At 67.5% G+C, this 55,237-nt stretch carries 57 protein-coding genes, 2 pseudogenes and 1 riboswitch (1 of these 60 cut by a window edge); of the genes and pseudogenes, 48 read left to right on the plus strand and 11 right to left on the minus strand.

What is annotated here, in order from left to right:
• The 4 genes and pseudogenes from G0Q01_RS02505 to G0Q01_RS02515 form a co-directional block, all read left to right on the plus strand.
• Positions 1-221 (plus strand): annotated as a pseudogene (locus G0Q01_RS02505) (IS110 family transposase); the annotation flags it as partial.
• 253 nt (positions 222-474) lie between these two features.
• Positions 475-948, plus strand: a pseudogene (locus G0Q01_RS02510) (IS30 family transposase); the annotation flags it as partial.
• Positions 949-1,008: 60 nt separating this feature from the next.
• Positions 1,009-1,137, plus strand: a complete 129-nt coding sequence (locus G0Q01_RS27030; protein WP_255455526.1) for a hypothetical protein — start codon at positions 1,009-1,011, stop codon at positions 1,135-1,137.
• Positions 1,134-1,274: an integrase gene (locus G0Q01_RS02515; protein ID WP_164189969.1), complete on the plus strand. Its 141-nt coding sequence runs from the start codon at positions 1,134-1,136 to the stop codon at positions 1,272-1,274. Before G0Q01_RS27030 ends, G0Q01_RS02515 begins: the two co-directional genes overlap by 4 nt.
• A 123-nt stretch (positions 1,275-1,397) precedes the next feature.
• Here the strand turns inward: G0Q01_RS02515 and G0Q01_RS02520 are convergent, their stop codons facing one another.
• The 3 genes from G0Q01_RS02520 to G0Q01_RS02530 all read right to left on the minus strand — a co-directional run bounded on the left by G0Q01_RS02520 (position 1,398) and on the right by G0Q01_RS02530 (position 3,323).
• The gene (locus tag G0Q01_RS02520) at positions 1,398-1,925 is read right to left on the minus strand and encodes a GNAT family N-acetyltransferase (protein ID WP_164189971.1); all 528 of its coding nucleotides are present in this window, start codon (positions 1,923-1,925) and stop codon (positions 1,398-1,400) included.
• An 85-nt stretch (positions 1,926-2,010) separates the two neighbouring features.
• Positions 2,011-2,574 (minus strand): XRE family transcriptional regulator, encoded by a 564-nt coding sequence (locus G0Q01_RS02525; RefSeq protein ID WP_164189973.1) that lies wholly within the window; start codon positions 2,572-2,574, stop codon positions 2,011-2,013.
• Positions 2,575-2,711: 137 nt separating this feature from the next.
• Positions 2,712-3,323 carry a cupin domain-containing protein gene (locus tag G0Q01_RS02530; protein WP_164189975.1) on the minus strand — a complete coding sequence of 204 codons (612 nt, stop codon included), beginning with the start codon at positions 3,321-3,323 and terminating at the stop codon, positions 2,712-2,714.
• 245 nt (positions 3,324-3,568) lie between these two features.
• Here G0Q01_RS02530 and G0Q01_RS02535 point away from each other — a divergent pair, with 245 nt between their 5' ends.
• The 4 genes from G0Q01_RS02535 to G0Q01_RS02550 all read left to right on the plus strand — a co-directional run bounded on the left by G0Q01_RS02535 (position 3,569) and on the right by G0Q01_RS02550 (position 7,027).
• Positions 3,569-4,306 carry an ABC transporter substrate-binding protein gene (locus G0Q01_RS02535; RefSeq protein WP_108970652.1) on the plus strand — a complete coding sequence of 246 codons (738 nt, stop codon included), beginning with the start codon at positions 3,569-3,571 and terminating at the stop codon, positions 4,304-4,306.
• A 67-nt stretch (positions 4,307-4,373) separates the two neighbouring features.
• Entirely contained in the window at positions 4,374-5,030 is a 657-nt protein-coding gene (locus G0Q01_RS02540) for an amino acid ABC transporter permease (RefSeq protein WP_108970651.1), read from the plus strand.
• Positions 5,027-5,758, plus strand: coding sequence for an amino acid ABC transporter ATP-binding protein (locus G0Q01_RS02545; RefSeq protein WP_164189978.1), 732 nt, complete (start codon positions 5,027-5,029; stop codon positions 5,756-5,758). The genes G0Q01_RS02540 and G0Q01_RS02545 overlap by 4 nt, the downstream gene beginning before the upstream one ends.
• 12 nt (positions 5,759-5,770) lie before the next feature.
• On the plus strand, positions 5,771-7,027 hold the full coding sequence (locus G0Q01_RS02550) for an FAD-binding oxidoreductase (protein WP_164189980.1): 1,257 nt from the start codon (positions 5,771-5,773) through the stop codon (positions 7,025-7,027).
• Positions 7,028-7,428: 401 nt separating this feature from the next.
• On the opposite strand, the gene G0Q01_RS02555 is transcribed toward G0Q01_RS02550, so the two are convergent.
• From G0Q01_RS02555 to G0Q01_RS02565, 3 genes are all read right to left on the minus strand, one after another.
• Entirely contained in the window at positions 7,429-8,568 is a 1,140-nt protein-coding gene (locus G0Q01_RS02555; protein WP_164189983.1) for an aminotransferase class V-fold PLP-dependent enzyme, read from the minus strand.
• 65 nt (positions 8,569-8,633) lie between these two features.
• On the minus strand, positions 8,634-9,305 hold the full coding sequence (locus G0Q01_RS02560; RefSeq protein ID WP_164189985.1) for an amino acid ABC transporter permease: 672 nt from the start codon (positions 9,303-9,305) through the stop codon (positions 8,634-8,636).
• Positions 9,306-9,398: 93 nt separating this feature from the next.
• Positions 9,399-10,208 carry an ABC transporter substrate-binding protein gene (locus G0Q01_RS02565; protein WP_164189987.1) on the minus strand — a complete coding sequence of 270 codons (810 nt, stop codon included), beginning with the start codon at positions 10,206-10,208 and terminating at the stop codon, positions 9,399-9,401.
• Between the two features lie 177 nt (positions 10,209-10,385).
• Between G0Q01_RS02565 and G0Q01_RS02570 the strand changes: the two genes are divergently transcribed.
• Together G0Q01_RS02570 and G0Q01_RS02575 are read left to right on the plus strand one after the other, a co-directional pair.
• The gene (locus G0Q01_RS02570) at positions 10,386-11,036 is read left to right on the plus strand and encodes a GntR family transcriptional regulator (protein ID WP_164189989.1); all 651 of its coding nucleotides are present in this window, start codon (positions 10,386-10,388) and stop codon (positions 11,034-11,036) included.
• A 50-nt stretch (positions 11,037-11,086) separates the two neighbouring features.
• Entirely contained in the window at positions 11,087-11,836 is a 750-nt protein-coding gene (locus G0Q01_RS02575; protein WP_164189992.1) for an amino acid ABC transporter ATP-binding protein, read from the plus strand.
• Between the two features lie 68 nt (positions 11,837-11,904).
• On the opposite strand, the gene G0Q01_RS02580 is transcribed toward G0Q01_RS02575, so the two are convergent.
• Positions 11,905-12,684 (minus strand): tryptophan 2,3-dioxygenase family protein, encoded by a 780-nt coding sequence (locus tag G0Q01_RS02580; protein ID WP_203594872.1) that lies wholly within the window; start codon positions 12,682-12,684, stop codon positions 11,905-11,907.
• A 125-nt stretch (positions 12,685-12,809) separates the two neighbouring features.
• Between G0Q01_RS02580 and G0Q01_RS02585 the strand changes: the two genes are divergently transcribed.
• The 12 genes from G0Q01_RS02585 to G0Q01_RS02640 all read left to right on the plus strand — a co-directional run bounded on the left by G0Q01_RS02585 (position 12,810) and on the right by G0Q01_RS02640 (position 22,305).
• On the plus strand, positions 12,810-13,280 hold the full coding sequence (locus tag G0Q01_RS02585) for an Lrp/AsnC family transcriptional regulator (RefSeq protein ID WP_108970643.1): 471 nt from the start codon (positions 12,810-12,812) through the stop codon (positions 13,278-13,280).
• Positions 13,281-13,368: 88 nt separating this feature from the next.
• Positions 13,369-13,472, plus strand: a riboswitch (TPP riboswitch).
• 44 nt (positions 13,473-13,516) lie between these two features.
• The gene (gene thiD / locus G0Q01_RS02590; RefSeq protein WP_164189996.1) at positions 13,517-14,317 is read left to right on the plus strand and encodes a bifunctional hydroxymethylpyrimidine kinase/phosphomethylpyrimidine kinase; all 801 of its coding nucleotides are present in this window, start codon (positions 13,517-13,519) and stop codon (positions 14,315-14,317) included.
• A gap of 4 nt (positions 14,318-14,321) precedes the next feature.
• The gene (locus G0Q01_RS02595) at positions 14,322-15,290 is read left to right on the plus strand and encodes an FAD-dependent oxidoreductase (protein WP_164190247.1); all 969 of its coding nucleotides are present in this window, start codon (positions 14,322-14,324) and stop codon (positions 15,288-15,290) included.
• Positions 15,274-15,468: a sulfur carrier protein ThiS gene (thiS, locus tag G0Q01_RS02600; protein ID WP_164189998.1), complete on the plus strand. Its 195-nt coding sequence runs from the start codon at positions 15,274-15,276 to the stop codon at positions 15,466-15,468. Before G0Q01_RS02595 ends, thiS begins: the two co-directional genes overlap by 17 nt.
• Before the next feature lie 2 nt (positions 15,469-15,470).
• A complete protein-coding gene (locus tag G0Q01_RS02605) occupies positions 15,471-16,241 on the plus strand; it encodes a thiazole synthase (protein WP_164190000.1) in 771 nt (256 codons plus the stop codon).
• On the plus strand, positions 16,238-16,834 hold the full coding sequence (locus G0Q01_RS02610; RefSeq protein ID WP_164190002.1) for a thiamine phosphate synthase: 597 nt from the start codon (positions 16,238-16,240) through the stop codon (positions 16,832-16,834). The genes G0Q01_RS02605 and G0Q01_RS02610 overlap by 4 nt, the downstream gene beginning before the upstream one ends.
• Positions 16,831-17,787 carry a HesA/MoeB/ThiF family protein gene (locus tag G0Q01_RS02615; protein ID WP_164190004.1) on the plus strand — a complete coding sequence of 319 codons (957 nt, stop codon included), beginning with the start codon at positions 16,831-16,833 and terminating at the stop codon, positions 17,785-17,787. The genes G0Q01_RS02610 and G0Q01_RS02615 overlap by 4 nt, the downstream gene beginning before the upstream one ends.
• 20 nt (positions 17,788-17,807) lie before the next feature.
• Positions 17,808-18,755: an ABC transporter substrate-binding protein gene (locus tag G0Q01_RS02620; protein WP_164190006.1), complete on the plus strand. Its 948-nt coding sequence runs from the start codon at positions 17,808-17,810 to the stop codon at positions 18,753-18,755.
• Positions 18,752-19,429: a thiaminase II gene (gene tenA / locus G0Q01_RS02625; protein ID WP_164213002.1), complete on the plus strand. Its 678-nt coding sequence runs from the start codon at positions 18,752-18,754 to the stop codon at positions 19,427-19,429. Before G0Q01_RS02620 ends, tenA begins: the two co-directional genes overlap by 4 nt.
• Positions 19,426-20,151, plus strand: a complete 726-nt coding sequence (locus G0Q01_RS02630; RefSeq protein ID WP_164190010.1) for an ATP-binding cassette domain-containing protein — start codon at positions 19,426-19,428, stop codon at positions 20,149-20,151. The genes tenA and G0Q01_RS02630 overlap by 4 nt, the downstream gene beginning before the upstream one ends.
• Positions 20,151-20,894, plus strand: coding sequence for an ABC transporter permease (locus G0Q01_RS02635; RefSeq protein WP_164213003.1), 744 nt, complete (start codon positions 20,151-20,153; stop codon positions 20,892-20,894). The genes G0Q01_RS02630 and G0Q01_RS02635 overlap by 1 nt, the downstream gene beginning before the upstream one ends.
• Positions 20,895-21,063: 169 nt before the next feature.
• Positions 21,064-22,305: an MFS transporter gene (locus tag G0Q01_RS02640; RefSeq protein ID WP_164213004.1), complete on the plus strand. Its 1,242-nt coding sequence runs from the start codon at positions 21,064-21,066 to the stop codon at positions 22,303-22,305.
• A 38-nt stretch (positions 22,306-22,343) separates the two neighbouring features.
• Here the strand turns inward: G0Q01_RS02640 and G0Q01_RS02645 are convergent, their stop codons facing one another.
• A complete protein-coding gene (locus tag G0Q01_RS02645; RefSeq protein ID WP_164190016.1) occupies positions 22,344-22,628 on the minus strand; it encodes a hypothetical protein in 285 nt (94 codons plus the stop codon).
• 44 nt (positions 22,629-22,672) lie between these two features.
• Positions 22,673-24,667, minus strand: a complete 1,995-nt coding sequence (locus tag G0Q01_RS02650) for a bifunctional DedA family/phosphatase PAP2 family protein (protein ID WP_164190024.1) — start codon at positions 24,665-24,667, stop codon at positions 22,673-22,675.
• 132 nt (positions 24,668-24,799) lie between these two features.
• On the opposite strand from G0Q01_RS02650, the gene G0Q01_RS02655 reads away from it, so the two are divergent.
• The 15 genes from G0Q01_RS02655 (at position 24,800) to G0Q01_RS02725 (ending at position 43,272) form a co-directional block, all read left to right on the plus strand.
• Positions 24,800-25,033 carry a hypothetical protein gene (locus G0Q01_RS02655; RefSeq protein WP_164190026.1) on the plus strand — a complete coding sequence of 78 codons (234 nt, stop codon included), beginning with the start codon at positions 24,800-24,802 and terminating at the stop codon, positions 25,031-25,033.
• Between the two features lie 60 nt (positions 25,034-25,093).
• On the plus strand, positions 25,094-27,667 hold the full coding sequence (mprF, locus tag G0Q01_RS02660; protein ID WP_370457161.1) for a bifunctional lysylphosphatidylglycerol flippase/synthetase MprF: 2,574 nt from the start codon (positions 25,094-25,096) through the stop codon (positions 27,665-27,667).
• Between the two features lie 286 nt (positions 27,668-27,953).
• Positions 27,954-29,165, plus strand: a complete 1,212-nt coding sequence (repA, locus tag G0Q01_RS02665) for a plasmid partitioning protein RepA (protein ID WP_164190030.1) — start codon at positions 27,954-27,956, stop codon at positions 29,163-29,165.
• Positions 29,166-29,211: 46 nt separating this feature from the next.
• A complete protein-coding gene (gene repB / locus G0Q01_RS02670; protein ID WP_164190032.1) occupies positions 29,212-30,219 on the plus strand; it encodes a plasmid partitioning protein RepB in 1,008 nt (335 codons plus the stop codon).
• A 181-nt stretch (positions 30,220-30,400) separates the two neighbouring features.
• Positions 30,401-31,591, plus strand: a complete 1,191-nt coding sequence (gene repC / locus G0Q01_RS02675; RefSeq protein WP_164213005.1) for a plasmid replication protein RepC — start codon at positions 30,401-30,403, stop codon at positions 31,589-31,591.
• A gap of 686 nt (positions 31,592-32,277) precedes the next feature.
• Complete coding sequence (locus G0Q01_RS02680) at positions 32,278-33,411, plus strand: sugar phosphate nucleotidyltransferase (protein WP_164213006.1); 1,134 nt, start codon at positions 32,278-32,280, stop codon at positions 33,409-33,411.
• Position 33,412: 1 nt separating this feature from the next.
• Positions 33,413-35,470, plus strand: coding sequence for a glycogen debranching protein GlgX (glgX, locus tag G0Q01_RS02685; RefSeq protein WP_164190038.1), 2,058 nt, complete (start codon positions 33,413-33,415; stop codon positions 35,468-35,470).
• A 98-nt stretch (positions 35,471-35,568) separates the two neighbouring features.
• Positions 35,569-36,075 (plus strand): 2Fe-2S iron-sulfur cluster-binding protein, encoded by a 507-nt coding sequence (locus G0Q01_RS02690; RefSeq protein WP_164190040.1) that lies wholly within the window; start codon positions 35,569-35,571, stop codon positions 36,073-36,075.
• Positions 36,072-37,094, plus strand: coding sequence for a xanthine dehydrogenase family protein subunit M (locus tag G0Q01_RS02695; protein WP_164190042.1), 1,023 nt, complete (start codon positions 36,072-36,074; stop codon positions 37,092-37,094). The genes G0Q01_RS02690 and G0Q01_RS02695 overlap by 4 nt, the downstream gene beginning before the upstream one ends.
• On the plus strand, positions 37,091-39,286 hold the full coding sequence (locus G0Q01_RS02700) for a xanthine dehydrogenase family protein molybdopterin-binding subunit (RefSeq protein WP_164190044.1): 2,196 nt from the start codon (positions 37,091-37,093) through the stop codon (positions 39,284-39,286). Before G0Q01_RS02695 ends, G0Q01_RS02700 begins: the two co-directional genes overlap by 4 nt.
• A 200-nt stretch (positions 39,287-39,486) precedes the next feature.
• Positions 39,487-40,362, plus strand: coding sequence for an STAS domain-containing protein (locus G0Q01_RS02705; protein WP_108970774.1), 876 nt, complete (start codon positions 39,487-39,489; stop codon positions 40,360-40,362).
• Position 40,363: 1 nt separating this feature from the next.
• The gene (locus tag G0Q01_RS02710) at positions 40,364-40,717 is read left to right on the plus strand and encodes an STAS domain-containing protein (protein ID WP_254694594.1); all 354 of its coding nucleotides are present in this window, start codon (positions 40,364-40,366) and stop codon (positions 40,715-40,717) included.
• Between the two features lie 37 nt (positions 40,718-40,754).
• The gene (locus tag G0Q01_RS02715; RefSeq protein WP_164190047.1) at positions 40,755-41,129 is read left to right on the plus strand and encodes an ATP-binding protein; all 375 of its coding nucleotides are present in this window, start codon (positions 40,755-40,757) and stop codon (positions 41,127-41,129) included.
• On the plus strand, positions 41,126-42,136 hold the full coding sequence (locus G0Q01_RS02720; RefSeq protein ID WP_164190049.1) for an ATP-binding SpoIIE family protein phosphatase: 1,011 nt from the start codon (positions 41,126-41,128) through the stop codon (positions 42,134-42,136). The genes G0Q01_RS02715 and G0Q01_RS02720 overlap by 4 nt, the downstream gene beginning before the upstream one ends.
• The gene (locus G0Q01_RS02725) at positions 42,133-43,272 is read left to right on the plus strand and encodes a sensor histidine kinase (RefSeq protein ID WP_164190051.1); all 1,140 of its coding nucleotides are present in this window, start codon (positions 42,133-42,135) and stop codon (positions 43,270-43,272) included. Before G0Q01_RS02720 ends, G0Q01_RS02725 begins: the two co-directional genes overlap by 4 nt.
• An 89-nt stretch (positions 43,273-43,361) precedes the next feature.
• Here G0Q01_RS02725 and G0Q01_RS02730 read toward each other — a convergent pair whose 3' ends face one another.
• Positions 43,362-43,820 (minus strand): MarR family winged helix-turn-helix transcriptional regulator, encoded by a 459-nt coding sequence (locus G0Q01_RS02730; protein ID WP_159099711.1) that lies wholly within the window; start codon positions 43,818-43,820, stop codon positions 43,362-43,364.
• A gap of 108 nt (positions 43,821-43,928) precedes the next feature.
• Here G0Q01_RS02730 and G0Q01_RS02735 point away from each other — a divergent pair, with 108 nt between their 5' ends.
• Genes G0Q01_RS02735 through G0Q01_RS02760 form a run of 6 tightly spaced genes read left to right on the plus strand, consistent with a single transcriptional unit; the run spans position 43,929 to position 50,295 of the window.
• Positions 43,929-45,641, plus strand: a complete 1,713-nt coding sequence (locus G0Q01_RS02735; protein ID WP_164213007.1) for an AMP-binding protein — start codon at positions 43,929-43,931, stop codon at positions 45,639-45,641.
• Positions 45,638-46,450 carry an enoyl-CoA hydratase/isomerase family protein gene (locus tag G0Q01_RS02740; RefSeq protein ID WP_108970768.1) on the plus strand — a complete coding sequence of 271 codons (813 nt, stop codon included), beginning with the start codon at positions 45,638-45,640 and terminating at the stop codon, positions 46,448-46,450. Before G0Q01_RS02735 ends, G0Q01_RS02740 begins: the two co-directional genes overlap by 4 nt.
• Complete coding sequence (locus G0Q01_RS02745; protein ID WP_203594874.1) at positions 46,447-47,349, plus strand: SDR family oxidoreductase; 903 nt, start codon at positions 46,447-46,449, stop codon at positions 47,347-47,349. Before G0Q01_RS02740 ends, G0Q01_RS02745 begins: the two co-directional genes overlap by 4 nt.
• Positions 47,350-47,392: 43 nt before the next feature.
• Positions 47,393-48,412, plus strand: coding sequence for a TRAP transporter substrate-binding protein (locus tag G0Q01_RS02750; RefSeq protein ID WP_164190055.1), 1,020 nt, complete (start codon positions 47,393-47,395; stop codon positions 48,410-48,412).
• 52 nt (positions 48,413-48,464) lie between these two features.
• The gene (locus tag G0Q01_RS02755) at positions 48,465-49,010 is read left to right on the plus strand and encodes a TRAP transporter small permease (RefSeq protein ID WP_108970766.1); all 546 of its coding nucleotides are present in this window, start codon (positions 48,465-48,467) and stop codon (positions 49,008-49,010) included.
• Positions 49,003-50,295: a TRAP transporter large permease gene (locus tag G0Q01_RS02760; protein WP_108970765.1), complete on the plus strand. Its 1,293-nt coding sequence runs from the start codon at positions 49,003-49,005 to the stop codon at positions 50,293-50,295. The genes G0Q01_RS02755 and G0Q01_RS02760 overlap by 8 nt, the downstream gene beginning before the upstream one ends.
• Before the next feature lie 177 nt (positions 50,296-50,472).
• On the opposite strand, the gene G0Q01_RS02765 is transcribed toward G0Q01_RS02760, so the two are convergent.
• Positions 50,473-51,270 (minus strand): shikimate dehydrogenase, encoded by a 798-nt coding sequence (locus tag G0Q01_RS02765; RefSeq protein ID WP_164190057.1) that lies wholly within the window; start codon positions 51,268-51,270, stop codon positions 50,473-50,475.
• Between the two features lie 107 nt (positions 51,271-51,377).
• On the opposite strand from G0Q01_RS02765, the gene G0Q01_RS02770 reads away from it, so the two are divergent.
• The 5 genes in view from G0Q01_RS02770 to G0Q01_RS02790 are tightly spaced (at most 59 nt apart) and all read left to right on the plus strand, a layout consistent with a single transcriptional unit that may run on beyond the window.
• Positions 51,378-52,067 (plus strand): GntR family transcriptional regulator, encoded by a 690-nt coding sequence (locus tag G0Q01_RS02770; RefSeq protein WP_108970763.1) that lies wholly within the window; start codon positions 51,378-51,380, stop codon positions 52,065-52,067.
• 50 nt (positions 52,068-52,117) lie between these two features.
• Complete coding sequence (locus tag G0Q01_RS02775) at positions 52,118-53,134, plus strand: ABC transporter substrate-binding protein (RefSeq protein WP_164190059.1); 1,017 nt, start codon at positions 52,118-52,120, stop codon at positions 53,132-53,134.
• Positions 53,135-53,193: 59 nt separating this feature from the next.
• A complete protein-coding gene (locus G0Q01_RS02780; protein ID WP_164190061.1) occupies positions 53,194-53,961 on the plus strand; it encodes an ABC transporter ATP-binding protein in 768 nt (255 codons plus the stop codon).
• Positions 53,954-54,766: an ABC transporter permease gene (locus G0Q01_RS02785; protein WP_108970760.1), complete on the plus strand. Its 813-nt coding sequence runs from the start codon at positions 53,954-53,956 to the stop codon at positions 54,764-54,766. Before G0Q01_RS02780 ends, G0Q01_RS02785 begins: the two co-directional genes overlap by 8 nt.
• A protein-coding gene (locus G0Q01_RS02790; RefSeq protein ID WP_164213008.1) for an FAD-dependent oxidoreductase crosses the window boundary here: on the plus strand, positions 54,763-55,237 show its beginning. Its footprint extends 782 nt past the window's final position; 475 of the gene's 1,257 nt are visible here — the first part of the coding sequence; the start codon lies at positions 54,763-54,765; its stop codon lies beyond the right edge, outside the window. The genes G0Q01_RS02785 and G0Q01_RS02790 overlap by 4 nt, the downstream gene beginning before the upstream one ends.

The following is a 55,237-nucleotide window of genomic DNA, read 5'->3' on the forward strand; positions in this document are numbered from 1 at the left end:
TGGGGCAACGGGACATTCGCAGACTGTTGATCATCGGCGCCATGACGCGGGTCAGATGGGCGGTCAAGAACGGCCCTCCCAAAGGGTCCTGGTTGGAGCAGATGCTGGCGCGCAAGCCCCGGATGCTGGTCGCCATCGCCCTGGCAAACAAAACCGCCCGCGCGATCTGGGCGATGATGACGAAACAAGAGGACTATCGAGACCCCGCCCTTGCCGCGTGACACGGTGAGGGTTGGCAGGTGTGAGACGGACATTGAACAGTAAGGACAAACGATCGACCAGATCGAGGTTGGGGAAACCAGGCACTCCCAGAGAGCTTGCAACTCGGGCGCATTGATATGGACCCAACCTTCGCATCGCCATACCGGCCCGCGGCATTGTCAAAGCCGCACATCGAGGCCTGACACATGACCGTACCCGATCACATGTTCGACCCGTTCAAGAAAGGCTTGCACCGACCGAGGTATCCACACATGGGAGTGCGACTTGGTGATGTTCCGCAAGGAGCACGGCAAGATCAACGTGACCTCCCTGGTGGAGCGTGTCAGCCGCTACACCGTCGTGCTGCGCAACGAGGACCGACGATCGAAGCCGATCATGGAATCCCTCATCCAGGGGCTCTCGGCCCTGCCCGCCGACGCACGCCAATCCATCACCTTCGACCGCGGAACCGAGTTCTCGGCATGGCGGCGGCTCAAGGATGGGATCGGCGCGGACAGCTGGTTCTGCGACCCGCAGGCGCCTTGGCAGAAAGGCACAGTCGAGAACACCAACAACCGTCTGCGCAAGTTCCTGCCCCGCTCGACCGAACCGACGGCGCTGACAAATCGATATTTGAGGTCGATTTGCCAGCGCCTCAACGCGACGCCCCGTAAATGCCTGGGCTACCGAACGCCTGCCGAGGTCTTCGAGGCTAAGCTCGTGGATATCCGGAACAGACTGACATAGAATAGGAAATCAGGCTTTGCGCTTCGGCGTGAGTTCACAAGGGGAGCGCGCGCCCCTCATTTGCGACTCCGGGAGATGGCCCGCGTGCTCCAGCGCTCGAAGACCATCATTGACCGCGAGATCAAGCGGAACTGGTTCAGCGATGAGTGCCTGGTGGGCTATGATGGCTACGTGACGTCGCTGCCATGACGGAGCTCGAGCTGAAGCAGCTCTGCGACCAACTCAACACCACGCCCCGCCAGTGCCTCGGCTGGAGGACCCCGGCCGAAGTCTTCCGCGAAGAAATGTTGGAAGAAAACGGCCGACGCCCCTACCGTCTCAGCTAATGGGAGTCGCGCTTCAGGTAATGCGCACTGAAGAGGTCGCCCCGGTGATGTTTGCCATCAGCAGGTTTTGCACCACCAATGCCGCGCCGGCCGCAACCAGAAGGCCGAGCGTGATGCCTGGCGTTATTTGCCGTCCTGCCGATCGGGGGCCGCGCGCGCGTCGAGCGTCAACTGCAGGAACGCGAGATCGAGCCAGCGATCGAATTTCGTGCCCACTTGCTTCAAGAGGCCGGTCTGTTCGAAGCCCAGCTTCTGGTGCAAGCGGATCGAGCCCAGGTTGCCTGCCTCGATTCCGGCGACCATCACGTGCTTGCCGGCGGCACGGGCGCGGCCGATCAGCGCCTCCATCAACGCCTTGCCGATCCCCGTCCCGCGCTGGCCTGCGCGGACGTAGATGGAATGTTCGACCGTATGGCGGTAGCCATCCCAGGCGCGCCAGTCGCCAAAGGAGGCATACCCAAGCACCCCCTCCTCGTCCGAGACGGCCACCAGCACCGGATATCCGGCCTTCTGCCGCTCCGCGAGCCATGCGCGGCGGTTCTCGACATCGACCGTGGTTTCGTTCCAGATCGCCGTCGTGTGCGCGACGGCGTCGTTGTAAATCGCCGTGACCCCGGCGAGGTCACGATCCTCGGCGTCGCGAATCTGCATCTCCGTTTCCCCTGCGCACTATGGTGGCAGGGATATCCACTATATTGGATATATCGTCAATATGCTGCGCCTCCGCGAGCCCCAGTCACCCGTCGCGCAGGACCGCCACGACATAGGTGCAAGCCTGATCGCCCTCATTTCGGAAAACACAGTCCTCGGGTGCGCCCAGATGCAGGCAGTCCCCGGTGTGCAGCACATGACGGACATCGCCCTCGAGAAAGACCAGCTCGCCCTCCAGAACCCAGATCAATTGCCGGATGAAGGCATAGGCCGAGGCCGGCATGGGCACATCCTTGCCACTTGGAAGGGTGACCTGCACGAGATCGAGCGGCATGTCCGACTTGGGCGAGACCTGGCGGCGGATATAGCCGGTGTCCGGATCGGTCCAGATCGGCTGGTCCTCCCTGCGCAGGAGATTGCCACCGGCCGCCTCGGCGCGAGCAAGCAAGGTCGACATGCTGAGCCCGAAGGCCCCGGAAAGCTTGCCGAGGAAATTGGCGGTCGGGGAGCTGTCGGCGCGCTCGACCTTGTGGATCATTGCCCGAGAGACCTTCGCCCGCTGGGCCAGCTCGGTGAGGGACCAGCCGCGGCTCTCCCTCTCGGCGCGGATGCGGGCCCCAAGCCTGTGGTCAATGTCATCGCTCTTCATCGTACTACCATAGTAGACGGATCGATGCGCCGGCAAGGTCGTGGTGAACAAGGAGTTTCGGCGGCCTCGAAGCGGAAGCTATCGCCAGCACTCCAGAATCCGAAGGGGCCCTTGGCGTTGCCCACAGCGCCGGCACCCTACCAGACCGGCGGCGTTGTCACCCACATCACCCGGCTTTGATCGTTGCCGAGATTTCGGAACCTGTGCGGGCGGCGGCTTTCAAAGTGGAAGGCGTCGCCCTCACCCAGCACGAAACGGTCGTCCTCGACCCAAAGTTCGAGCTTCCCGCTGAGCACCACGCCGCATTCCTCGCCTTCATGGGAATAGGATTCCTCCCCCGAGCTGCCGCCCGGATCGAGGACGATCTCCATCACCTGCAGCGTGCCCTTGTCGTGCGCCGTGAGGAAGGACTTCACCATGCCCTTGTCACCGAAGTCGACAGTACGCCGCCGCCCTTCGCGGACGATGATCCCGGCCTCGCGGCTGGCACCGTCGGTTTCGGCGAAGAGCGACAGGAAAGGAATGCCGATCACCTCGCAGATCGCGCGCAGGTTGCGGATCGAGGGCGAAGAGATGCCGCGCTCGATCTGGCTTAGCAGCCCGGTGGAGATCCCCACCCCTTCGGCGACGGTCTGCAACGAGAACCCGCGTCCCTTGCGCGCCTGCCGGACCGCTTCGCCAAGCGAGATGTCGTCCATCTCACCCATCGGATCTGACAGCAGCTTCGCTTCATTTTCGGCTGAGGGCATCGGCGAATCTTCATCCCAGTGAACGCAGCGCCGGCGGCACCGCCCCGACGACCGCTCCTGCTTACCTTCGCCCGCATGAAAAATGAAGAGAAACCGTCACCTAACGCGCAATATTTCACACAAGTGAAATTTTGGCGCAAAATCTGTTGCATTGGACATATTCTTCAATATCGTGAAGAACAGAATGAAACCGCGTCACCCCGCCCCGGCGGCAAGCGTGGCGCCAGACACAGGGAAGACTGCCGATGAAACTCCGCTCGCTCGCCATGGCCGGGGCGCTCGCGCTCTGCGCGGCCCAATCGCACGCCGAGAATTTGACGGTCGGAGTGACCACGACCGGCATTCCCTTCACCTTCGTCGACACCGGCACGCAGAAGCCGACCGGCGCGATGGTGGACCTCGCCGCCGCCATTGCCGAAGATCTCGAGATGACGCCCGAATTTGCCGTCACCCAGTTCTCGGCGCTGATCCCCGCGCTGCAGACAGGCAAGATCGACGTCATCTCGGCCGGCATGTTCGCCACGGACAAGCGCAAGGAAGTGGTGGACTTCTCGACCCCGGTCTACAGCTACGGCGACGCAGCCTTCGTGGCAGCGGAGGATGCGGGCGCCTATCAGCTCGAGGATCTCGCGGGCGAAGTGGTCGGCGCGCAGATCGGCACGACCTTCGCGGACCAGCTTCAGGAAAAGGGTATCTTCAGCGAGGTGAAGCTCTACGACAGCCTGGTCGACATCATGCGCGACGTGAAGCTCGGTCGGATCAAGGCGGGCTTCGGCGACAAGCCGATCGTCGCCTATCAGATCGCACAGAACCCGGGGCTGGGGGTGAAGTTGGTGGACGGCTACACGCCGATGGGTGTCGGCGATGTCGCGCTCGCGGTCTCGAAGGACAAGCCCGAGCTGCTCGAACAGGTCAACGCCGCCATCGCCGAGATGCAGCAAAGCGGCGAGTTGGCCGAGATTTTCGGCAAGTACGGGCTCTGACCCCTTAGCCAGACTTGCCGGGCCCGGCCCAAGCGCCGGGCCCGTGACGTCCTGACAGGAGACCTCCATGTCCCCCCTTTCCGAGCGGATACAGGAGTATCTGCCGCTGCTTGTCACCGGGCTCTGGCAGACTGTTGCCGTGACCCTGCTTTCGCTTGTCCTCGCCTCGGCGCTGGGTCTGATGTGGGCGCTGATGCGCAGTTCCGGGAACCGCTGGCTGAGCCTTCCCGCGCGCTACATCGTCGAGTTCCTCCGCGGGATCCCGATCCTCGTCGTGCTCTTCTACATCTATTTCGTAATGCCCGAGATCGGCCTTGACCTGACCGCCTTCCAGGCCGGGGTGATGGGGCTTGCGCTGACCTATTCGTGCTACATCGGCGAGACTTTCCGCGGCGGCATCGAAGCCGTGGACCGGGGTCAGATCGAGGCCGCAAAGTCCATCGGCATGAAGCATGGCAAGATGATGCGCCGCATCGTGGTGCCTCAGGCCTTCCGCATCGCCCTGCCGCCCTACGGCAACAATATGGTCATGCTGCTCAAGGACAGCAGCCAGGTGTCGGTGATCTCGGTCGCAGAGCTGACCATGCAAGGCAAGATGCTGGCGTCCTCGACCTTCGACAACATGACCGTCTTCACCATGGTCGCGGCGCTCTACCTGTGCCTGACGATCCCGCTGAACTTCCTGATGCGCCGGGTCGAACTCAAAATGGGAGCCTCGACGTGATCCGTTTCGAGAATATCCACAAGTCCTTTGGCAAGCACGAGGTGCTCAAGGGCATCGACGCCGAGGTCGACAAGGGCCAGGTGGTATGCCTGATCGGCGCCTCGGGCTCGGGCAAGTCGACGCTGCTGCGCTGCGTCAACGGGCTCGAGGATTACCAATCGGGCCGCATCAGCATCGACGGCGAGACGGTTGACGCCCACGCGGCCTCGATCCACGCGATCCGCACGCGGGTGGCTATGGTGTTCCAGCGCTTCAACCTCTTCCCGCACATGACCGCTCTGCAGAACGTCATGGAGGGGCCGGTGCACGTGCTGGGCGAGAACCGCGAGGAGGTGCGCGCCCGCGCCGAAGAACACCTTCGCCGCGTCGGACTGGCCGAGAAGATGGATTTCTACCCCTCGGCTCTCTCCGGAGGGCAGCAGCAGCGCGTCGCTATCGCGCGCGCGCTGGCGATGCGGCCCGACGCGATCCTGCTGGACGAGCCAACCTCGGCGCTCGACCCCGAAATGGTCGGCGAGGTGCTCTCGGTGCTGCGCGATCTGGCACAGGAGCATATGACCATGCTCATCGTCACCCACGAGATCCAGTTCGCCCGCGAGGTCGCCGATGGCGTGATCTTCCTCGATCAGGGGCGGATCGCCGAACACGGCAACGCCGAGGAGGTTCTGACCCGGCCGCAAAACCCGCGCACGCAGGAATTCCTGCGCCGCGTCACCCATCCCATCTGATCGGAGTCCGCCATGGCCTTCCCCTCGCTCTGGGCCACCACAGCCCCCGACGGACCGAGCTGGCCTCAGCTCGATCAAAGCCTGCGCTGCGACGTGCTGGTGATCGGCGGCGGTTTCCAGGGACTGTCCGCCGCGCTGCACCTGGCCGAGGCCGGGACCGACGTGGTGCTGCTCGAGGCGCAGGAGCCCGGCTTCGGCGCCTCTGGGCGCAATGGCGGGCAGGTCATCCCCGGCCTGAAGGATGACCCGGACACGCTGGACCGGCTCTGGGGACCGGCGGCGAGCGATTTCGCTGGGAGCACCGCCGACACCCTCTTTGCGCTGGTGGCGCGGCTCGGCATCGACTGCGACGCGGTGCAGGGCGGCTGGATCCAGGCCGGCAACCGGCACGTGCACCTGCCCGTGTTGCGGGCGCGCATGGCGCAATGGCAAGCGCGCGGCGTCAATGCCGACTGGCTGGACACCGCCGCGATGGCGCGGGTCACCGGTGCGCGTGGCTTCGTCGGCGGCTGGCGCGATCCTCGAGCCGGGCGGGTCCACCCGCTGAAGCTGGCGCGCGGGCTGGCGCTGGCGGCGGCGGCGGCCGGCGTCAAGCTCTTCGCGCGAAGCCCCGCGCTCGACCTGAGCCGCACTGGCGCGGGCTGGCAGGCCCGGCTTGACGCCGGCGCCACGGTCAAGGCGGAGCGGGTGATCCTCGCCAGCAATGTCTACACCCCCGCCTCGCTGGATAAGCGGCTGGCCCGGGCGACTGTGCCAGCAAACAGCTTCCAGATCGCCACCGCGCCGCTGAACGCGGAGCAGCTCGCGCGCATCCTGCCCGGCGGCGAGGTGGTCTCGGAAGCGCGGCGCGTCGGCACCTACTTCCGCATCGGCCCCGAGAACCGGCTGATGCTCGGCGGGCGCGGCAGCTTTGCCGATCCCCAGAATGCCGCTGCGTTCGCCCGCATCGAGGCGGAGCTCGCAGGACTCTTCGGGCAGGGCTTCGAGATCACGCATCGCTGGTTCGGCCGCGTCGGCATGACTCCCGATCACCGCATCCGGCTCTGCGCCCCGGCGCCGGGGCTGCTGGCCGCCACCGGCTTCAATGGCCGCGGTGTCGCGCTCTCAGTCGCGCTCGGCAAGTCCATGGCGGCGCATTTCGCGCAAGGCGCGCCGCTGCCAATCCCACCCAGCCCGGCCGTCCCCGCCCTGCCCTTCCACGCCCTGCACCCGGTCTACGGCGGCCTCGGTATCCACTACTATCGCCTGCGCGACGCGCTGGATCGCTGACGGGCCGAAGCCCTCGCCCATGTCGCAATTCAGGGCGAGCCTGATGCCCGCTCCAGATCGCCGCGCTCAGCCGGACTCCGCCCTCGTCTCGCTCAAAGATGGTGATGCCCATACGGCCCTGGGGATGGCGGTTCCGCGGGGAGATCGCCGATTGCGCCCCAGCGGTTGACGCACCCAGAGAACATCACAGCTGCCCGGAGCGATCCTCTCCCCTCACACCGACGGAGCGTGCAGGTGGAAGCAATTCTTCCGAGGTTTCTGGGATTTCGGGTGCAGCTTCCGGCGCAGGCTGCCGAAGGGACCGAAATGACTCGGGCGAGGCCGGGCGCTGAGCAGCGCCCGGTAGTTCCGGGATGGCCGCAGCGCCCCGACCCTGCCCGGGCGCTGCGGCATCGCGACCCTCAGCCAATCAGCTCCGCAAGAGCCCGCAGGGTTCTCTCGACGCCCGCGTCGGTGGTCAGAAAACCAGGCGACATGCGCAGGGTCTGGCTACGATTGTCCATGTGAATGTCGCGTGCACTCAGGTCGGCCACCAGCTTGGCCGCGTCGACCTGCTCGGGCAGCGCGACCATGAGGCTGCCACCGCGCTTTTCCGCGTCCCTCGGGCTGGCCAGAGCGAGCCCCAGGTCATCCAGACCGGCCAACAGCTTGGCGGTCAGCGACCGGTTGTGGGCGACGATCGCCAGCCCATCCTGCATCATGCGCCATTCCATCGCGGGCAAGCTGGCGATCGCCGAGATGGTGCTCGGGGTGCCGCTGTTGAAACGCCGCGCATCGTCGGCAAAGGCAAAGGAGTCCAACGCCCAGGAAAAAGGGTTCTCCTGCGAGAACCATCCGCGCAGCTCGGGCTCGCAGGTCGTCAGCACATTCGCGTCCACGTAGATGATCCCGGCGCCGGGGGTGCCGCACATCCATTTGAGGCTCGTCGACAGGGCGAAGTCGACCGCCGGGGCGGTCACGTCATAGGGCAGCAGGCCGGCGCCCTGAGTCAGATCGACGCCGATCATCGAGCCCATCTCCCGGCCATGAGCGACAAGCCGGGGAATGTCGAGCCGGTGGGAACTCGTCGAGCTGATCCAGGTCAGCAGCGCGAGCGCGACGCTCTCGTCCCACTCGGCGATCATGTCCTCTTCCTCGACCCAGGGGCTGCCCTGGCGCATCGCCACGGTGACCAGCTCGAACCCGAAGCGCTTGGCGAGCCCCGCCAAAAGGAAATGCAGCGACGGGAAGCCATCCTCGGCAACCAGCACCTTCTTGCCGCGCAACGTCCCTTCCGGCAGCGCGCCGATGACGGACATCAAGCCAGATGTGACGTTCTCGGTGGTGGCGACGGTCCCCCTCGGCGCGTGGATGAGATCGCCCCAAAGGTCGATGAACCGCTGCCGCTTGCCGAGGATCTCGCCCCATTGGGCGCCATTCGGGGCCGACCAGACCTCGGAGAACTCGGTGAGCCCGGCGGTCATGTCCTGCTGTTTGCCATCGTACTGACCGATGGAATGATAGAGAAAATATGCATCTCCGGTGCCCGAGACTTCGGCCATCATGCTCTCCTGTAGTTCAGATTTGGGCCCGGCGCAGGAAGGGTCCGGGCGGATCGGAGCGCCGCTCAGCGGTACCCACGCTTGAAACGTTGCTCCAGCCAGCCGGTGAACCGCACCATCGGCCAGAGCAGCGCGACGTAAAGCGCCGCGGCCAGCAACAGGGGCGTCGGGTTGGCAAAGAGGGCCTGCGCGTCGGTGGCCTGCTTGAGCAGATCTCCCATGGCCACGACGGAGGCCAGCGAGGTGTCCTTCATGATCGACACGCAATAGGACGCCAGCGGCGGGATCATCATGCGAAACGCCTGCGGCAGGATCACCTTGCGCATCGTGGTCGCGAACGACAGGCCAAGGGCGTCGGATGCTTCGAACTGGCCTTTCGGCACCGCTTCGATCCCGGCCCGGACCACCTCGGCGGTATAGGCGGCGAGGATCAGCGACAGGGCAATCGTCGCCGCCATGAAGGAGGACAGCACGATCCCGGCGAAAGGCAGCGCATAGTAGACGAGGATCAGCACGACCAGCGCCGGAATCGCGCGAAAGACGTCGATGTAGAAGGTCGCCAGCAGTCGCAGGGCCTTGGGCGAATAAAGCCGCACCAGGCAGATGACCACGCCCAGGATTCCGCCGCAAACGATCGAGGCCGCACCCAGCAGGATCGTGTAGACAAGCCCCTGCATGAGCAACGGGAAGGCCCGCCTCATGACATCGATATTGAAGAAAATATCGAGAATTTCCATATTTAGCTCCGGTTGATCATGGTCGGTCCGGCCTGCGTCCATCGTCTCGCTGGGCGGATGGAGGGGCGCGGCGCGCCCTTCCAAGGCAGCGTGTCACTCGGCGGACGTCGGGATCGGCAGCGGGGTCACCGTCAGGCTGCCCTCGGCGGGGGCTTCGCCGAACCACTTTTCGTAGATGCCGGCCATGGTGCCGTCTTCCTTCATCGCCGAAATGGCGTCGTTGAACGCCTGCAGATGATCGGAATTCTTCGGCATCATGATCGCGAACTTGTCGCCTGTCGGGATGTCGAAGGCGACCTTCAGGTCACCCATCTGGGCCTGGGTGAAGGCATAGCGCAGGCCGACGATGTCGTTCACCGCAACATCGATCCGGCCACTGCGCAGATCGGTGAGCAGGTTCGCGGTGGAATCGTAGCTCGCGTAGGACTTGTACCCCAGCTCATCCTCACGCTCCTTGATCCAGGTTTCCGGGAAAGACGTCGCGATCGAGCCGATGCGCTTGCCGCGCAGATCCTCCTGCCCGGCGATGTCCGTGCCCGCCTTCGCCGCGACGCCAAGCGCACCCGAAAAATAGGGCTGGGTGAAGGATTGGGCCTGCAGCCGATCCTCGGTGATGCTCAGCGAGGAGATCACCGCGTCCACCCGGCCCGACGCCGTGGCGACGAAGAGCGCGCGGAAGTCGAGGCCGGTGATCTCGGCGGTGGTGCCGAGCCGCGCCGCGATTTCCTCGACAATGTCGACCTCGAAGCCCTCGAAGGCACCGGCCTCGTTCTTGAATTCCCACGGCGGGTTGGCGGGATAGGAGCCGATCTTCAGCGCGTCCGCCGCCAGCACGGGCGCGGCCGACAGGGCGGCGAAAGCGGCGAGGGCAAGGCCCGCAAGGGTCTGTCGTCTGGGGGTCATGGTGTCTTCCTGTTGTGGCGTGAAGCACATTCGTGCCGTTCTGTGTGACTACCGATTGCACTATCCGTATACTGATTCAAACATTTTCTTTAAGTCTAAAGCTTATTTATTGCGCTATGGCGCAGAAAAGGCCAGAATGGCTTCAATATCAGTATACAGCTTGGCATGGAACGCAGAATGACGGAGCGCCCAAAGCGTCACATCAAGGACGCGATCTACGAGACCTACCTCGGGCGGCTTCAGCGCGGCGAGATCACCCATGAAGATCGGCTGATCGACCTCGCGATCGCTGAGGAATTCGCAGTCTCGCGGATGCCCGTGCGGGACGCGCTCATGCGCCTGACCCACGAGGGCTATCTCGAAAGCACCACCCGCGGCTTTGCGCTGCCCAACCTGAGCCAGTCGCAAATCCTCGAGATCTTCGAGCTTCGCCGGCTGCTGGAGCCGCGCGCCGCGGCGCTCGCCACCTCCGAGCTGACGGACGCGGATCTGGATGCCCTTGCCGCCGCCGTCGCCCGCTCGGAACGGACGCTGGAAACAGGCGATGTGGAAGCGCTCTATGCCGCTTCGGAAGACATCCGCCGGATCTGGATCATGGGGGTGCCGAACACCGCCCTGCGCGAGACCATCCTGCGATACATCGCACAAATCCAATGCGTCCGCCTCGCGACGCTGCACGACTCGGCCTCGCACCAGACGCTTGTGGATTTCCACCGGCAGATGGTCTCGGCCTTCACCACGCGCAACGGGGCTCAGGTCGAATTGCTGTTCCTGCGCTTCGTCCTCGCGGGCGAAGAAAGCTACCGGCGCCTGCACCCCGTCTCGTGACGGCGCAGGAAAACACCCCGATTTCCCGACTTTTCCGACAGGACTGACTGATGACCAAGGCCCCTGCCCCTGCGATCCGGATCTCCGGCCTCAACAAATGGTACGGCAATTTCCATGTGCTTAAGGATATCAACCTGACGGTTGACCAAGGCGAGCGGATCGTCATCGCCGGCCCGTCCGGCTCCGGAAAATCCACGCTGATCCGCTGCATAAACCGGCTCGAGGCGCACGAGGCGGGCGTCATCACCGTCGAGGGGGTGGAGCTGACCTCCGACACGAAAAACATCAGTCGCATCCGCTCGGAAGTCGGCATGTGCTTCCAGCAGTTCAACCTCTTCCCGCACATGACGATCCTCGAGAACTGCATCCTCGCACCCATGTCCGTGCGCAAGGCCTCGCGCAGCGAGGCGATTGACACCGCGATGCACTACCTTGAGCGCGTGCGCATCGCCGATCAGGCCAACAAGTACCCCGGCCAACTTTCCGGCGGCCAGCAACAACGGGTGGCGATCGCGCGCTCTCTTTGCATGAAGCCCCGGATCATGCTCTTCGACGAACCGACTTCGGCGCTCGACCCCGAGATGATCAAGGAAGTCCTCGACACCATGGTTGGCCTTGCCCAGGACGGCATGACCATGCTCTGCGTCACCCACGAGATGGGCTTCGCGCGGCAGGTCGCGGACCGCGTCATCTTCATGGATCGCGGCCAGATCATCGAAGAGAATGCGCCGGAACCCTTCTTCAGCGCCCCGCAGAACGACCGCACCAAGCTTTTCCTGAGCCAGATCTTCGGCCACTGAGCCGGCGGCGTACTCCGGCGGCCTCCTGACCGGCAGGCAGGAGACGACGGGAAGGCCCGATCGGTGCCTCAGCCCATCGGGCAGCCCCCGGCGACGACGGGCTTCTGCGGCTTGTCGTGAATGGCCTCGCGCACGACCCCGTAGCTCGCGCCCCACGCGTCGGTCATATCGCAGCGCACATCCCAGAGCTCGGGAAAGAATCGGTGCTTGGCGCCCGCTTCCAGCAGCCCCACGGGGCGCCCCTTCAACGATCTTGACCCCAGCCCGATCGACCGGTGGATGAGGAAAAGGTGCATGGCGCGAAACTTCTGGAACAGCTCATCATACTCGACCAGGGCCTCGGCGACGACATAGCTCTCGCCGTGATCGTACTTGGCGTCGTAGACCTCCGCGACGGTCAGCCCCTTGCCATCGAGATAGGTCGCCTTGTAGGCGCTCCACAGATCGTTGGGCATGCGCAGCAGCGTCTGGAAGCCCGGGCTTTCCTGGCCGGATCCGTTGCCAAGCTGCAGGCGGATTTCCTGGTATTCGCGCGGCGACATCGTCTCCAGCACATCGAGCTGCGCCGTCATCAGCCGCATCAGACGGTGAACCCGCCCCATGAGTGTCACGACCCGGTGGGTGTTGCCTTCGTCGAGGTAGGCCATCACGTCGACCAGCGTGTAGGCCATCAGCTTCATCCAAAGCTCTTCGACCTGGTGGACGATCTGGAATTGCAGCTCGTCGGCGTTGCACATCTCGGCCAGCGGTTTCTGGCAATCCAGGAGCTTGGCCACATCCAGATAGACGCCATAGTCCAGCATCTTCGGGGACTCGATCATCTCGTGATACTCGGCGCGGGATTTCATCTGCAGCTCCACTGTTGGATATCCCGACATGTTCCCCTAATCTGGGAAATCATTATTCTCATTCCGCGTATTTTCGGGGAAATTTGGGAACGAATCACCTCACGTTCGCGGATCGGAGAGAACGAATGGATGCCGTCGATCTGAAAATCCTGGGACTCCTCGAAGCAGACGCGCGCCTGTCTTTCGCCGAGCTGTCAGACCGGCTGCAGATGTCGAAAACCCCGGTCTGGAAACGCGTCAAGGCCCTTGAGCTGGCCGGTGCGATCACCGGCTACAAGGCCGTGCTCGACCCAGCGGCCCTGGGATTCGGGCTCGAGGCCAACATCACAGTGACGCTCGATTTCGAAGCTGCGGAAGCATTCGAGCGCGAAGTGACGCGCCATCCCTCGATCTGGCGATGCCACGCCACGACGGGCGACGCCGACTATGCCCTTCATGTCATCGCCCGCGACATGGCCGAGATGGACACTCTCATCCGCTACGAGATCGCGCGCTTTCCCGGAGTCATCCGCACCCGGACCTCCGTGATCACCCGTGCGATCAAGCGCGATCAGAGCCTCGCTGATCTCGCGACGCGGCGCCCCGACAAGGGTTAGAAGGCCCGACCGGCAACAACGGTGCGGCGTGGGCGCACCGAGATTGTGCCAGCCGGTTTGACTTCGGTCCGTCGCGTTGCTACCCATTTGCGTACCGTTGGGGTGCCTCGAAAAGGCTGAGAGGCGCGAACGCGCTAACCCATCGAACCTGATCCGGGCAATACCGGCGTAGGGAACGGTCTATAGCTATCGGACGTTTTCCATGCGCGGTGCCCTTGTTTTTGGAGGAGCACCCTTTGGCGCATGTCGCTTTGACCATAGCCGGATCCGACAGCAGCGGCGGCGCGGGCATCCAGGCGGACCTGAAGACCATGTCCGCGCTTGGTGTCTACGGCGCCAGCGTCATCACCGCGGTGACCGCCCAGAACACCTGCGCCGTATCCGCCGTGCACGCCATCCCGCAAGACATCATCGAGGCGCAGATCAGCGCCGTGCTGAGCGATCTCGACGTGCGCGCGGTCAAGATCGGAATGCTGGCGACGCCGGATATCATCGACTGCGTGACCCGCGCTCTCGCGGGATATGGCGGCGCCATCGTGCTCGATCCGGTGATGATCGCAAAGTCCGGAGACGCTCTGCTTGCCCCTGACGCCGTGGCGGCGCTGCGCGAGAAACTTGCCCCCCGTGCGACCCTCGTGACCCCGAACCTGCCCGAGGCCGCCGCGTTGCTGCGTCTGCCCCTCGCCAGCACCGCGGAGGAGATGATCGACCAGGGCAAGGCGCTCTGCGCGGGCGGTGCGCAGGCTGTCCTGATGAAGGGGGGCCACGCCGAGGGCGCGCTCTGCGAGGATATCCTGATCTCGGGCGGCGAAGTTCTGGCCAGCTTCACCGCCCCGCGTCAGCACACCCGCAACACCCATGGCACCGGCTGCACGCTCTCCTCGGCCATCGCTGCCGGTCTTGCGAAGGGGCAGCCTCTCGCGGAGGCCACCGCCGAGGCGCACCGCTACGTCCAGCAGGCGATTGCGGCGGCCGACGGGCTGAATGTCGGTCACGGCCATGGGCCGCTGCACCACTTCCACCATGTCTGGAGCTGAGGCGATGTTCTCGGTCATCGGATCCGGCGTCGCGGGCCTCGCGGTGGCCAGCGAACTCGCCGCGCGCGGTGCCAAGGTCCAGGTGTTCGACCCGGCGGGCCCGCCCGGGCCGCATGGCTGCTCGTGGTGGGCGGGCGGCATGCTGGCGCCATGGTGCGAATATGAAAACGCCGAAGAGCCGGTGCTCCGGCTCGGCCAGCAGGCGATCGGCTGGTGGCAGCAGCGTACCACGGTGGCGCGCTGCGGCACGCTGGTCGTCGCCGGGCGACGCGACCTGCCCGACCTGCGCCGCTTTGCGCGCCGCACCACCGGCTTCCGCGAGGTCGACGCCGAGCTGGCCGAGCTCGAGCCTGACCTGCATGGCTACCCGAAGGGGCTCTTTTTCGAGGACGAGGCGCATCTGAACCCTCGCCAAGCGCTGGCCGACCTTTACGCCGACCTGCAGGCGCGCGGCGTGGCGTTTCACGCGACCGAGGCGCCCGAGGACCTGCAGAATGCCATCGACTGCCGGGGCCTGAGCGCGCGCGACACCCTGCACGACCTGCGCGGAGTGAAGGGCGAGATGCTGGTGATCCGCTGCCCGGACGTGACGCTTTCGCGTCCGGTGCGCCTGCTCCACCCGCGCATCCCGCTCTACATCGTCCCCCGCGGGAGCGGCGTCTACATGCTGGGCGCGACGATGATCGAGAGCGAAGACCGCCGCCGGATCACCGCGCGATCGATGCTCGAGCTGCTCAGCGCCGCCTATGCGCTGAGCCCCGCCTTCGGCGAGGCCGAGGTGCTCGAGATCGGCGTCGACTTGCGCCCCGCCTTTCCCGACAACCTGCCCCGCATCCGCCGGATCGGCGGCCGGATCTACGCCAATGGCCTCTATCGCCACGGCTACCTGCTGGCCCCCGCGCTGGCGCGCGGCGTGGCCGATCTTGCCCTCAGCAACCTTCACACGGAGATGGTCGATGAAGATCGTGATTAACGGCGCGCCCCACGACGTGGCCGCCACGACCCTCGCGGGACTGCTCGAAGAACGCGGTGTCTCCGGGCGGGTCGCCACGGCAGTGAACGAGACCTTCGTCCCGGCCGCTCTGCGCGCCTCGCATCCACTACACGACGGCGACCGCGTCGAAATTCTCGCCCCCATGCAGGGAGGATGACCATGAAACCCTTCTACGGCACCCAATTGCCCAACCCGCTGATGCTGGGCACCGCGCAATACCCAAGCCCCGCGATCCTCGAGCAAGCCTTCCGCGAGAGCGGCGCCGGGGTCGCAACTGTGTCCTTGCGCCGCGAAGGCGCCGAGGGGGCGGGCGCCGCCTTCTGGAAGATGATCCAGGAGCTCGGCGTTCTCATCCTGCCCAACACCGCAGGCTGCCACACCGTCAAGGAAGCGGTGACCACCGCGCATATGGCGCGCGAGGTCTTCGGCACGCGCTGGATCAAGCTTGAACTGATCGGCCACACCGACAGCCTGCAACCCGATGTCTTCCAGCTGGTCGAGGCGGCGAAGATCCTGACCGAGGACGGCTTCCAGGTCTTCCCCTACACCACCGAGGACCTGATCGTCGGTGAGCGCCTGCTGGCCGCGGGCTGCGAGGTGCTGATGCCCTGGGGCGCGCCGATCGGATCAGGACGCGGGCTCAACAACATCTACGCGCTGCGCGCCATGCGGTCGGAATTCCCCGAGGTGCCGCTGGTGATCGATGCCGGAATCGGTCTGCCGAGCCATGCGGCGCAGGCGATGGAGCTGGGCTATGACGGGGTGCTGCTCAACACCGCCGTCGCCCGCGCAGGCGACCCCGTGGCCATGGCCCGCGCCATGATGCGCGCGATCGAGGCGGGACGGCTGGCGCATGAGGCCGACCCAATCGAGGCCCGCGACATGGCCGAAGCCTCGACCCCCGTTATCGGAAAGGCGTTTCTCGCATGAACCTCGACCGCTTCTACCCGATCTTCGATCACTCGGACTGGCTGCGCCGGGTGCTGCCGCTCGGCGTCAAGCTGGTCCAGCTGCGCATCAAGGATCAGCCGCCGGAAACCGTCCGCGCAGAGATCGCCCTGTCGCGCGATCTGTGCCGCGCGCATGGGGCGGTGCTGGTGGTCAATGACTATTGGCAAGAGGCCATCGACCTCGGCTGCGACTGGCTGCACCTCGGGCAGGAGGATCTCGACACCGCAGATCTCGAAGCGATCCGCCGCGCCGGTCTGAAGCTCGGCGTCTCGACCCATGACGACGATGAGCTCGAGCGCGTGCTGGCGATGGATCCCGATTACGTCGCGCTCGGCCCGGTCTACCCGACGATCCTGAAGAAGATGAAATGGCACCAGCAGGGGCTGCCGCGCGTCACCGAGTGGAAGGCCCGGGTGGGTGCGGTGCCGCTGGTGGCCATCGGCGGCATGTCGGTCGAGCGCGCGGGCGGGGTGTTCGAGGCCGGGGCCGACATCGTCTCGGCGGTCACCGACATCACGCTGAACACCGACCCGGAGTCCCGCGTCCGCCAGTGGCTCGAGGCGACCCGATGAGCCGCTACGCCCGCCAGACCATCCTGCCGGAAGTGGGCGAGTCCGGCCGGCGCCGGCTGTCCGCGGCCCGCGTTCTGGTGGTCGGCGCGGGCGGGCTCGGGGCGCCTGTTCTTCCGCTGCTCGCCGGGGCGGGGGTTGGCCAGATCACCATCGTCGACGGCGACGTGGTGAGCCTGTCGAACCTGCACCGCCAGACCCTGTTCACCGAGGCCGACTGCGACCGGCCCAAGGCGCAGGTGGCCGCGGAGCGCTGCCGCGCGATCAACCCCGAAATCACCATCGAGTCCGTGCCGGACGTTCTGACCCCGGCCACCGCGCCCGAGCTGGTCCGCCACGCCGATCTCGTGCTCGACTGCGCCGACAGCTACGCGGTCAGCTACTTGCTGAGCGACCTGTGCCTTGCCGAAGGCCTGCCGCTGATCAGCGCCTCGGCGCTCGGGCTTGGCGGCTATGTCGGCGGCTTCTGCGGCGGCGCGCCCTCGCTTCGGGCGCTGTTCCCCGACGCGCCGGGCAATGGCGCGAGCTGCGCCACCGCCGGGGTGCTCGGCCCCGTGGTCGGCACCATCGGCGCAATGCAGGCGCAGATGGCGCTAAGCGTGCTGCTCGGCCTCTCGCCATCGCCGCTCGGGCTGATGGTTCGCTACGATGGTCTCGAGATGCGCTCGACCAGCTTCCGCTTCGACCACGCGGCAGAACCCGAAGCCTGCTTTCGCTTCGTCGCCGCCGCCCAGCTGAGCCCCTGCGACCACATCATCGATCTGCGCCCCGACGGCCCGCTCCTGCATCCGCAGGCCGCGCGGGCAACCGCCGCCGCGCTGGTGGCACATCCGCCCGCCCCCGGCACCCGGTTGGCCCTTTGCTGTGCGACCGGCCTGCGCGCCTGGCGGGCCGCGGAACAGGTCGCCGAAACCTGGCCCGGCGAGATCGTTCTCGTCGCGGCCTCTGCCTCATGATCCCCCGGAGGAGACACCCTGTGAAATCCCTGTTGACCGCCCTCGCCTTTCTTACCGCCAGCCCCGCGCTGGCGGCCGACAAGATGACCCTTTTGCTCGATTGGTTCGTCAACCCCGACCACGGCCCGATCGTGATCGCGCAGGAAAAGGGCTATTTCGCCGAACAGGACCTCGAGGTCGAGATCGTCGCCCCCGCAGACCCCTCGGCGCCCCCCCGCCTCGTCGCCGCCGGTCAGGCCGATCTTGCGGTCTCCTACCAGCCGCAGCTGCACCTTCAGATCCACGAGGGCCTGCCGCTCAAGCGCGTCGGGACGCTGGTCGCCACGCCGCTGAACTGCCTGCTGGTGCTCAAAGACGGCCCGGTGAAGGAGCTTGCCGATCTCAAGGGCAAGAAGATCGGCTTTTCCGTCGCCGGGGTCGAGGAGGCCGTGCTCCAGGCAATGCTGGGAGAGCATGGCATCACGCCCGAGGATATCGAGATGATCAACGTGAACTTCTCGCTCTCCCCATCGCTCATGTCGGGGCAGGTCGATGCGGTGATCGGCGCCTTCCGCAATTTCGAGCTGAACCAGATGGAGATCGAGGGCGTCGCGGGCCGCTGCTTCTACATCGAGGAAGAGGGCGTGCCCTCTTATGACGAGCTGATCTATGTCGCCAATCCTGACCGCATGGACACCGACAAGATCGCCCGCTTCCTTGCCGCGACCGAGAAGGCGACGCAGTTCATCATCAACAACCCCGAGGAAAGCTGGGAGGTCTTCTCAGCCAGTTCGCCCGAGCTGCAGGACGAGTTGAACGCCCGCGCCTGGCAGGACACGCTGCCGCGCTTCGCGCTGCGGCCGGCGGCCTTTGACGCGGGGCGCTATGCCCGCTTCGAGGCGTTCCTCAAGGACAGCGGCATGATCGACGGGCTGAACCCCGTCGAGACCATCGCCATCGACGTGACCGCGCAAGGAACCCGGCCATGACTCGGGAGTACGGCCGCGCCTTTGCGGCGATGCGCACAGAGGCGGGCGAGGCATGGCGGGACTACACCCGCCATGCCTTCGTCGAGGCGCTTGGCGACGGCACCCTGCCGCACGAAGCCTTTCTCCACTACCTGCAGCAGGACTACGTCTTTCTCGTCCACTTCTCGCGGGCCTGGGCGCTTGCCGTGGTGAAATCGGAAACCCACGCCGAGATGCTGGCCGCCGTGGGGACGGTGAACGCGCTCGTCGCCGAGGAGATGCAGCTGCACGTCGAGACCTGCGCGAAGGCCGGCATCTCCGGCGAGGCGCTCTTCGCCACCGCCGAGCGGCCCGAGAACCTCGCCTACACGCGCTTCGTGCTGGAGGCGGGCTACAGCGGCGATCTGCTCGACCTTCTTGCGGCCCTCGCGCCCTGCGTGATGGGCTACGGCGAGATCGGCGCGCGGCTGCAGTCCGAGGCCACCTCGGAGCGCTATGCCGACTGGATCGGCACCTACGCAAGGAAAGATTACCAGCAGAGCTGCGCCGCCGTGGGCGCCCTGCTCGACGGCGCAGCTACGCGCCGGCTGGGACCGGAGTTCGAGAGCTCGCCACGCTGGCAGCGGCTGTGCCGGACCTTCCGCACCGCCACCGAGCTCGAGGTGCAATTCTGGCAGATGGGCCTGAGACCGTGAGCGACGCCCCGGGCGTCACCCTCGCGGGACGGGCCAGCATCGACGGCGCCCCCCTTTTCGCGCCGCTCAGCCTGACGCTGCCCGCCGCGCGCTGGACCTGCCTTTTGGGCGGCTCGGGCGTCGGCAAGTCCACGGTGCTGCGGCTGATCTGCGGGCTGCCGACCGGCGCGCGCTTCGATGGCACAATCACAGCCACCGACGCCGCGCCGATCCCCGAACGGGTGGCCTACATGGCGCAGGACGACCTGCTACTGCCTTGGGCGAGCGTCTCCGACAACATCCGCCTCGGCGCGCGCCTCCGCGGCGAGCCGGCCGACGCCGAACGCCTTGCGCATATCCTCGCCCGGGTCGGGCTTTCGGGTCATGCCCACAAGAAACCCGGTGCCCTCTCCGGCGGGCAGCGCCAACGGGTCGCCCTGGCCCGGACGCTGATGGAGGACAAGCCGATCATCCTGCTCGACGAACCCTTCTCGGCGCTCGATGCGCAGACGCGCGCTGCCATGCAGGATCTGGCGGTCGAGCTGCTACGGGGGCGGACGGTGCTGGTGGTCACCCACGATCCCGGCGAGGCGGCGCGTCTCGGCCACGCGATCCTCGTGCTGACCGCCGCGGGGGTGACCGCCTGCCCGCCCCCCGCCGCCCCGGTGCCGCGCCCGATCGACGATCTCGACACGCTCCGATGCCAGGCCGCGCTGCTGCGCAACCTGCGGGACGCCGCCTGATGAAATACGGCTCCGCCCTCCTGGCGATCGGGTTCGCGCTCCTGCTCTGGCAGACCACAGTCACCCTGACAGGTCTGCCGAAGTTCATCCTGCCCGGCCCGCTGATGGTGATGGAAACCTGGTGGTCAAACCGGGCGCTCATCGCCGAGCACACGCTTGTCACCGCGATGGAGGTGCTGATCGGCCTTGCCATCGGCACGGCGCTCGGCACCGCGAGCGCCATCTACCTCGCGAGCTCGCGCATGGCGCGCCTGGTGATCAGGCCCATCCTGGTCTTCACCCAGGCGCTGCCGGTCTTCGCCCTCGCGCCGATTCTGACACTCTGGCTCGGCTTCGGCCTGGGCTCGAAGATCGCCATGGCCGTGCTGATCATCTACTTCCCGGTGACCGCGTCCTTCTGCGATGGTCTCCTGCGCACCCCGCAGGGGGTGCTCGACCTCGCGCAGACCATGCAGGCGGGGCGCTGGCGCACATTGTGGCACATCCGCATCCCCGCGGCCCTGCCCGCGCTGGCCTCTGGGATCCGGCTGGCCGCAGTCTACGCGCCGATCGGCGCGGTGATCGGCGAATGGGTCGGCGCCTCGCGCGGGCTGGGCTACCTGATGCTTTTGGCAAACGGGCGGGCGAAGACCGACCTGATGTTCGCGGCGCTGCTGACGCTGGGGGTGTTTGCCGTCCTGCTGCATCTGGGGGTGCATGCCGCCACGCGGCATCTCGGCCCGACCCCCGATAACCGAGACTGACGCGCGGCTGGCGGACGTCCAACCTGCGCCCGGCCGGGCACCGCCCGCCCATCGCGGTGGACCGCGGTTCCCCGCCCGCGGGGGATCCGGGCCTCTTGTCCGAAAAGTGCTTGCAACCGCGCCCACCCGGGGTCTGTGCTGGCTGCGTAGCTCCAAGGGCCGGCTGACCATGCAAGACACCAAGACCAAGGCGCGGCTGCCTGCGGGCATCTGGGCACTGGGGTTCGTTTCCCTGCTGATGGACGTCTCGTCCGAGATGATCCATGCGCTGCTCCCGGTCTACCTTACGGTCGGCCTCGGCGCCTCGGCGCTGGCGCTTGGCGTCATCGAGGGCATCGCGGAAGCCACGGCCGCCATCACCAAGGTCTTTTCCGGCGCGCTTTCCGACCGCATCGGGCGGCGCAAGGAACTGGCGACGCTCGGCTACGGGCTGGCGGCGGTGACCAAGCCGGTGTTCCCGCTCGCGGGCTCGCTGGGCTGGGTGGTCGCCGCGCGGTTCGTCGACCGGGTCGGCAAGGGCATCCGGGGAGCGCCGCGCGACGCGCTGGTCGCCGATCTCGCGCCGCCGGGCCTGAGGGGGGCCGCCTTCGGGCTGCGCCAGTCGCTCGACACCGTGGGCGCCTTCCTCGGACCGCTCGCGGCGATCGGGCTGATGTGGCTGTTCTCGGACGATTTCCGCAGCGTGTTCTGGGTCGCGGTCATTCCCGCCGTGCTGTCGGTCGGGCTGCTGCTGTGGCTGGTCGAAGACCCCGAGCGTCCGGCCACACGTCGCAAGGTCCGCAACCCGCTTGCACGCGCAGAGCTGAAGCTGCTCGGCGGGGTCTACTGGTGGGTCGTCGTGGTGGCGACGCTGTTCACCCTCGCCCGGTTCAGCGAGGCCTTCCTGATCCTGCGCGCGCAGACGGCGGGCACGCCGCTGATGCTGGTGCCGTTGGTGCTGGTCGGCATGAACCTCGTCTACGCGCTCTCGGCCTGGCCCATCGGGGCGCTGTCGGACCGGATCGGCAGGATCGGCCTGCTGCTCTGCGGTCTCGGGCTGCTGATCGTGGCGGACCTCGTGCTCGCCGTGTCGGAAGGTGTGCCGGGGATCGCCGTCGGCGTGCTCCTCTGGGGTCTGCACATGGGCTTCACACAGGGGCTTCTGGCGGCGCTGATCGCCGAGACCGTGCCCGAAGAGCTTCGCGGCACCGCCTTCGGGATGTTCAACCTCGTGACCGGGGTGGCCTTGCTGATCGCCAGCCTGCTCGCGGGCGCGCTGTGGCAGACCTACGGCCCCGGCGCCACCTTCCTCGCCGGCGCGGGCTTTGCCGCGGTCTCGGCGCTCGGGCTGCTGCCGTTGCGCCGCAGGCTCGGCGCAGTCGCGGCATCGCTATCCGCCCGGAAGGACGGCGGCGCAGACACCGCCGACTGACCGCCTCGGTGCCCTCGAACCACCAGCGGTCCTGCGCCTCACCGCGTTCGAGACGCAAGACCGTGCAGCTCGGAGGCGACCGGCAGGGCGCTGCCAAGCCCCGTATGCTCGGGACAGTTCGCGATGTCGCCAATCGCCAACAGGGTCAGCGCGTCCTGCGCCGGATCGACCGCAAGGTCGATCATCTGCCGCGGCAGCTCCGACTGCAGGGCACCCGGGGCGCCCTCCGCCAGATAGGCCGCGTAGCCAAACCACTGGCCTTCCAGCGCGATCACGCTGAGCACGGGCGCGATCAGGGCCGCGGCCCATCTGAGCTTTCTCATTCTTCCGTCCTTTGGATCCGTGGCGGCGCGCCCTCCGCGCGTGGTCAGTCGACTGCCCCCGCCCGCCCCGGAATGGTGACCAGAACCGGGCGCTCCGCGCCGCCGCCAGCAGCTGGCGCATCGGGCACCGCGCCCCGAGGCGCCAGGAGCGCCAGCACCTCGGCTTGCGCGACATGCGGCGGGGCGTCGCGATAGGGCTCGGACGCGAGGGCCCAGGCCACGACCGCCCCACCCTCCTCGTCCTGCCCCACGGTCCAGAGCCGCAGGAGCCCCCCCTGCGAGGGCGCGCGCAGGGTCGCCTCCGCCGGGTAGGCGTCATGGAAGGCAAGCGGCGCGGTGGCCCCGGCTTGCGGCGCGCCGATGAAGTCCTGCCGCAGCGCCGCGACGCCCGACAGCAGCCCCGGCGGCGGCACCTCGCTCCAGCCCGCTTCGCGCAGGCGCGCGGCGATCGTCCCGGCCTCGGCGCCGCTCGAGATGATGCTGATCTCGGGCAGCGCTTCGCCCGAGAGCGTCACCACCTCGAGCGGAAGCCGCCCGCTGGTCACCGCGGCGCGGACGTCGGCAATGACTGCCGGGCCGCTGCCGGGACGCTCGACCGGCGTGGGGTGATGATGCACCGCGATCCACGAGGCCCCCAGAAGGCAGGCCCCGAGCGCCGTGCAGGCCAGCCCGGGGTGCGACCTGCGCGCGCGCGCGGGGCGGCGGCGTGTCGCCTCGCTGGCGGCAAGGCCGATCACCATCCAGATGGCTCCAATCACCCAGCCGTTCAGGACGTCCGACAAGAAGTGCTCGACAAGGTAGACCCGCGACAGACCCAGCGTGACCGCCATGCCCACGCCCGCCCAGATCGCCAGCGTCGGCCCGATCAGGCGCTCGCGCCAGAGCAGCAGCGCGAGACTGCCGTAAAGCGCGACCGAGATCGCCGCATGGCCCGAGGGGAAGCTGTTCGAACTCTCGAGGAAATAGGAAATCTCGGGCCGCGCACGGCCGAAGGCGAGCTTGAGCAGGGTGACCGTCACCGCGTTTCCAACCACCGCCACCGCCAGCCCCATGGCGGCGGCGCGGTGGCCGAGCAGACCGAAGCCCAGCACCCCGCCGATCGCCACCAGCGTCGCGACCGGCACGTGCCCGGCCTGGGTGACCCAGCCCGCGACCTCCAGTCCCAGCGGCGTCCAATACGCATGCGCAAGGTTGGACACCCGCGCATCCAGCGCCGCCGCGTCGGGGACCAGCGCAAGGTCGAGCGCCCCGTCCACGAAGACCCCGACAAGATAGACCAGCAGCAGCGCGATCCCGGTGGCCAGCAGCCCGCCCCCATGCGACGGATCGAGCCGGCGCCGCAGGAAGCTCATTGCCCGGGGATGCCGCCCCGCGAGACGCCGGGCCACCGGCCAGGCGGCGAGGCGGTCCGCAAGGATATGCAGCCCCGCCAGCAGCGCCGGGGCGCCCCGCCGCACCTGCCGGGTCACCGCCCAGGTAACCAGCACCAGCAGCGCGATCACCGCCAGCGGCAGCGCCATCCGCGGCAGGTAGGGCGCGAGCCGCGCGACGATGTCGCCCGCGACATAGCCAATGCTGACATGCACCAGCGCGTAGACGATGCCGCTCACCGCGTTCCAGACGTGGAACTGCCGCCGGTCCATGCCCGAAAGCGCCGCCGAAAGGGCCGCGAGACTCGCGTCCGGCCCGAGGAAACGCCCCAAGAGCAGCGCCAGAGGGCCGTGCCTGCGCACCAGCTCCTCGGCACGGTGGAAGGCTCCACTGCGCGGCAGCCTCACCCGGGTCCCGAGCCAGCGCCCGCTGTGCCAGCTCGCCTCGCCGCCGATGATCGCCCCGACGGCCACGAACCAGACAAGGTCGAAGAAATCGAGATGCCCGAGCCGCACCAGCGCCCCGCCCGCGTCGACGATCACCGTGCCGGGCACGACAACGCCGGTCACCCACCAGCCCTCGAGAAGGGCGGCAAGCGCGACGAGCCAGTAGGACCAGACACCAAGCGAGTCGAGCGTCGGAAGGACAAGGGAGGCAAAGGAACTCATCGGGATCGGTCCGGTCTGTTTGGCTGCGGTGATCGGCGTCGCAGGGACGCATGTCCCGAACTTAGCAGGGCCGTGGCCCGCTGCGAGGCCCGAAGCGCTTGCGCAACTGCGCGCGCACCCGGGAAAGATGCCGTGGCCGATCGCCGGGATGGGCTGATAAAGGCGATCAGCGGCAACGACGACGTCATGGTGCCGGACCGCCCGGACCGCCCCGGCAACGGCCTGGTCGAGCTGCACGCGGCCTTCGGCTCTCTTGTCTGGGTCTATCTTATCGGTCATGCGGGGATGGGAGGGCTCCAGCACCTCGCCACCGAATTCGATTTGCGCAGCATGTGGTCGCTGCGCCCGCAGACCAAGAAGCACTGACCGGCGGGTCGCAGGGCATCGTCCCGGTGATGCCTTGCCGCCTCGACGATGGACCGACATGTGACCGACACGACCCGCGCGCGCGCAAGACTGCTCCTGCCCTACCTCATCACCGCGGCGCTTTTTGCCGCGGGGGGCTGGGCGCTCTACCGGCTGCTGGCACCGGTCCACCTGCAAGACGTGATGGACATGGTTCGGGCCACGCCGATGCCCACCGTCGCGCTGGCGCTGCTGTGCACCTTCGGGGGGTATGCGGCGCTGATCGGCTATGACTGGTCGGCGCTGCGCTACATCGGCCGCCGCCTGCCCTTCCCGGTGGTCGCCTCGGGCGGCTTTCTCGGCTACGCCATCGGCAACAACCTCGGCGCGGGCCCGGTCACCGGCGGCGCGGTGCGCTACCGCATCTACTCTGCGCTCGGGCTCTCTCCCTACGACATTGCGGCGATCTCGGTCTTCGGCTCGGTGGCCTTCGGCACCGGCGCCTCGGTGATCGGCCTTGCCGCGCTGGTCTGGCACCCGCACGCGCTGGATGCGCTGATCCACTGGCCGCCGGGGGTGATCCGCTGGGCCGCCGTCGCCGGCATCGCGGTGATTTCCGGCCTCATGCTCGCGCTGTCGCTGCGCCAGAAGCCCTTCACCCTGCGCGGGCTCAGCTTCCGGCCGCCCTCGCCGGGGCTGATGGCGGGGCAATTCGTCTTCACCGCGGTCGAGACGCTGCTCTCGGCGCTGGTCCTTCACCTGCTCCTGCCGACCGGCGGAGGCGCTTTTCCGACCTTCCTCGCGGTCTTCTCTGTCGCGGTCATGGCCGGGGTGCTGTCGCACGTCCCGGGCGGCGTCGGGGTGTTCGAGACGATCATCATCGCCGCCCTGCCCCGCTCGGTGCCGGTGAGCGAGGCAGCGGCCGGGCTGCTGCTTTTCCGGATGGTCTACTACCTCGTGCCCTTCGCCGTGGCGCTGGCGCTGATGGCGCTGGCCGAACTGCGCATGGCCAGCGGGCCGACCCGCGCGGTGATGCTGCCGGTGTTCCGCGCGATCAGCGCGCTGACCCCGCTTGCCATGGCGGCGATGGTCTTCGCCTCGGGGGCGATGATGATGATCGCGAGCCTTCTGCCCCCCACCAACGCCTGGACCGAGGAGCTGGAGCTTGTCCTGCCGCTGTTCTTCGTCGAGGGCGGCGCGCTGCTGTCGAGCGCGCTCGGCGCCTGCCTGCTGGTGATCGCCCACGGGCTGCTGCGCCGAGTCGAGGGGGCGTGGTGGCTGGCGCTCCTCGCGCTGCTGGTCGGCGCCGGGGCGAGCATCGCGCATGGAGTCGATTATGACCGCGCGGTGCTGCTGGGGCTCGGCGCGCTGGTCCTGCTGCCGACGCGGCGCGAGTTCTACCGGGCGACGCGGCTCACCCGCAACGTGCTCAGCCTGCGTTGGCTGCTGCTGATGCTCTCGCTCGGGCTGATGCTGTTCGGCGTGCTGTTCTTCGCACATAAGGCGACCCCCTACAGCGGCGACATGTGGTGGCAATTCGCCGAGGACAGCGCCGCGCCCCGCGCCCTGCGCGCCATGCTGGTCGGGCTGATCGTCATGGGGCTCTTCCTGCTGCGCTACGCGCTGCGGCCGGGGCGGCTTTCGCTGAGCTTGCCGACCCCCGCCGATCTCGACCGCGCCGAGACCATCCTGCGCGGCAGCGACACACCCGAGGCCAATATTGCGCTTACCGGGGACAAGTCGCTGCTTTTCTCGGCAAGCGGCGAGAGCTTCCTGATGTACCGCACGCAGGGCCGCAGCTGGGTCGCCCTGCACGAGCCCGTGGGCCGCCCCGGAGAGGCCGCCGCGCTGGCCTGGGAGTTCCACGACGCCGCCTATGCCGCCAACGCCCGCCCGGTGTTCTACGCCGTCTCCGGCGCCTCCGCCCCGCTCTGGATCGACATGGGCCTCGCGCTGCACAAGCTCGGCGAGGAGGCGGTGGTGGATCTCGCAGCCTTTTCGCTCGAGGGCAGCGCCCGCAAGCGCCTGCGGACCACGCACAACCGCGCGCTGCGCGACGGGCTGAGCTTCGAAGTTCTGGCGCCGCCGCATGCGCCCGCCCTCATGGCCGAGATACAGGCGATCTCGGACGCCTGGCTGCGCGGCAAGGCGGGCGGCGAAAAGGGCTTCTCCGTCGGCGCCTTCGTGCCCGCGTACCTCGACCGCACGCCGATCGCGGTGATCCGCCACGCGGGGCGCATCGTCGCCTTTGCCAACCTCTGGCAGACCGACCCCCGCAGCGGGGCCACGCTGGATCTGATGCGCCACGTCGAAGAGGCTCCGGCGGGGGTCATGGAGTTCCTCTTCACCGAGCTCCTTCTACACTTCAAGGCCGAGGGCTTTGCCGAATTCAGCCTCGGCAATGCGCCACTCTCGGGTCTCGAGACCCGGCGCGGCACACGGCTCAGCAGCCAGCTCGGCGCTTTCGTCTACCAGCACGGCGGCGCCTTCTACAATTTCGAGGGGCTGCGGGCCTTCAAGACCAAGTTTGATCCCGACTGGCGGCCGGTCTACGTGGCGGTGCCGCCGCGGGTGAACCTCGTCGCGGTCACCGCCGATCTGGTGGCGCTGATCGGCCGCGGCGCGCCCCGCGCGCGGCAACGCTCAAAGGGATGACCGGCCCGCGCACGGCGGTCAAACCGCCTGTCCAGCGTCCGGGCCCCGGCGACACGCTGTCACCTGCAAGGTGCTTCCCGAGGCACGGAAGCCGCCATCCTACTGACGAATGTGGAAAACTTCTTGCGCGACTCGCGTCGCTCCGGCAATAGTCACGGAAAAGAGCCGGAACACGCCAGAAACCGTGAACACGACAAGGCGCCAAAGACGCCAAACGGAACAGGGCTCGGCACGAGGCAGCACAGGGCAAAGCCCGTGGCAAGACAGTGAGCAGGACAGCGCGCAGATGCAGGATATCACCGAAGAAGACGATCTGAACGCGGTTATTCGCGACCATTCGGAACGGCTGACCGCGCAGCTTCATGCGCAGGCAGAAAGTCTTTTTCCGCCAGATGCTTCCAAGGAAATGCGCAAGTTCACCTCCGGCGAAGCCGCGGCGCTTCTCGGGGTGAATGATTCGTACCTGCGCAAGCTGCACCTCGACGGCAAGGGCCCCTCCCCCGAGCTGACCCCCGGCAACCGCCGGCACTATTCGGTGCATGACATCCACGAGCTGCGAATCCTGCTCGAAAAGACCGCCCGCAAGCCCGGCGACTACCTGCCCGGGCGCCGCCTTGCTCCAGAGGGCAGCGAAGACAAGTATCTCGACCATCTGCAGGTCATCGGCGTGATGAACTTCAAGGGCGGCTCGGGCAAGACCACCAGCTCGGCCCACCTCGCGCAGCGGCTTGCGCTTCTGGGCTACCGGGTGCTGGCAATCGATCTCGACCCGCAGGCCTCGCTCACCGCGCTGCATGGGGTGCAACCCGAGTTCGACCTGCCCGAGGGCGGCACGCTCTACGACGCGATCCGCTACGACGACCCGGTGCCGATCACCGAGGTCATCCGCCCGACCTACATCCCCGGGCTCGACCTCATCCCCGGCAACCTCGAGCTGATGGAATTCGAGCACGAGACCCCCCGCGCGCTGGCGCAGGGCAACGCCGGGCTTTTCTTCTTCCGTGTCAAGGACGTGCTCTCGCAGGTCGACGAGCGCTACGACGTGGTGGTGATCGACTGCCCGCCGCAGCTCGGCTTCCTGACCATGTCGGCGCTCTCGGCCGCCTCCGGCGTGCTGGTCACCATCCACCCCGAGATGCTCGACGTCATGTCGATGTCGCAGTTCCTGCGCATGACCGCCGACCTCATGGACGTGATCGCCGAGTCGGGCGCCAACATGAAGCACGACTGGATGCGCTACCTGCTCACCCGCTACGAGCCGACCGACGCGCCGCAGAACCGCATCGTCGCCTTCCTGCGCACCATGTATGCCGAAAAGGTGCTGAACGCACCGATGCTGAAATCCACCGCCATCTCCGATGCCGGCCTCACCAAGCAGACGCTTTACGAGGTCGATCGCAGCGCCTTCACCCGCGCCACCTACGACCGCGCGCTGGAAAGCCTCAACGCGGTGAACGACGAGATCGCCGCGCTGATCCAGAAGACCTGGGGCCGATGAGGGCCGACGAAGGGAACAGGCAAACAGGACACCGAGGACCTGACCGATGAGTGACACCCGCAAGAAACGCATGTCCATGCTCGACAGCCTCGCCGCCGCGGGCAAACAGGGCAGCGCTGGCTCGCCGATGATGGCCTCGAACCGTGCGCTGCGTTCTGCCCGCGACGCGGTCGACAGCCACCGGGTCTGGGAACTGGACCCGGCGCAGATCGACGACCTGCGCACCCGTGACCGGCTCGACCCCGCCGATGTGATCGACCTGCGCGACGCGATCGAGGCCAATGGCCAGACCGTGCCGATCCTCGTGCGCCGCAACCCCGAGCAGGAGGGGCGCTACCTGCTGGTCTACGGCGGCCGCCGGCTCGAGGCGATCCGCGGCTCCGACAAGGTCACCAAGGTCCGCGCCTTGGTCGCCACGCTCGACGAGCGCGACGCGGTCACCGCGCAGATCTCCGAGAACATGGCCCGCCGCGATCTGTCCTTCATCGAAAAGGCCCTTTTCGCCAAGGAGTTGGTCGATACCGGTTTCGGCAACCAGAGCCAGGTCGCCGAGGTGCTGACCGTCAGCAAGTCGTCGATCTCCATGGCGCTGTCGGTGGCCGAAATGATCGGCGCCGAGCTCGCCACCGCCATCGGCGCCGCCCATGGCATCGGCCGCCCCCGCTGGGAGGCCATGGCCCGCGCCATCGAGCAGACCGGGGCCGACAAGGACGAGTTGGCGCGGCTTGCCGACGACGTGCACACCCGCGCACAGGTCGCCGTGGTCAGCGGCGAGACCCCGCCCGAGGACGTCTCCGTCGCAGCCTTCGAGGTGGTGATGGGCCATCTGACCCCCTCCCCTGCCCGTCCGGCAGTGCCGCGCGCGAAATCGGCGGAAAAGCCGCGGCGTCAGGCCCTCGTGGTGAACGGCAGGAAGGCCGGCACGCTGAAACGCACCGCCAAGGGCCTCAACATGGAATTTGACGACCCGCGTTTCGCCGATTGGATCGAGTCGGAGGCGCAAGCCGTCATCGAAGAGCTTCACGCGCGCTGGAAAAGCCGCGCGGAAGACTGAGCAGTCAACGATAACAAAGAGATAGGAGGCACGAGCCCGACAAAGAAAGAGCCCCGCAAAGCTTACGCTCTACGAGACCCTCACTTGTTCTTAGCACCCTCAAGGTAGTGTCTGGAGCCTCTGCCCGCAAGTCGAATTCGATTTGCGGAACGGCTATTTCTTGTCTTCGTGAATGAAAAACATGGGTTACACCCCAATCACGCCTTTTGGGCGAACGGCTGAGGCTGTCCTGGGCTCTCTGAGAGCACGGCAGCAGGTCGCAGATGCCCCCTGCCCGATCGACAAGTGGCAAATCCTTCGCGACCTCACGACGGCCCGCAAGAGCTTCGAGCTTGCCGATCGCGACATCACCCTGCTGCAGGCGCTTCTGAGCTTCCATCCCGAGGCCCGGCTCGACCCCGCGCACTCGCTGGTCGTCCACCCGTCGAACGAGACGATTTGCGCTCGCGCCAACGGTATGCCCAATTCGACCATGCGCCGCCATCTGTCGCGGCTGGTCGAAGCCGGTCTGCTGATCCGCCGCGACAGCCCGAACGGCAAGCGCTACGCCCGCCGCGTCGCCGGCGAGAAGATCGCCTTCGGGTTCGACCTGAGCCCCCTGCTCCGCCGCGCCGCCGAGATCGCGGAGCGCGCCGAGGAGACCCGTCTGCTCGACGCCCGGACACGCGCCCTGCGCGAGACCGCCAGCCTTCTGCGTCGCGACCTCGCGGCCCTTGCCGACCTTGGCCGTATCGAGCTGCCCGAGGGCCCGTGGGACGCGCTCTCCGACCTCGCACGCCTGACGGCCCGGGACCTGCGCCGGAAGCTCGACCTCGACACTCTCGAAGACATCGAGCGCAAGCTGCGAGCCGCCGTCCTCCGTGCGACCCGTCTCTTCGACGTCGAAACGATAGAAATGAGCAGCAGTGAAGCCCAAAATGAGCAGCACCAACAGAAGTCACAAAAAGACTCTTTAGACTCTGAACAACGGGCCGATGTGTCGGTTGCACCTTTGCAGGACGCCTCGACCTGTGATGACCAGGCTCCGCAATTTGCCGAGAAACCGGCAGCGCCGCCGCCACCCTTGCGCCTTGTCCTCGGAACGTGCTCCGAGATCGCGGTCTTCTCCCCCGACCCGATCCACGATTGGCCCAGCCTGATCCGAGCCGCAGAGAAGATCCGTCCGATGACCGGCATCTCCGACTCCGCCTGGGCCGACGCCAAGGCAGCCATGGGTCCCGAACAAGCCTCGGCGACGCTCTGCGCCATGCTCCAGAGGTTCTCTGAAATCCGAAATCCCGGGGGCTACCTCCGCCATCTGACCCGCAAGGCACGGGAAGGGACCTTCTCCTCGAACCGCATGGTCCTCGCCCTTGACCGTCGCGCGGCGTGAAAGTTCACAGCTGTGAACTGCGCGCGCTGTCGGGGGGTGGAGTGCACGGGTCAAACACATCCGCTCCTCAAGACCCTTCCGGTTTTCGGACGGTGGAAATGAGGCGGACTCGGTTCGGCGGGAGATCGAGCCGCGCTCTGATCCAGCTCGGCATCGCGATGTAGAGCGGGTTCGGCAATAGAGTAGGCAGGGAGGTCTCGAACGTCATCATTTTCTGGGCAAGCCAATGGTTTTGCAGCGTTTTTCCGGCTTGTTTTTGGTTTATTTGCAATAGTCCCAATGGGTTAGGCCGAAAATCCGCGGCGCGCGGCGGGCCGGGCGCCCCCATGCGAGGTTGCGGCGGGTCGCAGGGGCGATTTTCGCGTGTTCGCCGCCAGATGGCGCCCCGGCAGTATAGAGGCCACGGGGCCGCCCGCGCCCGACGGCTCCCACGGGAATATCTTGCTTACGGAATTCGACACGGGCCGCGGGGTTTTGGCGGAACCATAGGAGGTGCGGGAGGGTTCCACGTGCGGATCGTCCGGCCGGTCAGATCATTCCACACACACCCAGTGTCGAGGCGCCCTGACGGGGCGCCGCGCCCGGGGCTGTCCTATGACCTGATGGGGCCTCTTGAGATGCGTATATCCTCCGCTCAATCGAGCATCCGATTTCCCGAAATCCTCGACCCGAGCGTCGAGCGATGCATGCCTGTGCTGCTCGCGGGCGGGCGCGGCTCGCGCCTGCACGAGCTGACCGACCGGCAGTGCAAGCCCGCGGTGGCCTTCGGCTCCGGCGACGGGCGGATCGTCGATTTCGTTCTCGCCGCGCTGGCCCGGGCCGGTTTCCCGAGCCTCTTTGTGGCCACCCAGTACCGTCCGCGTGACCTGTCGCGCCACCTCGAGGATCGCTGGGCACATCACTTCCCGCGCGGCATCCTGCAGCGCGATGGCGCCGCGCTTGCTGCCTGCGGGTTTCGCGGCACTGCAGATGCGCTGCGCCAGACCGCGACGCTGATCGATGCACATGCGCCGCGCGAGGTGATGATCCTGTCGGGGGATCACGTGCTGGACCTCGATCTGCGCGCGCTGCTGGCGCACCACCGGGCGCAGGGCTGCGCCGCGACGGTGGTCGCCACCGCCGTGCCGCGGCACGAGGCGCGCGGTTTCGGGGTCTTCGAGGAAGGGCCGGACGGGCGGGTCATCGGGTTTGCCGAGAAGCCGCCGCGCCCCGTTCCGATGCGCGGTGATCCGGAGCGGGCGCTGGCCTCGGCGGGTCTCTACGTCTTCGACTGGATCTGGCTGAAGGCCGCGCTGCGCGCGGATGCCGAGCGGGAGGACACACGCCATGACTTCGGACATGACATCCTGCCGATGGCGATGGCAGCGGGCGAGCTGTCGGTCTGGCGGATGCCGCAGGCCGGGGCGGGGCAGGGGGCCTATTGGCGCGACGTCGGCACGTTGGACGCCTACCGCCGAAGCCAGCTCGATTTTGCCGGGGCAGAGCCGCCGGTGCCGTTGCCGCAGACCATGCGCCGCCCGGTGACCTTTGCCCGCGACAGCGCGCTCGAGGGCAGTGTGCTGCTGCCCGGCGCCACCGTGGGGCGGCGCTGCCACCTGCGCGATACGCTCGTCGGCTCCGGCGTCCGCCTGCCCGACGGCTTTCAGGCGGGGCTCGATGCCGAGGAGGATGCCCGCTGGTTCCGTCGCAGCAGCGGTGGCACACTGCTGATCACCGCCGAGATGATGAACCGGCGGGAAACGGCGCTGCGGCGTCCCGCCGCGCGCGCCCTGTTCCGGCATCCGCCGCAGATGGCCGCTGTCTCGGCCTTGGAGAGCTGAGATGATCGACCCCCGTGACGTGACCATCGACCCCGCGCGCTCGCGTCCGGACCAGCTTGGGGCCCGCTTCGATGGAGAGGGCACCAACTTCGCGCTGTTCTCGGACCATGCCGAGAGCGTGGAGCTGTGCCTCTTCGACGCGGCAGGCAAGGAGGAGCTCGCGCGGCTGGAGCTGCCCCGCGCCGAGGGCGGCATCTTCTTCGGGTATTGCCCCGACCTCGGGCCGGGGCAGGCCTATGGCTATCGCGTGCACGGGCCGTTCGAGCCCGAGAACGGCCACCGCTTCAACCCCCACAAGCTGCTGCTCGATCCCTATGCCATGGCGATGCGCGGTCAACTGAAATGGGACGATGCGCTTTTCGGCTACCCGGTGGGGGGCTCGGACCTTGACCTCGACACCCGCGACAGCGCCCCCTTCATGCCCAAGGCGGTGGTGGCCGATCCGGTGTTTGACTGGGAGGCGGATGCATCGCCGCAGGTCCGCTGGCAGGACACGGTGATCTACGAGGCCCATGTGAAGGGTCTGACCATGCGCCATCCGGGCGTGGTGCAGGCCGATCGGGGCACCTTCCGCGCGCTGGCCTCGGACCCGATCATCGAGCATCTGCAAAAGCTGGGCGTCACCACCATCGAGCTTCTGCCGATCCACGCCATGGCACAGGACCGCCACCTGATCGAGGCGGGGCTGCGCAATTACTGGGGCTACAACACGCTCGGCTTCTTTGCGCCCAACCGCACCTATCTGGCGACCGAGGACGTGCGCGAGGTGCGGGCCGCGGTCAAACGCTTCCACGCCGCCGGGATCGAGGTGATCCTTGATGTGGTCTACAACCATACCGCCGAGGGCAACGAGCTGGGGCCGACTCTGTCGTTCAGGGGCATCGACAATGCCAGCTATTACCTGCTCTCGCCCGAGAGCCGCCGGCACGGGTTTGACACCACCGGGACCGGCAACACGCTCAACGTGGCGCACCCGATGGTGCTGCGCATGGTGATGGACAGCCTGCGCTACTGGGTCGAGGCCTTTCACGTCGATGGCTTCCGCTTCGACTTGGCCTCGACGCTGGCGCGCGAGCCCGAGGGGTTCGAGAGGGAAGGGGGGTTCTTCAACGCCATCCGGCAGGACCCCGTGCTGAGCCAGGTCAAGCTGATTGCCGAGCCCTGGGACGTGGGCGAGGGCGGCTACCGGGTGGGCGGCTTTCCCTGGCCCTTCCGCGAGTGGAACGACAAGTTCCGCGACGACGTGAGGGGGTTCTGGCGGCGCGATCCGGGCAAGCTCGGCGCGCTTTCGGAGCGGCTGATGGGCAGCCCGGTGCAGTTCGACCATTCGCACCGGCCCGCGACCTCGTCGGTGAATTTCATCGCTGCGCATGACGGCTTCACCCTGTGGGACACGGTGTCGTACAACGACAAGCACAACGAGGCCAACGGCGAGGAGGGCCGCGACGGCCACGGCAACAACCTGTCGGACAACATGGGCCAGGAGGGGCCGAGCGAGGATCCGGGCATCGAGGCGGCGCGGGTGCGGCGGGTGAAGGGGCTGCTGGCGACGCTTTTCGTCTCGCACGGGGTGCCGATGCTGCTGGCGGGCGACGAGATGGGCCAGACGCAGGGCGGCAACAACAATGCCTATTGCCAGGACAACGAGACCACCTGGATCGATTGGGAGGCGGCGAAGCCGGAGCTGGTCGGCACCGTTTCGGCGCTGACCGCGCTGCGCCGCGAATGGCGCGGGCACCTGGCGCCCTATGGCTTCTGGCCGCGCCCCGAAGCCACCGAGAGCGTCTGGCTGCACCCCGAGGGGCGGCAGATGACGGAGGAGGACTGGGGGGACGCGGGGCTCTATGCCTTTGGGCTGCGGCACCACCAGGAGGATTGTCCGGACCTGCTGATCCTGATCAACGGCGGCGAGGCCTGCAGCTTCACCCTGCCCGAGGGCGACTGGGAGCTGATCCTCGACACCGCGCGCGCGGAGGTCAGCTGCGCAGAGGGGGCCGGTGAGAGTTTTACCGTCGAGGCGCAGGCGGTGGCGGCTTTCCGCGATCGCACTGGGGGCTGAGCCGGCTGTCTGGAACCCCTCCGCCGTTCGGGCCGTTGTGGGGGCAAGGGGCGATACGCGTCGCCCAAGTCCCCGCCACCTTCAAGCAAGAGAGCCACATGCGGACACGATTCACAGTGAACGGCGAGTCCCGCGATGTCGAGCACGACACGCGCGCCACCCTCCTCGACGCCCTGAGAGACCAGCTTGGGCTGACCGGCACCAAGAAGGGATGCGACCACGGTCAATGCGGCGCCTGCACGGTTCTGCTCAACGGCAAGCGGGTGAACTCCTGCCTCTGCCTCGCTGCCATGCACGAGGGCGACGAGGTGACCACCATCGAGGGGCTCGGCAGCCCCGAGGCGCTGAACGCGCTGCAAAAGGCCTTTGTCGCCAAGGACGGTTACCAATGCGGCTTCTGCACACCGGGGCAGATCGTTTCGGCCACCGCGATGCTCGAGGAGTTGCGGGCGGGCGATCCGTCTTATGCCTCGGCCTCTCTGGAGGGCGAGATGCCGCTCGATGATGCCGAGATTGCCGAGCGCATGAGCGGCAACCTCTGCCGCTGCTCGGCCTATCCGCTGATCCGGGAGGCGATTGCCATGGCCGCGGAGGTGAAGTCATGAGGGACTTCGAGTACAGCCGGGCCGAGACGCTCGAGGGGGCCGCGGGCGCGCTCGGCGAGGGGGCGAGCGTGATCGCCGGGGGCACCAACCTGCTCGACCTGATGAAAATTCAAGTGATGACCCCGGCGCGGCTGGTGGACATCTCGCGGCTTGGGGAATTGCAGGGTATCTCGGAAGAGGGCGACGGTCTGCGCGTCGGTGCCTTGGTGACCAACTCCGAGTTGGCGGCAGACGAGCGCATCCGCAGCGGCTGGCCGCTGCTGTCGCGGGCGATCCTCGCGGGCGCCTCGGGGCAGATCCGCAACAAGGCGACCACCGGCGGTAACCTCTTGCAGCGCACCCGCTGCCCGTATTTCTACGACACCGCCATGGCGTGCAACAAGCGCAGCCCGGGCGAAGGCTGCGCGGCGCAGGAGGGCGTAGGGCGCATGCTGGCGATCTTCGGCACTTCCGAACACTGCCTTGCAGCGCACCCCTCGGATATGGCGGTCGCGCTGGCGGCGCTGCGCGCCGAGGTGGAGATCCGCTCGAAAGAGGGCGAGACGCGGCACCTTGCGGTGAGCGAGCTTTACAGGCTGCCCGGCGACCGGCCCGACATCGAGACCGTGCTGGAGGCGGGCGAGATCATCACCGCCGTGCGGCTGCCGGCGCCGATGGCGGAGACGCGGCAGGTTTACAAGAAGGTGCGGGACCGCGCCTCCTATGCGTTCGCGCTGGTCTCGGTGGCCGCTGTGGTGGAAATGGACGGCGAGCACATAGGCTCGGCCAAGCTGGCCTTTGGGGGTGTGGCGCCGCGGCCCTGGACCGATCCGGAGGTCGAGGCCGCGCTGGAAGGAGCGGTTCCGAGCGACGAGGCGTTCGGCAAGGCTGCCGACGCGCTGATCGCGAAGGCCAACTGCCATCCCGACACCGAGTTCAAGAAGCCGCTGCTGCGGCGCACCCTGATCGCCGCGCTGCGCGAGGCCACCGGACTGGCCGACACCGCGACAGGCGCCAGCACCGCGAGGACCCCGGCATGACAAAGAGCTTCCGCATGGACGAGGCGCAGCCGCGCCTGCTTGACGAGACGGGACAGGGCATCGTCGGTGCCCCTCTCGACCGCCCCGAGGGGCCGAAGAAAGTCTCTGGCCGGGCGCATTACGCCGCCGACGGGCTGCCCGAGGGCGCCGCGCAGGGCGTGCTGGTGCGCGCCACCATTGCGCGCGGCCGGGTCACCGAGATCAACGAGAGTTCGGTGTCGGGACTGCCCGGCGTGCTGGGCGTCTTCCATGGCCCCGATTTCATCCGCAACCCGGCGCAGGGCATGGCGGGCGAGGCCCCCGTGCAGCCCGGCGACGAAGTGCACTACCACGGCCAGCCGATTGCGCTGGTGGTGGCCGAGAGCTTCGAAGCGGCGCGCGATGCCGCGCAGCAGCTTGTCGTGAAATACGACGCCGAGGCGGAGGTTGTGACCGATCCCGCCCGCAGCGACGAGCTCGAACAGGATGATCCCGACACCGCGGGCGACTTCGACGCTGCCTACGGGGCGGCAGAGGTGACGCTCGACCGCACCTATACCACCGCGCCGCAAGCCGCCGCCGCGATGGAGCCGCATGCGGCCGTGGCGGACTGGGAAGGCGACAGCCTGACCCTGCGAGGCGCATTGCAAATGCTGCGGTTCAACAAGGAGGAGCTGGCGGATTCGCTCGGCATTCCGGCGGAAAAGGTGCGCATCCTTGCGCCCTATATCGGGGGCGGCTTCGGCTCGAAGCTGGGCATTGGCCCCGAAGCGGTGGCCGCCGCGCTGGCTGCCCGCGCGCTCGGGCGTCCGGTGCGGGTGGTGATGACCCGGCAAACCGTCTTTGATGCCGTGCTGCGCCGCACCGAGACCAGCCAGCGGCTGCGGCTCGGCGCGGACAAGGATGGCCGCCTTCGGGCGCTGTCGCATGACGACCGCGTGTCCAACCTCAAGGGCGAAGGGTTTGCCGAGCCGGTGAGCCAGGCGTCGCAGTTCCTCTACGGTGCCGAGGGGCTCAGCTTCGCGCAGACCGTGGCGCGCGTCTGCCGGACGCCGGCGGGCTCGGTGCGCGCGCCCGGCGAGGCCGTGGGGATGCTGGCGCTCGAGCAGGCGATGGACGAGCTTGCCGAGGCGCTTGAGATCTGCCCGGTCGCGCTGCGGCTGAAGAACCTGCCCGAGAAGAACCCGATGACCGGTCAGCCGTTCAGCGCCACGCGTCTTGGCGATTGCCTGCGCGAGGGCGCCGAGCGCTTTGGCTGGGACGCGCGCAAGCCGATGGGCAGCCGCCGCGAGGGCGAGTGGTACGTCGGCATGGGCATGGCTTCGGCGGCGCGCTCGAACATGCTGGTGAAATCCGCGGCGCGGGTGCGGCTGAGCGCAGAGGGCGCGGTGGTCGAGACCGACATGACCGATATCGGCACCGGGAGCTATGCGATCCTTGGACAGATCGCCGCCGAGATGCTGGGCCTGCCGGTGGAGAAGGTCGAGGTGCGCCTCGGCGACACCAGCTTCCCCGGGGCCTCGGGCTCGGGTGGTTCCTTTGGCGCCAACTCGGCGGGCTCGGCGACCTTCCTCGCCGCGAAGGCGATCCGCGAGACCCTCGCCGGGCGCATGGGTTGCAGCCTGTCGGAGCTGACGCTGCAGGATGGCATCGCCCGCGGCGGCAACCGCGAGGTCCCGCTGGCGGAGCTGGTCGAGGAGGAGATGGTCGAAGAGGCGAGCATCGAGGCCGGCGAGACCTCGGAGAGCCATTTCTCGTCGGGCTTCGGCGCGCATTTCGCGGAGGTGGCGGTCCATGCCTACACCGGTGAGGTGCGGGTGCGGCGGATGCTCGGGGTGATGGCCATGGGGCGGATCCTCAACGAGAAGACCGCCCGCTCGCAGGCGCTCGGCGGGATGATCTGGGGGCTGGGCGCGGCGCTGACCGAGGAGATGGCGCATGACCCAAGGACCGGCCATGTGGTGACCCGCGATCTGGCCAACTACCACGTGCCCGCCCATGCCGACGTGCCGGGCGACATGCAGGTGGTGTTCCTCGAGGAGCGCGACGACATGGCCAACCCGATCCAGACCAAGGGCATCGGCGAGCTGGGCATCTCTGGCGCGGGCGCGGCGGTGCTGAACGCGGTGCGCAACGCCTGCGGCGCGCGGGTTTACGACATGCCCGCGACGCCCGACAAGGTGATCGCGGCGATGGAGGCGGCGGGCCTCTGAGCCGGACGATTTGGCTCAAAGGGCGGGGGCGAAAGCTCCCGCCCTTTTCATGTGCGCGGCGCCCTGCGCCTGGTGAACGCCGTCCTACGTGACGGAAGCTGCTGTAATCGCGGGAAAGCAGGTCGTGCGATGGGTCTTGCCATTGACTCTCGGGCGACTAATTGGCTTACCTGCCGCATCATTCAGCACTGGGGTTCCAAATGCCGCAATCCGCGACGGCGAATATCCTGACGATCCTCGAGACGAGCTTTTCCGGCATCGTCGAGGAGTGGCTTGGCACGCAGGTCAAAGAGGGCGTGAAACGCTCGGACCTTTTCTCTGATGCCGAGAGCCGGGCGCAGAACCAGGAGTTGCTCAAGGCCTTTGCCAAGGGGGTTCGTGCGGGCGTTGTCGGCGAGGAGTTCAACCTCGATGACGATGCCTGGGAAGATCTGCGCGCGGTGCTCTCGGAGGTCAGCAAGGAGCGGGTCAGCCGCGGCGTGACGCCGACCGAGATGGCAACCTTCGTGCTGGCGCTGAAAACCCCGCTCTTCAACCGGCTCGAGGCAATGATCGAAGTCGAACAGAGCGTGCTGATCCGCGACGTGCTGCTGGTGACGCGGCTGGTCGATGCCTTTGCGATCTACACCAACGAGATCTTCATCGGCGAGCGGGACCAGATCATCGAGCGCCAGCGCCAGGAGATGCTCGAGCTGTCGACCCCGGTGGTCGAGCTCTGGGACCGGGTGCTGACCCTGCCGCTGATCGGCACGCTGGATTCCGCCCGTGCGCAGGAGGTCATGGAGAACCTGCTGCAGACCATCCTCGAGCGCCAGGCCGAGGTGGTGATCATGGACATCACCGGCGTCGGTACCGTCGACACGCAGGTGGCGCAGCACCTGCTGCGCGCCGCCGCCGCGGTGCGCCTTATGGGCGCCGAGTGCATCATCAGCGGCATCAGCCCGATGATCGCCCAGACCATGGTGCAGCTCGGCATCGACGTGGGAACCGTCTCGACCCGCTCGAGCATCCGCACGGCGCTGTCGGATGCGCTGCAGAAGGTCGGCTACGTCATCAAGACCACCGAGGCCTCCTGAGGTGTCCGGCGTCACGTCGATAACCCTGGTCGAACGCGCGCTGCTCGTGTCGATCCAGGACGACGTCACGGATACGGAAATCGTCGAACTTCAGGACATGCTCTCGCATCGGATCGCCAAGGAGAACGTCAAAGGCGTGATCCTCGACATCAGCTCGCTGGAGATCGTCGACACCTTCGTGGGCCGGGTCATCGCGCAGCTCGCGGGGATCTCCCGGCTGCTGGCCGCCGAGACCTTCGTGGTTGGCATGCGCCCGGCGGTCGCGGTGACCCTGGTCGAGCTGGGAATGTATCTCACCGAGACACGGACCGCGCTCAGCCTGACCCATGCGCTTGCGCAGTTGCGGCGTGGTTGAGCGCAGACAGACAGCCAACAGGACCCTGCTTGCGGCCATGCCCCTCGCGTCCAGTCGCGATGTCGTGGCGGCACGTCAGGCGGTGGCCCGGTTCATGAAGGAGCGCGGCGCAAGCGCGCTTCGCGTTACCCGCTTCGCGACGGCGGTGAGCGAGATCTCACGCAACGCCATTGTCCACGGCGGCGGCGGCGACATTTCGATTTATCTCGATGCCCGCAAAGAGTATCTGCTCGTCGAATGCCGGGACACGGGTCCGGGGATCGAAGACGTGACGCTGGCCATGACCGAGGGCTACACCTCGGGCGGGGGCCTCGGCCGGGGGCTCGGCGGGGCGAAGCGGCTGGCGCATGACTTCGAGATCCGCTCGGTGCCGGGCGAGGGAACGACCGTGTCGATGAGCGTGAAACTATGAATCAATGGGTCGAGATTGATGACCGCAGCGCGGTGGCCGTGATCCGCCGCCTTGCGCGGCGGCTTGCCGCCGGGATGGGATTGCCCGAGCAACGCATCGACGAGCTGGCGATCGTGGCCAGCGAGGCGACGACCAATATCTTGCGCTACGCCGACCGCGGCCGGGCGTTGATCGACGTGCAGCGCAACGCCGGCGCCATGCGCTTGGTCATGATCTTCACCGACCGGGGTCCGGGAATTTCCGACATCGACAGGATGTTCCAGGACGGGGAAAGCTCTGCGGATTCCGCCGGGCTCGGGCTCGGTGCGATCCGTCGCCTGTCGGACACTTTCGACATCTACAGTACGGCCGAGAGCGGCACGACGCTGGTCTGCACCTTTGCGGCGCGGCCCGATGCACCTGACCTCGGGGTCGACGCGGCGGCGCTGCGAGTCTGCCATCCGAACGAGCGGGAGTGCGGCGACGACTTCCAGCTGCGCCAGACCCGCGGCGCGACCGACCTGCTGCTCTGCGACGGGCTGGGGCACGGGCCGGAGGCCGCGGCGGCGGCGGGCGAGGTGCTGGATGCGGCCGGGCGCGCCGGGGGCCTGTCGCAGGAACCGGGCGCGACGATGCGCCAGATCACCGAGCAGCTTGTCGGGCGGCGGGGCGCGGTGGCGGCCATCGTCCATATCGCCCAGCCAGCGATGAAAATGAGCTACGCCGGCCTTGGGAATATCTCGACGCTGCTGATCGGCGCGCAGGGTGTGCGCCGCATGGCGGTGCGCGACGGGCGGATCGGTGCCGGGCCGACGCGCGGCTACGAGGAGAGCGTGCAACTGGCAGAGGGCGACCTGCTGATCCTGCACAGCGACGGTCTGAAGACATTGCGCGAGGCGCATTTCCCGCCGGGGCTGCTCAAGAAGAGCCCGCTGGTGATCGCCGGTTTCTTCCTCGACCGGGCCTTCCGGGGGCGCGACGACGCGAGCATCGTGGTGATGCGCATCACCCGTGGGCCCGAGCAATGAAACCCGCGAAGCTGACGACGGTGAACCTCGAGAAGAGCGCCGATGTCGCGCGGCTGCGCGAAGTTGCGATGACGCTGACCAACGTGCTTGGCTTCGGTGCCTTCGAGCGGACACGGACGGTGACCGCGATCGTCGAGCTGGGGCGCAACGCCATCGAGCATGGCCAGAAGGGGCGGGCCACCTTTGCGCTGACCGAGGTCCGCGGCAAGCCGGCGCTGGATCTGACGGTGATCGACCAGGGCCGGGGCATCCCGCAGGAACACCTCGACCCGAACGGTGCGGTTGGCTCCTCTTCCTCGGGCATGGGGCTGGGGCTGCGCGGCGTTCAGCGGATCGCCGAGCGGTTCGAGGTCGAGACCGGCCACGAAGGCACGCGGATCAACACCTCGTTCCTGTCCTCGGCCGCGGTGCCGGACAGCGGCCTGCTTGCCGCAAGGGCCGCCGAAGCGCTGAGCGCGCTCAGCGCCAAGGATCCGACGGCGGCGCTCACCGAGCAGAACCGGGCACTGACCGAGGGGATCGCCGACCGCGATCTGCTGATGCAGGAATTGCACCACCGCACGGGCAACAACCTTGCGCTGATCGTCGCGCTGATCCGCATGAGCAAGTCGCAGGCCGAGGCGGAGGAGACCCACCAGGTGCTCCGAGAGCTCGAGATCCGCGTTGGCGCGCTGGCCAAGGCGCACGAGCTGATGCAGCGCACCACCGGGGCCGGCGACCTCGAGCTTGGCGAGATGTTGCAGGAGGTCGCCTCGAACGCCGAGCGCGCCTTCAGCGGGAGTGGCCGCGAGGTGACGATCGGGGTCGTCTGTCCGCAGATGGAGCTGGAGGGCAAGCTGGTCATCGACATCGGGCTGATCGTCGGCGAATTGATCACCAATGCCTACAAGTACGCCTTTGCCGGGCGTGACCGGGGGACGATCTCGGTCAGGGTGGAGGGCAGCCTGCAGGCCGGGCTGGTCCTGAACGTCGCCGATGACGGGGTCGGCCTGCCGGAGGGCGCGGAGCGGCCCGAGCGCTCGCAGTCGCTCGGCTGGCGGATGATCCGCACGCTGACCTTCCAGCACGGGGCGACCCTGAACGTCGAGAGCGCGGGCGGGCTGAGCGTGCACGTCAAGTTCCCGGCGCAGGGCTGAACGCGGCGCAGGGGTACGTCGAGGGCTGGAGCGCGCCTTCCAGAGAGCGCCTTCCGGGGCGCGACTCCCCGGGAGCGGGGACGGCTGCGTCAGGACAGGTTGTCGATGAGCTTTTGCAGCACGCGCAGCCCGCTCGCGATCTCGTCCGGGGTCATGCCGCGGGTCATCTCGGCCTCGTAGCGCTGCGCTTCCAGCAGGAGCCGCCCCACCACGTCCTCGCCCTGCGGCGTCAGCCAGAGGCCGTTGGACCGGCGGTCGTGTTCCATGAGCCGGCGTTCGATCAGCCCCTCTGCGCAGAGTTGATCGAGAATGGTCACGAAGCTTGATCGGGGCAGGGCCACGGCCTCGGCGATCCGGCTCTGCGGCTGGCCCGGGTGGGCGCGGATCACCGCCAGAAGGCCCAGATAGCGCGGCGCGCGTCCATAATCGGTTAGCCTCTGTTCGAAACCGCGGAACGCGAGGATCTGCGCGAGCCGCAGCTTGTAGCCGAGGGTTTCCTCGGCCTCTCCGGCGTCGAGGCGCAGCTGGCGGTCTTGGCTTTCGGGCACCGGCACAGACGTCCTCCACGATTTTGTTTTACATCGAACAGTTCCATTACGTACAGTATGGCATGGACTTCGTCCATCCTGAGTCGACCCGGAGGGAGGAACGTGTCGATGGCAGTGACCGCCACAGGTCTTGCGCACTGGCTGCCCGAGGCGTCGGCTGCGCCGCTTCGCGAAACCACGCTGGGGGCCCTGCTTGCCGAGCGAGCCGCGGCGCTGCCGGGGCGCCCGGCGCTCATCTTCGATGAGCCGCAGGCCCGCGCAACATGGACCTACGCAGAGCTTGACGCCGAAGTCACGCGATTGGCAAAGGCGCTTCTGGGGCATGGTATCGGGCCGGGGCAGCGCGTGGCGGTAATGGCCGCCAATTGCCCTGAATGGGTGTTCCTGGAATATGCGCTGGGTCGGATCGGGGCGGTGCTGGTGACGGTGAACCCGTCGTTCCGGCAGGGCGAGCTGGATTACCTGCTGCGGCAGGCGCGGGTCTCGGCGCTTTTCGTGGCGGGCGTCTTCCGGGGGTTCGATGTCGGGGCGATGCTGGCGGAGATGCTGCCCGGGCTCGACCGTGGCCGCCCCAGTAGCGGATCCGGTGGCGGCTCCGCCTATCCCGATCTGCGGCTGGTCGTGCAAATCGGCGCGGCTGCGGTTCCTGGGGCGCTGCCCTTCGACGGGGTCCTCGAGGCTGCGCCCGAGATCTCCGAGGCCGCGCTTGCCGAGGTCGCGCAGGGGGTGCGCCCCGAGGACGTGCTGCAGATTCAATATACATCGGGGACAACCGGCAAACCCAAGGGGGCGATGCTCACCCACCGCGGCACGATCAACAACGCGCTGCTCGCGGCGGAGCGGGCCGGGTACCGCGAGACCGATGTGATGGTCTCGGCGATGCCGCTCTTTCACACCGCCGGATGCGTCTGCAACGTGATGGGGATGCTGGCCGCCGGCGGGTGCCTCGTCGTGATGGCCGATTTCGACGCGGGGCGGCTGCTCGACCTCATCGAGCGCCACGGCGGGACGATCACCAATGGCGTGCCGACCATGTACATCCGCATGCTGCAGGACCCGGGGCTGGTCGCGGGGGCGCGTGACCTCTCGCGCTGGCGGATCGCCTACACCGGGGGCACCTCGATCCCGCCGCAGGTGATGCTGGATCTGCATGCCCGCGTCGGCTGCGAGCCGGTGATCATCATGGGCATGACCGAATGCAGCCCGATCATCACCCAGACGGCGCCCGATGAACCGCTCGAGACGCGGGTGATGACCGCGGGCGTGCCGCTGCCGCACGTCGAGATCCGCATCGTCGATCCAGTGAGCGGCGAGACCCGGCCCGTCGGCGCGGAAGGCGAGCTTCAGATCCGAGGCTTCCTGGTGACCGCCGGGTATTTCGACATGGCCAAGCAGACCCGCGAGACCATCAGCGCCGACGGCTGGCTGAAGAGCGGCGATCTGGCGGTGATGGACGCCGAGGGGCACTTGCGGATCATTGGCCGGATCAAGGACATGCTGATCCGCGGCGGCGAGAATATCTACCCGGTCGAGATCGAGGATTGGTTGATGCAGCACCCCGCCATCGCCGAGGCGCAGGTGGTCGGCGTGCCCGACCCAGAGTTCGGCGAGGAGATCTTCGCCTTCGTCGTATTGCACCCGGGCAAGACGCTGGAGGCCGGCGCGCTGCGCGACTGGTGCCGGACGCGGATCGCGCGCCACAAGGTGCCGCGCCACATCGCCTTCATCGAGGCGACGCCGAAGACCGCGAACGGCAAGGTGCGCAAGGTCGACCTGCGAAGGATGGCCGAAGAGATGCTCGAAAAGGACACGACCGCATGAGCGCAGCCCACCTGCTCGAAGAGCGCCGCGGCCCGGTGCTTTTGCTAACCCTCAACCGGCCCGAGGTGCGCAATGCGATCTCACCGGAGATGGCTTGCCGGCTGGCCGATGCCTTCGCCGCCTTCGATGCGGAGGACGAACTGCGGGTGGCGATCCTCACCGGGGCGGGGGCGCAGGCTTTCTGCGCGGGGGGCGATCTGGGGCGGACGCTGCCGCTGCTGTCGGGCGACCGCGCCCCCGAGGACGACTGGGACCGGCGCTTTCTCAATGAGCCGGGGCTGCAGGACCGCTCGGCGCTGCGCCGCGCGCCGCCTGCCAAGCCGGTGATCGCGGCGATCAACGGGCTCTGCCTAGCTGGCGGGATGGAAACCATGCTGGGCACCGACTTGCGGATTGCGTCGGAGGGCGCCGTGTTCGGCTTGCCCGAGGCGCGGCGCGGGGTCATTCCCTTTGCCGGGGCATTGGTGCGACTGAGCCGCCAGATCCCCGAGCCGGTGGCGCTTGAACTCTTGCTGACCGGGGGCACCATCGATGCCGCCCGCGCGCACGAGATCGGGCTGGTGAACCGGGTGGTGCCGCAGGCCGAGGTGCTGGACCGAGCCTTCGAGATGGCTGCGGCGCTGGCCGAGAATGGCCCGGTTTCGCTGCGCGAGATCAAGCGGGTGGTGCGCGGCAGCTCGGGGCTGCCGTTGGACGAGGGCTTTGCGCTGGAGGACGAGGCCAAGCGCATCGTCATGGCCTCGGAGGACGCGCGGGAGGGACCGCGGGCCTTCATGGAGAAGCGCAAGCCGAGGTTCGTGGGGCGATGAGCGAAGCGGGGGACATCCGGCTCGACGGGCGCGTAGCAGTGGTCACCGGAGCCGGGCAGGGGATCGGGCGCGCGACGGCGCGGGCATTGGCGGCCGCCGGGGCCTCGGTGGTGGTCAACGACATCGACGCGGCCGCCGCGGAGGCGGTGGCGCGGGAGATCGGCCCGAGTGCCGTGCCGTGCGTCGCCGCCATCGGCAGCGCGGAGGCGGCGGAGGCCTGCGTCGCGGCAGCGCTTGACAGCTTCGGGGGGCTCGATGCTTTTGTCTGCAACGCCGGGCTCCTGCGCGACCGGGTGCTATGGAACACCTCCGACGCGGATTTCGATGCGGTGATCGCGACGCATCTGCGCGGCACCTTCACCTGCGCCCGGGCCGCCGCGCGGCACTGGCGCGAGGCGGGGCAGGGGGGGCGGCTGATCCTCATGTCCTCGATCGCCGGGCAGCGCGGCAATTTCGGCCAGACCGCCTATGCCGCCGCCAAGGCGGGGATTGCCGCCATGGCGCGCACCTGGTCGATGGAACTCGCCCGCGCCGGGGTCACGGTGAATGCCGTGGTGCCCACCGCACTGACCGCGATGACCGCCACCATCCCGGCGCTCGCCGAGCTTTCCGAGCAGGCGGCCCGCGGCGAGGTGCTGGACGACAGCGTGCGGCAGCAGATGGGGATCGGCGGGCCGGAGGACGTGGCGCCGCTGATCGTCTATCTTGCCTCCGAAGCCGCGGGCTCGGTGACCGGGCAATGTATCGGCATCGGCGGAGACCGGCTGAGCCTCTGGGCGCATCCGGTCGAAGCGGCACATGAAATCGCGAAAGGCGGGTGGAGCGCGGACGGCATTGCCGGCGCGCTCGGAGGATCACTCGCCGGTTCCCTGCAATCCGTGGGGATCGAGGTAAACTGACGCCCCGGAGGAGGAACACCGGGCGCATATAGGGAGGAAGACCATGAAGACCTTTACCATCGGGGCGGCCACGCTGCTGGCCCTTGCGGCCACGGGCGCGCAGGCTCAGGACGTCACGCTGCGGCTGGCGCACTGGCTGCCGCCGCAGCACGCGGTGCCGCAGACCGGCATGCAGGAGTGGATGGACTCGATCACCGCCGACTCGGGCGGCACCATCACCTTCGAGGTGTTCCCCGCGCAGCAGCTGGGCGCCGCGCCGGATCACTACGACATGACCCGCGATGGCATCGCCGACATCGGCTACGTCAACCCCGGCTACACCGCCGGGCGCTTCCCGATCTACGAGTTGACCGGCGTGCCCTTCCTGGCGACAGACGGTCCGAACGCCGCCAAGGCGATCCACGAGTGGTACGCGGGTGATTACGCCGAGAAGGAGATGGGCGATGTCCACTTCTGCCTCGTCAACCCGCACGAGCCCGGCCGCTTCCATGGCAAGGCCGAGATCAAGGTCCCGGCCGACGTGAAGGGGCTGAACGTGCGCCCGGCGCATTCGACCATGGCGCGCTTCGTCGCCTCGCTTGGCGGTGCCTCGGTGCAGGTCCCCGCGCCCGAGGCGCGCGAGGCGCTGGCGCGTGGCACCGCCGATGCGGTGACCTTCCCCTACGAGGCGATGAAGGTCTTCAACGTTGCCGAGGAGACGAAGTTTCACAATGACATGCCGCTCTATCTCTCGTCGCAGGTACTGCTGTTGAACAACGACAGCTACGACGGTCTGAGCGTCGAGCAGAAGGCGGTGATCGACGCGCATTGCACCCCGGAGTGGTCGAAGAAATTCTCCGAGGGCTGGGCCGAATATGACAAGGGCGTGCGCGAGGAGATCCTGAACAACCCCGAGCACACGGTCTACACGCCCACCGACGAGGAGGTCGCGCTCTGGCGCGAGGCGGCGAACCCGACGCTCGATGCCTGGAAGGCGGACGTGTCGGCGGCGGGCTCGGACCCGGACGCGATCCTCGAGGGGCTGCGCGCGGCGCTCGACGCCAATGGCGTTCTCTACAAGTAAGGCAAAGGCACACGGGGGAGCGGAGGCGCTCCCCCTACAATAGCGAGGCGCCATGGCTCGGCAACGACACGGCTCGGCGGACCGGGTGATCCTGTGGGTGGAGAGAACCGCCGCGGTGATGCTCGGGCTCGTCACGCTGCTTATCTTCGTCTCGGCGGTGGGGCGGTATCTCTTTGCCGCCCCGCTGCCGGATTCCTTTGACCTGTCGCGGCTGACCCTGGCCATAGCGGTGATCTGGGGCTTTGCCTCGCTCGGCTATCGCGGCAGCCACATCAAGGTCGACATCTTGGCGCAGGCGGTCGGACCCGCCCTGCGGCGCTGGATGGATCTTGCGGCATGGGTGATCCTGCTGGGCTTCACCGGACTGCTGGTCTGGAAGCTGGGCGGGCGGGTGATCTCGCAGCTCTCGGGGGGCGAGGTCACCATGGACCTGCGCCTGCCGCATTGGCCCTTCCTTGCCGCGATCCTGCTGGGGCTGGTCGCGGCACTTTTCACCACGGCGCTCCGGCTCTGGCGGATCTGGCGCTTTGGCGAAGGGCTCGACTCCCATGAAACCCCCGCCGAAGACGCGCGTGCCGAGGTAGACAAGAATGAGTGAACGCGACCTGATCGCGGCAGGCGGCTTTGTCGTGCTGTTCCTGCTGATGCTGATCCGTGTGCCAATCGGTATTGCTATGGGAATTGTCGGGGTCGGCGGCTTCGGCATGGTGACGGGGCTGAAACCGGCGCTGAACCTTCTGGCCACCTCGCCGCTGCGCACGGTGACCGACTTCAACCTGACGCTGATCCCTTTCTTCGTGCTGATGGGGGTGCTGGCCACCCGCTCGGGCATGAGCCGCGAGCTGTTCCGCGCGGCGAACGCCACGCTGGGGTCGTTCCGCGGCGGGTTGGGGATTGCGACGGTGGGGGCCTGCGCTGGCTTTGCGGCGATCTGTGGCTCGTCGGTGGCGACCGCGGCGACGATGACCGACATCGCCTACCCGGAGATGAAACGCGCGGGCTATGGCGACGATGTGGCGACCGGGGTGGTCGCGGCGGGCGGGACCTTGGGGATCCTGATCCCGCCCTCGGTGGTGCTGGCGGTCTATGGCTACATCACCGAGCAGGACATCGGCAGCCTTTTCATCGCGGGCATCCTGCCGGGGCTTCTGGCGGTGCTGATGTACATGCTGACGGTACGCTTCTGGTACGGGCCGCGGCTGCCCGCGGGTGCGCCGTTCCGGGTCGGCGAGGCGCTGCGGGCGCTGCGCGACGTCTGGGCGGTGGCGCTGCTTTTCATCGCGGTGATCCTGTCGATCTATCTCGGCATCGCGACCGCCACCGAGGCGGCGGCGGTAGGGGCGGTGCTTACCGCGGGGATTGGCATCGTGCGCGGGCGGCTGGGGGCGGCCTCGCTGCTCGACTGCCTCGTCGGGGCGCTGCGCACCTCGGTGGCGATTTACACGATCCTGATCGGGGCGATCCTCTTCGGCTACTTCCTTGCGGTGACGCAGGTGCCGCAGAACATGACCCGCATGCTGATCGAGCTGGGGCTCGGGCGCTACGGCACGCTGGTGCTGATCATGGCGCTCTTCGTGGTGCTGGGGTGCTTCCTCGACGCCATGGCGATGATCATCCTCATGGTGCCCATCGTGTTTCCGGTGATCACCCAGCTCGGGTTCGATCCGATTTGGTTCGGGATCATCATCGTGATGACCGTCGAGCTTGGTCTGATCACCCCGCCGATCGGCATGAATGTCTTCGTGATCAACAGCATTGCCCGCAACGTGGGGCTCGGCACGATCTTCCGCGGGGTGCTGCCCTTCGTGCTGGTGGACCTGCTGCGCCTCGCGCTCCTGATCCTCCTTCCGGGGCTGGTGCTGTTCCTGCCGAACTCGATGTAGCCCCGACGGGTCCGGCCGGTGCCGCTCGCTACGCTGGGAGGCATCGGAGGACAGCCCGCGTGACGCCGCCCGCCTCAGGCGTCACGCGGCCGACGAAAAGCAGCTTCGCGCGGCCATGGGGGCGGGCCGACCGGCGTGTAGGACCGGCACGGAGGCACCTGGCCTCCGGGTCGAGGCTCAGGTCCCCTCGATCTCGAGACCGAGGAATGCGCGCATGCGCGCGGCTTGGCAGGCGGCCATCTCCTGGCCGGTGACCACCGGGATCCCCCTCAGGCGAGCCTGTTTCACCAGCGCGGTTTCTGCAGGATCGGTCAGGGCGTCTGCCACGCAGCGCGCGTTGGCGATCAGCGCCTCGCCGAAAGGCGGCGGAGCGGCCCCCGGGCTGCCGGCCGGTGAGGCGTTCACGAGGATGTCGGTGCTGACCGGACTCTGCGTGGACACCGGAATGCTCGCCACCGAAGAGACCCTTTCCGCCAGCACAGACGCCCGGCCGGGGTCCGCGTCGATGAGGGCAATCTCCCGCGCGCCCCGGAGCGCGGCCTCGATGGCGATGGCGCCGCCGGCGGCCCCGGCGCCGCAGATCACGAGGCGCGCCCCCGAAAGAGCCACGCCCGTCCGCTCGATCGCATCCAGCATGCCTTGACCGTCGAACATCTCCCCGGCCAAGTCGCCGCCTTCGTCCAGTCGGACGGTGTTCACCACACCCAGAAGGCGCGCGGTGGCGGAGAGCGTGTCGCAGGCCTGCGCAAGCGCCGCCTTGTGTGGCACGGTGGTCAGGAAGCCCGGCACGTTCCGGGCCTCGCGCACCCAGCGGAGGAAAGACTCCAGCCCGGCGGGCGGCAGATCGATGGGCACGCAGACCGCGTCCTGATCCCTTGCGCGGAAGACCTCGTTCCAGAGCCCGGGGGTGGCCACCTGCGCCACCGGATCGCCGAGGATCGGGATCACCAGCGTGGCCGTCTGCGTCGTTTTCATGCGGGGGTCTCCTCGGCAGGGAACACGGCGCCTCTTGACGCCCTATCTCGAATACTTCTAATAAAGTTACACATTTTTTAGATCAAGTAACGAAAGGGTCGGGCGCAATGTTCGGTCGCAAGCCTCAGAAAACGACTGCGGAAACCGTGGTGTCGGTCGTGGCTGCATCGCTGCGCAGGGACATTGCCTTTGGCGATTTGCCGCCCGACTCGAAGTTGAAAATCGAGGAGCTGCGGGGCCGTTACGGTGGATCGAACCACTCGGTGCGCGAGGCTCTGACGCTGCTCGCCTCGGAAGGCTTGGTGGAGGCCACCGCCCAGCGGGGCTTTCGTGTTGCCTCGGCCACCGAGGCGGATCTTCGGGACATCATCAGGTTTCGCGCGGAGCTGGAGCCGCTCGCGCTGAAATGGGCGATGCAAAATTCCGATGTCGCTTGGGAAGGCAAGCTCGTCGCCGCGCTGCACGCGGCCGACCGGGCGACGGAGCGGCTAATCCTGGACCCGGACGGCGCGGTCATGATGTGGGACGAGGCGGGGCGTGCGCTGCACCGGGAACTCATCTCTGGCTGCGGCTCGCCCCGGATGATCCGCGTTCTCGGCCAGCTCTACGACCAGTCGCGACGCTTCCGGCTGGCCGCGCTGCGGGAAGGGCGCTGCGATCCGCGGGTGCTGCGGCAGCTGCACGCCCAAATGGTTGAGGCCATTCTCGCCAACGACATCGATGCCGCGGTCGGGGCGCTCGTCGCCGACATCCGGCACGACCTTGACACATCGCACTCGCGGAGGAGCGATCCCTAGACCACCAGCGCCTCGGCTCGAGGCGCTTATCTCAAGGAGGAGGACCACCCATGAAAACTCTGACACGGCGCGCCACGCTGGCGGCCATCGGCGGCGCGCTCGCCACACCCTACCTCGTGCGCTCCGCACGCGCCGGGACCTCGGTGAACGTCGGCGCGCTGCGCTTCGTGAGCCATGCACCCAGCTTCATCGCGCTTGAACGTGGCTATTTCCAGGAGGCCGGGCTCGACGTCAGCTTCGACTTCTTCGAAGCTGCGCAGCCCATGGCCGTTGCGATTGCCTCGGGGGATACCGACTACGCGATGACGGCGATCTCCGGCGGGCTCATCTCGCTGGCCGACAAGGGCGTGGCAAAGGTCATCGGCGGTGCCCTGACCGAGGAGAAGGGCATTCCGGGTCAGAAGATCCTTGCCTCCAACGCGGCCTATGAGGCCGGGCTGACCAGCCCTGCGGATCTTGACGGCAAGACCTTCGGCATGACCCAGGCCGGTTCGTCCTTCCATTACATGGGCGCCCGCATTGCCGCGGCCGAGAACGCCGAGCTCAAGTTCAAGCCGCTGCAGAAGACCGGCGCGGTGATCGGTGCGATCAAGTCCGGGCAGATCGACGCCTGGTCCATCGTGCCGCATATCGCCAAGCCGCTGGCGGATGCCGGGGCGGTCAAGATCATCGGCGAGGTCGCCGACTATATCCCCGACTACCAGGTGACCACGGTCTTCACCTCGGCCAAGATCGCCTCTGAAGAAGGCGATCAGACCCGAGCCTTCCTCGCGGCACTGTCGCGCGGCGCCGACGACTTCAACGCCGCGCTGGTCGACAAGACCGCCAGCGAGGACGAGCAGGAAGCCATCGTCGCGCTGCTTGCGGCGCATGTCTATCCCGACCGCGCTCTGGAAGATGCGCGCGCCCCCATCGTGGATGGCGCGATGCGGATCAACGCAGGGATGTCGCTCAACCGGGCGTCGATCATGGACCAGCTCGAGTGGTTCAAGGCCGAGAACCTCGTGAAGGCCGACATCGCCTACGAAACGCTCGTGGACGAGAGCTACGTCGAAGCGCGCAGCTGACCGGACAGCGCCGGCTCTCCGACACTGGATAGCCGGCCACCCAACCATCGGAAGACTCTATGGAACTCAGACTCGAAGGGGTCTCGCATCGCTATGGCGATGTCGAGGTCATCCGCAATATCGACCTCTCCATACCCAAGGGGCGCATCGTGTGCATCGTGGGCCCCTCGGGCTGCGGCAAGTCCACCCTGCTGCGGTTCCTCGGCGGCCTCGAGCGCCCCACCTCCGGCACAGTGAGCCAGGTCGGAGAGCCGCCGAGCGACAGCATCAACCCGCTGACCTACGTGTTCCAGGATTTCGCCCTGCTGCCATGGCGCTCGGTGGAGGGGAATATCTCCCTGATCCTGTCGGATCATGGCGTGCCGAAGGCTGAGGCCGAGGATATCATCACCGACGTGCTGGCCCGCACCAAGCTGAGCGACTTCCGCAAGGCGCTGCCAAAGCAGCTTTCGGGCGGAATGAAGCAAAGGGTCGCCATCGCACGCGCGCTCGCGGTCAACCCCGCCGTGCTGCTCATGGACGAGCCGCTCTCGGCGCTCGACAGCCAGACCCGCGAGCTGCTGATGGACGATCTGGTGGACCTTTGGACGCGATCGCCGTTCACCGCGGTTTATGTCACCCACAACCTCGCCGAAGCGGTGCGGCTGGGGCACCGGATCGTCGTGCTCTCGCGCCGGCCCGGGGCGATCAACGAAATCGTCGAGATAGACACCCCCCTCGCAGAGCGAAGCTCCGCCGACCCTGACCTCGAACGCACGCAGCAGCATCTCTGGGCGCTCATGCGCGCCGAAGCCGAGGCCGCCGATATGGAACTGATCGATGACTGACATCGCCCCCCAGACCCCAGACGTTCGCCCGGTGGAATTCCGCGGCGGCGGCTTCCGCCCGTCCTCACCCCGGTGGGTCGGCCTGCTGGTTTTCACGCTGTTGATCGCCTTCCTCGAGTGGGGGACGCGCGCCGGTTTCATCTCGTCTCTGACCGTGCCACGCCCCTCGGACGTCTTCCTGACGCTGTGGGACCTCGCGGTGTCGGGCGCGCTCTGGACCAACCTCGCGCCCTCGCTGATGCGCCTGCTCGTGGGCGGCACCATCGGGGCGACAGTGGGCATCGCCGTCGGCGTAATGATCGGCCTCTTCTCCTTTGCGAGGGCGGGTCTCGTGCCGCTGGTGGCGGCGATCTTCCCGATCCCAAAGATCGCCCTGCTGCCGCTCTTCGTGATCTGGTTCGGCATCGACGAGGCATCGAAATACGCACTCATTGCCTTTGGGACCTTCACGCCCACGGTCGTGTCGACCTATGGCGCCGTCGACAACGTCGACCGCTCGCTCATCCGGATGGGGCAGAGCTTTGGACTGCGCTGGTCGACGGTCGTGTTCCGCATCGTGCTGCCCGGGGCGATGCCCGGCATCCTGTCGGGGCTCCGCGTCAGCCTCGCGATCGCGATCATCCTGCTGGTTGCCGCCGAGATGCTGGGCGCAGAACACGGTATCGGGGCCTACATCCTGCAGGCTGGCTCGCTCTACGACCTCGAGCGTTTGTTCGCCGGGGTGACCATCCTCTCTCTCTTGGGCGTGCTGCTTTCGGCCGCCGTGGGGGCCGTCGAGAAACATGTTCTGGGGTGGCGCACATGAGCCGGAAGATCGAGAGCGAATACGACGTCATCGTCGCTGGCGGCGGTGCCGCCGGGGTTGGCGCGGCGCTCGGCGCCGCGCGCGCCGGGGCGAAGGTCTGCCTGGTCGAGAAGTATGGCTTCCTCGGCGGCGCGGCGACCACCTCGCAGGTGCTCGCCTACTGCGGGTTTTTCCAGCAGGGCAAGACCCCGATCAAGGCGGTCGGCGGCGCCGGGGAGCTCGTGCTCGAGGCGATGCGCGGCTGCGGCATGACCGGCGAGGCCTATAATTCCGAGACCACCGGCAACTGGATCATCCTGCTCAACCCGGAAGGCGCGAAACTGGCGTTCGACCGGGTGCTGGCCGATCACGGCGTCGACGTGCTCTTGCATTCGCGCGTTGCGGCCGCAACGCGGACCGCCAACGGGATCGAATCCGTCACGGTCGCCGGCATGGAGGGCCGCCGACGCATCGCCGCCGAGGGCTTTGTCG

This window comes from Salipiger sp. PrR007 (assembly GCF_010499845.1).
GTDB classification, from domain to species: Bacteria; Pseudomonadota; Alphaproteobacteria; order Rhodobacterales; family Rhodobacteraceae; genus Salipiger; species Salipiger pacificus_A.

Coding starts and splice junctions, on each gene's coding strand:
- G0Q01_RS02515 (WP_164189969.1), top strand. CDS start 1,134: ATGACGGAGCTCGAGCTGAAGCAGCTCTGCGACCAACTCAACACCACG.
- G0Q01_RS02520 (WP_164189971.1), bottom strand. CDS start 1,925: ATGCAGATTCGCGACGCCGAGGATCGTGACCTCGCCGGGGTCACGGCG.
- G0Q01_RS02525 (WP_164189973.1), bottom strand. CDS start 2,574: ATGAAGAGCGATGACATTGACCACAGGCTTGGGGCCCGCATCCGCGCC.
- G0Q01_RS02530 (WP_164189975.1), bottom strand. CDS start 3,323: ATGCCCTCAGCCGAAAATGAAGCGAAGCTGCTGTCAGATCCGATGGGT.
- G0Q01_RS02535 (WP_108970652.1), top strand. CDS start 3,569: ATGAAACTCCGCTCGCTCGCCATGGCCGGGGCGCTCGCGCTCTGCGCG.
- G0Q01_RS02540 (WP_108970651.1), top strand. CDS start 4,374: ATGTCCCCCCTTTCCGAGCGGATACAGGAGTATCTGCCGCTGCTTGTC.
- G0Q01_RS02550 (WP_164189980.1), top strand. CDS start 5,771: ATGGCCTTCCCCTCGCTCTGGGCCACCACAGCCCCCGACGGACCGAGC.
- G0Q01_RS02555 (WP_164189983.1), bottom strand. CDS start 8,568: ATGGCCGAAGTCTCGGGCACCGGAGATGCATATTTTCTCTATCATTCC.
- G0Q01_RS02560 (WP_164189985.1), bottom strand. CDS start 9,305: ATGGAAATTCTCGATATTTTCTTCAATATCGATGTCATGAGGCGGGCC.
- G0Q01_RS02565 (WP_164189987.1), bottom strand. CDS start 10,208: ATGACCCCCAGACGACAGACCCTTGCGGGCCTTGCCCTCGCCGCTTTC.
- G0Q01_RS02570 (WP_164189989.1), top strand. CDS start 10,386: ATGACGGAGCGCCCAAAGCGTCACATCAAGGACGCGATCTACGAGACC.
- G0Q01_RS02575 (WP_164189992.1), top strand. CDS start 11,087: ATGACCAAGGCCCCTGCCCCTGCGATCCGGATCTCCGGCCTCAACAAA.
- G0Q01_RS02580 (WP_203594872.1), bottom strand. CDS start 12,684: ATGAAATCCCGCGCCGAGTATCACGAGATGATCGAGTCCCCGAAGATG.
- G0Q01_RS02585 (WP_108970643.1), top strand. CDS start 12,810: ATGGATGCCGTCGATCTGAAAATCCTGGGACTCCTCGAAGCAGACGCG.
- G0Q01_RS02595 (WP_164190247.1), top strand. CDS start 14,322: ATGTTCTCGGTCATCGGATCCGGCGTCGCGGGCCTCGCGGTGGCCAGC.
- thiS (WP_164189998.1), top strand. CDS start 15,274: ATGAAGATCGTGATTAACGGCGCGCCCCACGACGTGGCCGCCACGACC.
- G0Q01_RS02605 (WP_164190000.1), top strand. CDS start 15,471: ATGAAACCCTTCTACGGCACCCAATTGCCCAACCCGCTGATGCTGGGC.
- G0Q01_RS02610 (WP_164190002.1), top strand. CDS start 16,238: ATGAACCTCGACCGCTTCTACCCGATCTTCGATCACTCGGACTGGCTG.
- G0Q01_RS02615 (WP_164190004.1), top strand. CDS start 16,831: ATGAGCCGCTACGCCCGCCAGACCATCCTGCCGGAAGTGGGCGAGTCC.
- tenA (WP_164213002.1), top strand. CDS start 18,752: ATGACTCGGGAGTACGGCCGCGCCTTTGCGGCGATGCGCACAGAGGCG.
- G0Q01_RS02635 (WP_164213003.1), top strand. CDS start 20,151: ATGAAATACGGCTCCGCCCTCCTGGCGATCGGGTTCGCGCTCCTGCTC.
- G0Q01_RS02640 (WP_164213004.1), top strand. CDS start 21,064: ATGCAAGACACCAAGACCAAGGCGCGGCTGCCTGCGGGCATCTGGGCA.
- G0Q01_RS02645 (WP_164190016.1), bottom strand. CDS start 22,628: ATGAGAAAGCTCAGATGGGCCGCGGCCCTGATCGCGCCCGTGCTCAGC.
- G0Q01_RS02650 (WP_164190024.1), bottom strand. CDS start 24,667: ATGAGTTCCTTTGCCTCCCTTGTCCTTCCGACGCTCGACTCGCTTGGT.
- repA (WP_164190030.1), top strand. CDS start 27,954: ATGCAGGATATCACCGAAGAAGACGATCTGAACGCGGTTATTCGCGAC.
- repB (WP_164190032.1), top strand. CDS start 29,212: ATGAGTGACACCCGCAAGAAACGCATGTCCATGCTCGACAGCCTCGCC.
- repC (WP_164213005.1), top strand. CDS start 30,401: ATGGGTTACACCCCAATCACGCCTTTTGGGCGAACGGCTGAGGCTGTC.
- G0Q01_RS02680 (WP_164213006.1), top strand. CDS start 32,278: ATGCCTGTGCTGCTCGCGGGCGGGCGCGGCTCGCGCCTGCACGAGCTG.
- glgX (WP_164190038.1), top strand. CDS start 33,413: ATGATCGACCCCCGTGACGTGACCATCGACCCCGCGCGCTCGCGTCCG.
- G0Q01_RS02690 (WP_164190040.1), top strand. CDS start 35,569: ATGCGGACACGATTCACAGTGAACGGCGAGTCCCGCGATGTCGAGCAC.
- G0Q01_RS02695 (WP_164190042.1), top strand. CDS start 36,072: ATGAGGGACTTCGAGTACAGCCGGGCCGAGACGCTCGAGGGGGCCGCG.
- G0Q01_RS02700 (WP_164190044.1), top strand. CDS start 37,091: ATGACAAAGAGCTTCCGCATGGACGAGGCGCAGCCGCGCCTGCTTGAC.
- G0Q01_RS02705 (WP_108970774.1), top strand. CDS start 39,487: ATGCCGCAATCCGCGACGGCGAATATCCTGACGATCCTCGAGACGAGC.
- G0Q01_RS02715 (WP_164190047.1), top strand. CDS start 40,755: ATGCCCCTCGCGTCCAGTCGCGATGTCGTGGCGGCACGTCAGGCGGTG.
- G0Q01_RS02720 (WP_164190049.1), top strand. CDS start 41,126: ATGAATCAATGGGTCGAGATTGATGACCGCAGCGCGGTGGCCGTGATC.
- G0Q01_RS02725 (WP_164190051.1), top strand. CDS start 42,133: ATGAAACCCGCGAAGCTGACGACGGTGAACCTCGAGAAGAGCGCCGAT.
- G0Q01_RS02735 (WP_164213007.1), top strand. CDS start 43,929: ATGGCAGTGACCGCCACAGGTCTTGCGCACTGGCTGCCCGAGGCGTCG.
- G0Q01_RS02740 (WP_108970768.1), top strand. CDS start 45,638: ATGAGCGCAGCCCACCTGCTCGAAGAGCGCCGCGGCCCGGTGCTTTTG.
- G0Q01_RS02745 (WP_203594874.1), top strand. CDS start 46,447: ATGAGCGAAGCGGGGGACATCCGGCTCGACGGGCGCGTAGCAGTGGTC.
- G0Q01_RS02750 (WP_164190055.1), top strand. CDS start 47,393: ATGAAGACCTTTACCATCGGGGCGGCCACGCTGCTGGCCCTTGCGGCC.
- G0Q01_RS02755 (WP_108970766.1), top strand. CDS start 48,465: ATGGCTCGGCAACGACACGGCTCGGCGGACCGGGTGATCCTGTGGGTG.
- G0Q01_RS02760 (WP_108970765.1), top strand. CDS start 49,003: ATGAGTGAACGCGACCTGATCGCGGCAGGCGGCTTTGTCGTGCTGTTC.
- G0Q01_RS02765 (WP_164190057.1), bottom strand. CDS start 51,270: ATGAAAACGACGCAGACGGCCACGCTGGTGATCCCGATCCTCGGCGAT.
- G0Q01_RS02770 (WP_108970763.1), top strand. CDS start 51,378: ATGTTCGGTCGCAAGCCTCAGAAAACGACTGCGGAAACCGTGGTGTCG.
- G0Q01_RS02775 (WP_164190059.1), top strand. CDS start 52,118: ATGAAAACTCTGACACGGCGCGCCACGCTGGCGGCCATCGGCGGCGCG.
- G0Q01_RS02780 (WP_164190061.1), top strand. CDS start 53,194: ATGGAACTCAGACTCGAAGGGGTCTCGCATCGCTATGGCGATGTCGAG.
- G0Q01_RS02785 (WP_108970760.1), top strand. CDS start 53,954: ATGACTGACATCGCCCCCCAGACCCCAGACGTTCGCCCGGTGGAATTC.